The 54,412-nt window shown below is 68.5% G+C and carries 56 protein-coding genes and 2 tRNA genes (2 of these 58 running past the window's edge); 18 read left to right on the top strand and 40 right to left on the bottom strand.

Translation table 11 applies throughout. From position 1 onward, the window contains the following. Together CS1GBM4_RS04435 and CS1GBM4_RS04430 are read right to left on the bottom strand one after the other, a co-directional pair. Positions 1–63, bottom strand: partial view of a hypothetical protein gene (locus tag CS1GBM4_RS04435; protein ID WP_186417469.1) — the beginning only. Its footprint begins 591 nt before the window's first position; only the first 63 of its 654 coding nucleotides appear in the window; it begins with the start codon at positions 61–63; its stop codon lies beyond the left edge, outside the window. A gap of 41 nt (positions 64–104) precedes the next feature. Then, entirely contained in the window at positions 105–1,181 is a 1,077-nt protein-coding gene (locus tag CS1GBM4_RS04430) for a helix-turn-helix domain-containing protein (protein ID WP_186417468.1), read from the bottom strand. On the opposite strand from CS1GBM4_RS04430, the gene pobA reads away from it, so the two are divergent. The 4 genes from pobA to CS1GBM4_RS04410 all read left to right on the top strand — a co-directional run bounded on the left by pobA (position 1,110) and on the right by CS1GBM4_RS04410 (position 6,816). Beyond that, the gene (gene pobA / locus CS1GBM4_RS04425; RefSeq protein WP_186417467.1) at positions 1,110–2,279 is read left to right on the top strand and encodes a 4-hydroxybenzoate 3-monooxygenase; all 1,170 of its coding nucleotides are present in this window, start codon (positions 1,110–1,112) and stop codon (positions 2,277–2,279) included. The two genes, CS1GBM4_RS04430 and pobA, sit on opposite strands and share 72 nt — an antisense overlap. Before the next feature lie 307 nt (positions 2,280–2,586). Beyond that, entirely contained in the window at positions 2,587–4,806 is a 2,220-nt protein-coding gene (locus CS1GBM4_RS04420; RefSeq protein WP_186417466.1) for a right-handed parallel beta-helix repeat-containing protein, read from the top strand. A gap of 238 nt (positions 4,807–5,044) precedes the next feature. After that, positions 5,045–6,241 (top strand): lipase family protein, encoded by a 1,197-nt coding sequence (locus CS1GBM4_RS04415; RefSeq protein WP_244607048.1) that lies wholly within the window; start codon positions 5,045–5,047, stop codon positions 6,239–6,241. 317 nt (positions 6,242–6,558) lie between these two features. After that, a complete protein-coding gene (locus CS1GBM4_RS04410; protein ID WP_186417464.1) occupies positions 6,559–6,816 on the top strand; it encodes a TfoX/Sxy family DNA transformation protein in 258 nt (85 codons plus the stop codon). Positions 6,817–6,936: 120 nt separating this feature from the next. Here the strand turns inward: CS1GBM4_RS04410 and guaA are convergent, their stop codons facing one another. Together guaA and CS1GBM4_RS04400 are read right to left on the bottom strand one after the other, a co-directional pair. After that, a complete protein-coding gene (guaA, locus tag CS1GBM4_RS04405) occupies positions 6,937–8,514 on the bottom strand; it encodes a glutamine-hydrolyzing GMP synthase (protein ID WP_186417463.1) in 1,578 nt (525 codons plus the stop codon). A 51-nt stretch (positions 8,515–8,565) separates the two neighbouring features. Then, positions 8,566–9,864, bottom strand: a complete 1,299-nt coding sequence (locus CS1GBM4_RS04400; RefSeq protein WP_186417462.1) for an RsmB/NOP family class I SAM-dependent RNA methyltransferase — start codon at positions 9,862–9,864, stop codon at positions 8,566–8,568. Positions 9,865–10,023: 159 nt separating this feature from the next. Between CS1GBM4_RS04400 and CS1GBM4_RS04395 the strand changes: the two genes are divergently transcribed. Together CS1GBM4_RS04395 and CS1GBM4_RS04390 are read left to right on the top strand one after the other, a co-directional pair. Beyond that, complete coding sequence (locus tag CS1GBM4_RS04395; protein ID WP_186417461.1) at positions 10,024–10,161, top strand: hypothetical protein; 138 nt, start codon at positions 10,024–10,026, stop codon at positions 10,159–10,161. Between the two features lie 155 nt (positions 10,162–10,316). Next, the gene (locus CS1GBM4_RS04390; RefSeq protein ID WP_186417460.1) at positions 10,317–11,480 is read left to right on the top strand and encodes a glycerophosphodiester phosphodiesterase; all 1,164 of its coding nucleotides are present in this window, start codon (positions 10,317–10,319) and stop codon (positions 11,478–11,480) included. A gap of 197 nt (positions 11,481–11,677) precedes the next feature. On the opposite strand, the gene CS1GBM4_RS04385 is transcribed toward CS1GBM4_RS04390, so the two are convergent. From CS1GBM4_RS04385 to CS1GBM4_RS04355, 7 genes are all read right to left on the bottom strand, one after another. Further along, the gene (locus tag CS1GBM4_RS04385) at positions 11,678–11,959 is read right to left on the bottom strand and encodes a hypothetical protein (RefSeq protein ID WP_186417459.1); all 282 of its coding nucleotides are present in this window, start codon (positions 11,957–11,959) and stop codon (positions 11,678–11,680) included. A gap of 189 nt (positions 11,960–12,148) precedes the next feature. Then, positions 12,149–12,865, bottom strand: a complete 717-nt coding sequence (locus CS1GBM4_RS04380; protein WP_186417579.1) for an amino acid ABC transporter ATP-binding protein — start codon at positions 12,863–12,865, stop codon at positions 12,149–12,151. A 91-nt stretch (positions 12,866–12,956) separates the two neighbouring features. Continuing rightward, positions 12,957–14,336, bottom strand: a complete 1,380-nt coding sequence (locus tag CS1GBM4_RS04375; protein WP_244607047.1) for an amino acid ABC transporter permease — start codon at positions 14,334–14,336, stop codon at positions 12,957–12,959. Positions 14,337–14,346: 10 nt separating this feature from the next. Next, entirely contained in the window at positions 14,347–15,537 is a 1,191-nt protein-coding gene (locus CS1GBM4_RS04370; protein ID WP_244607046.1) for an amino acid ABC transporter permease, read from the bottom strand. A 142-nt stretch (positions 15,538–15,679) separates the two neighbouring features. Then, entirely contained in the window at positions 15,680–16,690 is a 1,011-nt protein-coding gene (locus CS1GBM4_RS04365) for an amino acid ABC transporter substrate-binding protein (RefSeq protein WP_244607055.1), read from the bottom strand. A 158-nt stretch (positions 16,691–16,848) separates the two neighbouring features. Beyond that, on the bottom strand, positions 16,849–17,868 hold the full coding sequence (locus CS1GBM4_RS04360) for an amino acid ABC transporter substrate-binding protein (protein WP_186417457.1): 1,020 nt from the start codon (positions 17,866–17,868) through the stop codon (positions 16,849–16,851). 144 nt (positions 17,869–18,012) lie between these two features. Continuing rightward, a complete protein-coding gene (locus CS1GBM4_RS04355) occupies positions 18,013–19,038 on the bottom strand; it encodes an amino acid ABC transporter substrate-binding protein (RefSeq protein ID WP_186417456.1) in 1,026 nt (341 codons plus the stop codon). Positions 19,039–19,301: 263 nt separating this feature from the next. Here CS1GBM4_RS04355 and metC point away from each other — a divergent pair, with 263 nt between their 5' ends. Then, positions 19,302–20,492 carry a cystathionine beta-lyase gene (metC, locus tag CS1GBM4_RS04350; protein WP_186417455.1) on the top strand — a complete coding sequence of 397 codons (1,191 nt, stop codon included), beginning with the start codon at positions 19,302–19,304 and terminating at the stop codon, positions 20,490–20,492. Positions 20,493–20,522: 30 nt separating this feature from the next. Here the strand turns inward: metC and CS1GBM4_RS04345 are convergent, their stop codons facing one another. The 3 genes from CS1GBM4_RS04345 to CS1GBM4_RS04335 all read right to left on the bottom strand — a co-directional run bounded on the left by CS1GBM4_RS04345 (position 20,523) and on the right by CS1GBM4_RS04335 (position 23,373). After that, positions 20,523–20,864 carry a lipid-A-disaccharide synthase N-terminal domain-containing protein gene (locus CS1GBM4_RS04345; protein WP_186417576.1) on the bottom strand — a complete coding sequence of 114 codons (342 nt, stop codon included), beginning with the start codon at positions 20,862–20,864 and terminating at the stop codon, positions 20,523–20,525. A 2-nt stretch (positions 20,865–20,866) separates the two neighbouring features. Next, complete coding sequence (locus tag CS1GBM4_RS04340) at positions 20,867–21,619, bottom strand: glycosyltransferase family 2 protein (protein ID WP_186417454.1); 753 nt, start codon at positions 21,617–21,619, stop codon at positions 20,867–20,869. 65 nt (positions 21,620–21,684) lie between these two features. Further along, complete coding sequence (locus CS1GBM4_RS04335) at positions 21,685–23,373, bottom strand: glycosyltransferase family 39 protein (protein ID WP_186417453.1); 1,689 nt, start codon at positions 23,371–23,373, stop codon at positions 21,685–21,687. A gap of 225 nt (positions 23,374–23,598) precedes the next feature. Here CS1GBM4_RS04335 and CS1GBM4_RS04330 point away from each other — a divergent pair, with 225 nt between their 5' ends. Continuing rightward, positions 23,599–23,880 (top strand): hypothetical protein, encoded by a 282-nt coding sequence (locus tag CS1GBM4_RS04330; RefSeq protein ID WP_186417452.1) that lies wholly within the window; start codon positions 23,599–23,601, stop codon positions 23,878–23,880. Between the two features lie 109 nt (positions 23,881–23,989). After that, positions 23,990–24,157 carry a hypothetical protein gene (locus CS1GBM4_RS04325; protein ID WP_186417451.1) on the top strand — a complete coding sequence of 56 codons (168 nt, stop codon included), beginning with the start codon at positions 23,990–23,992 and terminating at the stop codon, positions 24,155–24,157. A 9-nt stretch (positions 24,158–24,166) separates the two neighbouring features. On the opposite strand, the gene CS1GBM4_RS04320 is transcribed toward CS1GBM4_RS04325, so the two are convergent. From CS1GBM4_RS04320 to CS1GBM4_RS04300, 5 genes are all read right to left on the bottom strand, one after another. Continuing rightward, positions 24,167–24,243 (bottom strand) — tRNA-Arg (locus tag CS1GBM4_RS04320). A gap of 43 nt (positions 24,244–24,286) precedes the next feature. After that, a complete protein-coding gene (locus tag CS1GBM4_RS04315) occupies positions 24,287–24,592 on the bottom strand; it encodes an ETC complex I subunit (protein ID WP_186417450.1) in 306 nt (101 codons plus the stop codon). Between the two features lie 35 nt (positions 24,593–24,627). Beyond that, positions 24,628–24,704: transfer RNA gene (locus CS1GBM4_RS04310), tRNA-Pro, on the bottom strand. A gap of 198 nt (positions 24,705–24,902) precedes the next feature. Further along, positions 24,903–25,091, bottom strand: a complete 189-nt coding sequence (locus tag CS1GBM4_RS04305; protein WP_186417449.1) for a hypothetical protein — start codon at positions 25,089–25,091, stop codon at positions 24,903–24,905. Positions 25,092–25,269: 178 nt separating this feature from the next. Next, the gene (locus CS1GBM4_RS04300) at positions 25,270–25,755 is read right to left on the bottom strand and encodes a DUF192 domain-containing protein (protein WP_244607045.1); all 486 of its coding nucleotides are present in this window, start codon (positions 25,753–25,755) and stop codon (positions 25,270–25,272) included. A 280-nt stretch (positions 25,756–26,035) separates the two neighbouring features. Here CS1GBM4_RS04300 and CS1GBM4_RS04295 point away from each other — a divergent pair, with 280 nt between their 5' ends. Both CS1GBM4_RS04295 and CS1GBM4_RS24510 read left to right on the top strand, forming a co-directional pair. Continuing rightward, positions 26,036–27,874 (top strand): hypothetical protein, encoded by a 1,839-nt coding sequence (locus CS1GBM4_RS04295; protein ID WP_186417447.1) that lies wholly within the window; start codon positions 26,036–26,038, stop codon positions 27,872–27,874. Positions 27,875–27,977: 103 nt separating this feature from the next. Beyond that, positions 27,978–28,589 (top strand): CatB-related O-acetyltransferase, encoded by a 612-nt coding sequence (locus CS1GBM4_RS24510; protein ID WP_280177674.1) that lies wholly within the window; start codon positions 27,978–27,980, stop codon positions 28,587–28,589. Here CS1GBM4_RS24510 and CS1GBM4_RS04285 read toward each other — a convergent pair. From CS1GBM4_RS04285 to aspS, 5 genes are read right to left on the bottom strand one after another with little or no spacing between them, the layout of a single operon-like run. Continuing rightward, positions 28,561–29,619, bottom strand: a complete 1,059-nt coding sequence (locus tag CS1GBM4_RS04285) for an acyltransferase (RefSeq protein ID WP_186417446.1) — start codon at positions 29,617–29,619, stop codon at positions 28,561–28,563. The two genes, CS1GBM4_RS24510 and CS1GBM4_RS04285, sit on opposite strands and share 29 nt — an antisense overlap. Further along, on the bottom strand, positions 29,616–30,512 hold the full coding sequence (locus tag CS1GBM4_RS04280) for a glycosyltransferase family 2 protein (RefSeq protein ID WP_186417445.1): 897 nt from the start codon (positions 30,510–30,512) through the stop codon (positions 29,616–29,618). The genes CS1GBM4_RS04285 and CS1GBM4_RS04280 overlap by 4 nt, the downstream gene beginning before the upstream one ends. A gap of 43 nt (positions 30,513–30,555) precedes the next feature. Continuing rightward, entirely contained in the window at positions 30,556–30,855 is a 300-nt protein-coding gene (locus CS1GBM4_RS04275; RefSeq protein WP_186417444.1) for a hypothetical protein, read from the bottom strand. Between the two features lie 6 nt (positions 30,856–30,861). Beyond that, positions 30,862–31,236 carry a hypothetical protein gene (locus CS1GBM4_RS04270; protein WP_186417443.1) on the bottom strand — a complete coding sequence of 125 codons (375 nt, stop codon included), beginning with the start codon at positions 31,234–31,236 and terminating at the stop codon, positions 30,862–30,864. 6 nt (positions 31,237–31,242) lie between these two features. Beyond that, positions 31,243–33,021 (bottom strand): aspartate--tRNA ligase, encoded by a 1,779-nt coding sequence (gene aspS / locus CS1GBM4_RS04265; protein ID WP_186417574.1) that lies wholly within the window; start codon positions 33,019–33,021, stop codon positions 31,243–31,245. A 141-nt stretch (positions 33,022–33,162) separates the two neighbouring features. Between aspS and rnd the strand changes: the two genes are divergently transcribed. Further along, a complete protein-coding gene (gene rnd, locus CS1GBM4_RS04260) occupies positions 33,163–34,302 on the top strand; it encodes a ribonuclease D (protein ID WP_186417442.1) in 1,140 nt (379 codons plus the stop codon). Between the two features lie 5 nt (positions 34,303–34,307). Here the strand turns inward: rnd and ppx are convergent, their stop codons facing one another. Together ppx and CS1GBM4_RS04250 are read right to left on the bottom strand one after the other, a co-directional pair. Further along, complete coding sequence (gene ppx / locus CS1GBM4_RS04255; protein ID WP_186417441.1) at positions 34,308–35,870, bottom strand: exopolyphosphatase; 1,563 nt, start codon at positions 35,868–35,870, stop codon at positions 34,308–34,310. Then, the gene (locus tag CS1GBM4_RS04250) at positions 35,806–37,962 is read right to left on the bottom strand and encodes an RNA degradosome polyphosphate kinase (RefSeq protein WP_244607054.1); all 2,157 of its coding nucleotides are present in this window, start codon (positions 37,960–37,962) and stop codon (positions 35,806–35,808) included. The genes ppx and CS1GBM4_RS04250 overlap by 65 nt, the downstream gene beginning before the upstream one ends. Before the next feature lie 305 nt (positions 37,963–38,267). Here CS1GBM4_RS04250 and CS1GBM4_RS04245 point away from each other — a divergent pair, with 305 nt between their 5' ends. Further along, a complete protein-coding gene (locus tag CS1GBM4_RS04245) occupies positions 38,268–39,506 on the top strand; it encodes an acyl-CoA desaturase (protein WP_244607043.1) in 1,239 nt (412 codons plus the stop codon). A gap of 4 nt (positions 39,507–39,510) precedes the next feature. Here the strand turns inward: CS1GBM4_RS04245 and CS1GBM4_RS04240 are convergent, their stop codons facing one another. The 3 genes from CS1GBM4_RS04240 to CS1GBM4_RS04230 all read right to left on the bottom strand — a co-directional run bounded on the left by CS1GBM4_RS04240 (position 39,511) and on the right by CS1GBM4_RS04230 (position 41,972). Next, positions 39,511–40,209, bottom strand: a complete 699-nt coding sequence (locus CS1GBM4_RS04240) for a hypothetical protein (RefSeq protein WP_186417438.1) — start codon at positions 40,207–40,209, stop codon at positions 39,511–39,513. Further along, entirely contained in the window at positions 40,196–41,290 is a 1,095-nt protein-coding gene (locus tag CS1GBM4_RS04235) for an AI-2E family transporter (RefSeq protein WP_186417437.1), read from the bottom strand. Before CS1GBM4_RS04235 ends, CS1GBM4_RS04240 begins: the two co-directional genes overlap by 14 nt. A 151-nt stretch (positions 41,291–41,441) precedes the next feature. Continuing rightward, positions 41,442–41,972 carry a CDP-alcohol phosphatidyltransferase family protein gene (locus CS1GBM4_RS04230; RefSeq protein ID WP_186417436.1) on the bottom strand — a complete coding sequence of 177 codons (531 nt, stop codon included), beginning with the start codon at positions 41,970–41,972 and terminating at the stop codon, positions 41,442–41,444. Positions 41,973–42,168: 196 nt separating this feature from the next. Between CS1GBM4_RS04230 and purM the strand changes: the two genes are divergently transcribed. Next, positions 42,169–43,239, top strand: coding sequence for a phosphoribosylformylglycinamidine cyclo-ligase (purM, locus tag CS1GBM4_RS04225; protein WP_186417435.1), 1,071 nt, complete (start codon positions 42,169–42,171; stop codon positions 43,237–43,239). Continuing rightward, positions 43,236–43,859, top strand: a complete 624-nt coding sequence (gene purN, locus CS1GBM4_RS04220; RefSeq protein WP_186417434.1) for a phosphoribosylglycinamide formyltransferase — start codon at positions 43,236–43,238, stop codon at positions 43,857–43,859. The genes purM and purN overlap by 4 nt, the downstream gene beginning before the upstream one ends. Positions 43,860–43,959: 100 nt before the next feature. Here the strand turns inward: purN and CS1GBM4_RS04215 are convergent, their stop codons facing one another. From CS1GBM4_RS04215 to CS1GBM4_RS04200, 4 genes are all read right to left on the bottom strand, one after another. Continuing rightward, entirely contained in the window at positions 43,960–44,793 is an 834-nt protein-coding gene (locus CS1GBM4_RS04215) for a hypothetical protein (protein WP_186417433.1), read from the bottom strand. Then, positions 44,790–45,209 (bottom strand): carboxymuconolactone decarboxylase family protein, encoded by a 420-nt coding sequence (locus CS1GBM4_RS04210; RefSeq protein WP_186417432.1) that lies wholly within the window; start codon positions 45,207–45,209, stop codon positions 44,790–44,792. Before CS1GBM4_RS04210 ends, CS1GBM4_RS04215 begins: the two co-directional genes overlap by 4 nt. Next, positions 45,145–45,573, bottom strand: coding sequence for a MerR family transcriptional regulator (locus CS1GBM4_RS04205; protein WP_186417431.1), 429 nt, complete (start codon positions 45,571–45,573; stop codon positions 45,145–45,147). The genes CS1GBM4_RS04210 and CS1GBM4_RS04205 overlap by 65 nt, the downstream gene beginning before the upstream one ends. A gap of 170 nt (positions 45,574–45,743) precedes the next feature. Then, positions 45,744–46,475 (bottom strand): YafY family protein, encoded by a 732-nt coding sequence (locus CS1GBM4_RS04200; protein WP_186417430.1) that lies wholly within the window; start codon positions 46,473–46,475, stop codon positions 45,744–45,746. 134 nt (positions 46,476–46,609) lie between these two features. Between CS1GBM4_RS04200 and CS1GBM4_RS04195 the strand changes: the two genes are divergently transcribed. After that, positions 46,610–47,314: a glutathione S-transferase family protein gene (locus CS1GBM4_RS04195; RefSeq protein WP_244607042.1), complete on the top strand. Its 705-nt coding sequence runs from the start codon at positions 46,610–46,612 to the stop codon at positions 47,312–47,314. A gap of 12 nt (positions 47,315–47,326) precedes the next feature. On the opposite strand, the gene CS1GBM4_RS04190 is transcribed toward CS1GBM4_RS04195, so the two are convergent. After that, entirely contained in the window at positions 47,327–47,641 is a 315-nt protein-coding gene (locus CS1GBM4_RS04190; RefSeq protein ID WP_186417428.1) for a hypothetical protein, read from the bottom strand. 171 nt (positions 47,642–47,812) lie between these two features. Continuing rightward, positions 47,813–49,903 (bottom strand): molybdopterin oxidoreductase family protein, encoded by a 2,091-nt coding sequence (locus tag CS1GBM4_RS04185; protein WP_186417427.1) that lies wholly within the window; start codon positions 49,901–49,903, stop codon positions 47,813–47,815. 238 nt (positions 49,904–50,141) lie between these two features. Here CS1GBM4_RS04185 and CS1GBM4_RS04180 point away from each other — a divergent pair, with 238 nt between their 5' ends. After that, positions 50,142–50,969, top strand: a complete 828-nt coding sequence (locus CS1GBM4_RS04180; protein ID WP_186417426.1) for a MipA/OmpV family protein — start codon at positions 50,142–50,144, stop codon at positions 50,967–50,969. 154 nt (positions 50,970–51,123) lie between these two features. Here CS1GBM4_RS04180 and ndk read toward each other — a convergent pair whose 3' ends face one another. Continuing rightward, a complete protein-coding gene (gene ndk / locus CS1GBM4_RS04175; protein WP_186417425.1) occupies positions 51,124–51,546 on the bottom strand; it encodes a nucleoside-diphosphate kinase in 423 nt (140 codons plus the stop codon). 89 nt (positions 51,547–51,635) lie between these two features. Then, positions 51,636–51,905 carry a sel1 repeat family protein gene (locus CS1GBM4_RS04170; RefSeq protein WP_244607041.1) on the bottom strand — a complete coding sequence of 90 codons (270 nt, stop codon included), beginning with the start codon at positions 51,903–51,905 and terminating at the stop codon, positions 51,636–51,638. A 362-nt stretch (positions 51,906–52,267) separates the two neighbouring features. Between CS1GBM4_RS04170 and CS1GBM4_RS04165 the strand changes: the two genes are divergently transcribed. Further along, positions 52,268–52,642, top strand: a complete 375-nt coding sequence (locus tag CS1GBM4_RS04165) for a DUF2147 domain-containing protein (RefSeq protein ID WP_186417424.1) — start codon at positions 52,268–52,270, stop codon at positions 52,640–52,642. A gap of 128 nt (positions 52,643–52,770) precedes the next feature. Here CS1GBM4_RS04165 and CS1GBM4_RS04160 read toward each other — a convergent pair whose 3' ends face one another. The 3 genes from CS1GBM4_RS04160 to CS1GBM4_RS04150 form a co-directional block, all read right to left on the bottom strand. Further along, entirely contained in the window at positions 52,771–53,478 is a 708-nt protein-coding gene (locus CS1GBM4_RS04160; RefSeq protein WP_186417423.1) for a glutathione S-transferase N-terminal domain-containing protein, read from the bottom strand. Between the two features lie 132 nt (positions 53,479–53,610). Next, a complete protein-coding gene (locus CS1GBM4_RS04155; protein ID WP_186417422.1) occupies positions 53,611–54,096 on the bottom strand; it encodes a GNAT family N-acetyltransferase in 486 nt (161 codons plus the stop codon). 31 nt (positions 54,097–54,127) lie between these two features. After that, on the bottom strand, positions 54,128–54,412 hold the 3' portion of the coding sequence (locus CS1GBM4_RS04150) for a GNAT family N-acetyltransferase (protein WP_186417421.1). 222 nt of this gene lie beyond the right edge of the window; only the last 285 of its 507 coding nucleotides appear in the window; its start codon lies off the right edge, out of view; its stop codon occupies positions 54,128–54,130.

The raw sequence follows: 54,412 nt of genomic DNA, 5'->3' as shown, positions 1-54,412 counted from the left end.
CGCGATCCCATGCCGCGGAGTCCAGCCGAACAGATCCGGTTGATCTGGAGATGGCTTTCCCATCTCCCATACCTAGAACAGATAGAGAACAAATGTAACTCCCCTCACCCCGCCGCCCGGTATTCCGAGGGCGACATGCCCGCCCGCGCCGCGAAGAAACGGGAAAAATAGGCCGGATCTGAAAAGCCCAGCCGGAAGGCGATCTGCGAGACGGGCGAGCGGGTGTAGACGAGGTCGCGCCGCGCCTCGATCATCAGCCGCCCCTGGATGACCCGCATCGCGGAATGCCCGAGCACCTCCCGGCAGATCCGGGTGAGATGCGGGCCGGTGACACCGAGCGCGCTCGCATAGGCAGCGAGCGGCTCGTGCGTGTGGAAATGGCTCTCGACGCGTTCGACGAAGCGCCGGACGAGCGCCGCGCGCGCATCGCTCGCCCCGCCGTTCGCGACGGCGTGCGAGCGCGCGGCCCGGGCGAACCAGATCGCGATCAGGCGCGCATGGGCGGCGAGCGCGAGCTCGCGGCCGCCCCGGTTGCGGCCGAATTCGGCCAGCGCCCCCTCCATCGCCGTCGCGAGCTCGGCGATGCTCTGCTCCTTCGGCCCTCTCGCCGCGACGAAGGGCTCACCGAGCGCGGCGCCCAGCGCCGGCTCCGCCTCGATGAGCGGTGTCAGCGTCGACATCGCGACGCTGACGACGAAGCCTTCGGTGCCAGGCTCGAAGCGGAATTCGTGGATGGCCAGCGGCGGCAACAGCATGACGGTTCCCGGGGAGAGCCGATGCGCCGCGCCGTCGATCCGCACCAGCCCGCCGCCTGAGGCGATCAGGAAGAACTGGGCCATGTCCTGATGGCGGTGCGGCTCGATCCGCCAGTCACGCGGCGCGCTGCGCGCGCTGATCCGCTCGATATGGAGCGCATCCGGGAAACGCTGGTCCCGTGGCTCGTCATAGAGCCAGTAGGCAGGCACCGAAGCCAGCGCCATCAGAAGCATCCGATGTTCGTTTCGTCCAAGACGTTGGGTGAAAGCTCCATTCCGGTCAAGCAGACGCGGTGGCACTTTCGCATGAAAATACCGGGCTCGCTGGGCGCCCGATTGTTGCGGGAGGGCGCCATGCACACCCAGGTCGTCATCGTCGGCGCCGGGCCGGCCGGCTTGCTGCTCGGGCAGCTGTTGACCCGCCACGGCATCGACAACGTCATCATCGAGCGCAGGGGCCCCGACCATGTCCTCGCGCGCATTCGCGCCGGCGTGCTCGAGCAGGGCACGGTCGCGCTGCTGCACGAGGCCGGCGTCGGCCAGCGCCTCGCCGAGGAGGGCCTGGCGCATGACGGCTTCTCGATCGCCTTCGAGGGCCGCCAGCATCGCGTCGATCTCAAGGGGCTGACCGGAAAGCAGGTGACGGTCTACGGCCAGACCGAGGTGACGCAGGACCTGATGGAGGCCCGGCGGGCAGCCGGCACGACGAGCTTCTACGAGGCAGAGGACGTCCAGCTGCACGATTTCGACGGCGCTTCGCCGCGCGTGAGCTTCACCTACGAGGGCAAGCGCCGCCGTGTCGCCTGCGACTTCATCGCCGGCTGCGACGGCTTCCATGGCGCCTGCCGGGCCTCGGTGCCGGCCGGCGCGATCGAGACCTTCGAGCGCGTCTATCCCTTCGGTTGGCTCGGCCTGCTGACCGACCGGCCGCCGGCGTCGCACGAACTGGTCTATGCCAGCTCGGCCTTCGGCTTCGCGCTCTGCTCGATGCGCTCGCCGACCCGCAGCCGCTACTATGTCCAGGTGCCGCGCGACGAGTCCGCCGAGGCCTGGTCGGACGAGCGCTTCTTCGCCGAGTTGCGCCGGCGCCTGCCGGACGAGGTCGCGGCGGCGGTGACGCCGGGTCCCTCGCTGGAAAAGAGCGTCGCGCCGCTGCGCAGCTTCGTCGCCGAGCCGCTGCGCTTCGGCCGGCTCTTCCTGGCGGGCGATGCCGGGCACATCGTGCCGCCGACCGGCGCCAAGGGGCTGAACCTGGCGGCCAGCGACGTGCACTACCTGTTCGAGGGGCTGCGCGAGCACTATGCCGAGCGATCCGATGCCGGGCTCGACGCCTATTCGGCGCGGGCGCTGGCGCGGGTCTGGAAGGCGGTGCGCTTCTCCTGGTCGATGACGAACCTGCTCCATCTTTTCCCCGAAGCCAGCCCGTTCGACCAACGCATCAGGCGCGCGGAATTCGACTATCTCGTGCAATCGCAGGCGGCCCTTGCAAGCGTGGCGGAGAATTATGTCGGCCTGCCCTATTGAAAGAGCGACGATCCATGCGGACCGGCGCGGCCGGGACCGCCGCCCCGGCCCGGTCAGGCGGCGCGATTCGCGTGCATCCGGCGCTTGACCGGCGGCGGCTCGCGCATTGATGCAGATCAATGGAAACGAGCGGTGCGCGCGCATATTCGCGTCGCCGAATCTCGTCATCCGTCGCAGAATCGCGTCGTGCAGCCCGTTCTGCGCGGAGCCCTGACGCTCTGCGGCCCGGCGGAGTTCGCGCATCACGCTCGAGCGCCCGCTGGAGCCTTCGTCGCGCCGCCCGGCCGACCACAGATTTGGAGCAGAGATGAAACGGATTCTGTCGGCCCTGTTCGCTCTGCTGGTCGCGACGGCTGCTCCGGGCGCTGCGCAGGCAGGGTCCGGAAAGGTCTGGTACGTCAACCGCGACAGCAAGGCCGCCGGCGACGGGACCGCCTGGACATCGGCGTTCCGATCTCTGCAGGACGCACTCTCGGCGGCCGCGAAGGGCGATGAGATCTGGGTGGCGCGCGGCACCTATCATCCCCATGCCACCGATCCGGACACATCCTTCGTCCTCAAGGAGGACGTGGCGGTCTATGGCGGCTTCTCGGGCACCGAAACGGCGCGCGAGCTCCGGAATTTCCGGAGGAACGAGACCATTCTCAGCGGCAATATCGGCAAGGGCGACAAGACGAAGAACACGAAGACCATCGTCATGGGCGCCGACCGGGCGATCCTCGATGGCTTCGTCGTCACGGATGCCTACGGCACCGGCACGCCCCGCATGCACCTCGTGCCCGCCGACATCCTGAAGAACGACATGGTCGTCGGCGGCGGCATGAGGAATTTCATGACCAGCCCCGTGGTGCGCAACACCGTCTTCAGGAACAATTATTCGGCGAAGGGCGGCGCCGTCTACAACGTCCACAAGCCCGGCGCCGACCAGGCGAGCTTCATCAATGTCGACTTCATCGACAATGTCGCGGAGATGCGCGGCGGCGGCGTGAGTAACGACCTCGGGGCGATGCCGCGCTTCATCAACTGCCGCTTCATCGGCAACCGCAGCAACGACAAGGGTGGCGCGTTCTACAACGACTTCGCCGCCTCGCCCCTGGTCTTCAACGCCCTGTTCACCCGCAACTCCGCGGTCAGCGCCGGGGCGGTCGGCAATGACGGCGGCTCGGCGCCGCTGCTGGTCAACGTCACGATCGTCGACAATGCGGCCAGCAGCGGGTTGGGACCGGGCCTGTACCAGGGGACCGGCGCGAACAGCAATCCGATCCTCGTCGGCAGTATCGTCGACGACGTCTACAACTGGCATGAGGACATCGTCGCCGAGCTCGGCTCGCGGGCTCCCGCCGGCAAGACGATGCCGCTCGCCGACTTCATCGCGATCAGCAATCTGAAAGGGCAGTTGCAGCCCGACGCGCTCAACTCGGCGCCAACCGGCCGGCGTGGCTATCACCCGGCATTGGACGGCGCGCTCCTGCTGCAGAACGCCCTGGTCGAGAAGCTCGTGCAGCTCTACGTCAAGAACAACGGAGCGGTCGAATATCACGGCGAGTACACGCGGCCGGGCGTCACCCGCAAGGCCGTGCAGGCGAAGGTCATCCACGTCGCCTCAGACAGCGCGGCCAAGGTCCGGGACGGACTGTCCTGGGGCACCGCGCTGTCCGACCTGCAGGCCGCGATCGAGCTCGCCTCGGTGTCGAAGGCGGATGTCTGGATCAAGGCGGGAACCTATCGGCCCGACCGGAAGCAGGACGGGATCGCGGCCTTCACGCTCTATGACGGCGTGAAGCTGTATGGCGGGTTCAAAGGCACCGAAACCGCTCTGGAGCAACGCCCCGCCGCCGGCGCGCGGACCATCCTGACAGCGAAGGCCGGCAAGGACGGCTATCGATACTCTCACGTCGTCTACGGTGCCGACGATACGGTGCTCGACGGGCTGACCCTGCGCGACGGCCGCGCGGTCGGCACGACCTATAACGGCAAGGGCGGAGGATTGCTCGCCTATCACGCCGGCAAGACATTCCTGCCGCATGATGCCGCCGTCGGCTTCAGGATGACCCTCAAGAACTGCCGTTTCGAGCGGAACGAGGCCCTGGAAGGGGGCGCGATCTATGCCTATGGCAAGGCCAACCTGACCATCTCGGATACGGTCTTCGCGGGCAACCGGGCCGTCTATGGCGGAGCCAGCGTCAACCGCGAGGGCGTCGTCGCCAATTGCCAGGCGTGCTCCTTCGTCGGCAACAGCGCCCGCCAGGATGGCGGCGCGACCTATGAGGATTACGGGTCCCATGTGAGCTATCGGGACAGCCGGTTCGCGAGCAATCGCGCCCGCCACCAGGGCGGCGCGATCTACGAGATCAGCAGGGCCTCGCAACTCGAGGCGACGGTGGTCGAGGTCGAGCGCTCCAGCTTCGCCCGGAACGCGGCGCGGGCTGGAGCGAGCATCTACAATCTCGACGGAAGCACGCTGACGATCACGCAGTCGACCTATCCGGCCAAGTCCGTGCACAACCCGAAACCGGGCGCACGCTGACGTCTCGCTGCGGCCGCAACCGAAGGATCATGACGTGATGTCCGCTTCACAGCTTGCACCGGGCGCACCGGACAGCACGCCATCGCAGCCTTCCCGTGGCGAGGGCGCGCCGACGAGACGTCTGTTCGTTCTCGGGGCCGGCGCCGGAGTCGCCGGCCTGTCCGGAGCCGGCTCCGGACCGGCGCAGGCTGCCGGCCCTCGCCCCGGGCGGCGGGCGAGCATCGACCGATCCTGCCGCGTGACGGCGGCGCGGCTGGACGGCCAGGTCGCCAGGGCCTATCCCCTGTTCAACAATCCGGCCATCCTGCCTGCCTTCGATGCGCAGCGGGACGGCGCCCGCTTCGAGGTCGACCTCCACCGCATCGTCACGCATACGGTCGTGCCCGAGACCGGCGAGAGGCTCAAGGTCAGCGGTCTCCTGGCGGTGCCGGTCGGCGTGAAGGGCGAGGTCCCGCTGGTGTCCTGGCAGCACGGCACGATCCTGTCCTTCGACCAGGTGCCCTCGAACCTGACGCGCCTCGCCGACCCGGCCTACGAGCTGACGGATGCCGCGGATTCGCTCGAGACCCTCTTCAACGTGCAGCGCTTCGCGGGCCAGGGCTATGCCGTCGTCGCCGCCGACTATGTCGGCAAGGGGCCGTTCCGCAACGGCCGCGGCGAGGGCTACGCCGTCAAGGGCGTCAGCGTCCGCACCTGCCTCGACATGCTCGCCGCCGGCCAGGAGGCTCTGCGCTCGCTGGGCCTGAGGCCGTCGAAGCTGTTCCTGCACGGCTGGTCGCAGGGCGCGCTCAACACCCAGTGGCTGCACCAGGCGCTGCGGGCGAACGCCCGCCCCGTCGCGGCGACCGCCGTGGCGAGCCCGTTCAACGATCTCAACGAAGCCTGGAGCTTCTGGGCCGGGTTCCAGAGCTTCGCCCTGCCGAAGGGCACGACCTCCTACCCTGCCCTGCCGAGCTGGATCTCGCTCTGCATGATCGTCGCCCTGGGCAGCTATGAGCTCCAGTACAAGCTGACGGGGCTGCTGCGCAGCGCCATCCGGCCCGAATTCCACGACATGGCTCTCAAGTACTGGAACGACTACCGTGCCGAGTTCGACCCGGGCAAGCCGTTCCCGACCGGATCGGACCTGCTGGTTCCGGGCTTCTTCGAGCGGGCGACGGACGATCGCAACAGCGCCTTCCTGCGGCAGCTGGCGGCGAATCGCGCTTCGTACTGGGATTACGACGCCCCGATCCGCTTCCATTACGGCCTCGCCGACGAGGCGATCCACCCTGCGATGGTCTTCCGCGCCCTGTCCGCGGGCGGGAAGCTCGCCGGTGGAATACCGGTCGCCGGCGCCAGCCATCGGGCGACCTTCCTCGCCGGCCTCTACGGCGAGGCGTCGACGCTCGGCGGCTCGGAGAATGTCCTGGCCTGGTTCCGCAGCTTCCGGTGACCTCGATCCGGCGGCCGGCGCCAGGTCCGGAGCCGGAGGCCGGGCGAGCCGACGAACAGCCTCCCCTCCCGGACGGGGAACGGGAGTGGACGCCGGCGGCACGCTGCATCATTCCGGAGCTATTCAGCGAAGCTCCGATGATGACGGCCTTGCGATATGGCAACCGTCGAGGTCGTTCGGCGATGGGAAAGGGGTTCCATGGGTTGCGCGCAGATCGAACCGAGGGCGCTTCTGCGGCGGGCGGCAGCTTTTCGCGCGGACGCCGGCGAGAGCTGCCAGGATCGCCTGGCGCAACTGCGGGCTCGGGAGGGGATAGCTTGAACCGATCGATCGCGGAGATGCGCAATCTCGGTCCGGCGACGGCCCGTATGCTCGCCGAAGTCGATATCGACGGCGAAGACGCGCTGCGGCGGCTGGGCGCGGTCGAGGCTTACCACCGGCTCAAATTCCGCTTCGGCCGGCATGTCACGCTTCTCGCGCTTTATGCCATGGAAGCAGCGCTACGCGACCGCGACTGGCGTTCCCTCGAGCCGGCGGTAAGAGACGATCTGCGCAAAGCGGCCCGTGGCCCCTAGGACAGGCGAAGGTCTGGATCGAACCGAGGGCCCACCGTCTGATCTGCACGCCACAGCCCGAATGGCCCGCTCGATCGATTTGACGCCCTCGTCCTTCTGGACTTGTCGCCTTCTATCTCCTCACTCCCACTCGATCGTGCCGGGCGGCTTCGAGGTGACGTCGTAGACCACCCGGTTGATACCCTTGACCTCGTTGATGATGCGGGTCGCGGTGCGGCCGAGGAACGCCATGTCGTAGGGGTAGAAGTCCGCCGTCATGCCGTCGACCGAGGTGACGGCGCGCAGGGCGCAGACATGGTCGTAGGTGCGATAGTCGCCCATCACGCCGACGGTGCGCACCGGCAGCAGCACGGCGAAGGCCTGCCAGATCACGTCGTAGAGGCCGGCCTTGCGGATCTCATCGAGATAGATCGCATCGGCCTTGCGCAGGATGTCGAGCTTCTCCCTGGTGATCTCGCCGGGGCAGCGGATGGCGAGGCCAGGCCCCGGGAAGGGGTGGCGGCCGACGAAGGCGTCGGGCAGGCCGAGCTCGCGGCCGAGCACCCTGACCTCGTCCTTGAACAGCTCGCGCAGGGGCTCGACGAGCTGCATCTTCATGCGCTCGGGCAGGCCGCCGACATTGTGGTGGCTCTTGATCGTGACCGACGGCCCGCCGGAGAAGGAGACACTCTCGATCACGTCCGGGTAGAGCGTGCCCTGGGCGAGGAAATCTGCCCCGCCCAGCTTGGCGGCCTCGGCGTCGAAGACGTCGATGAAGAGCCGGCCGATGGTCTTGCGCTTGGCTTCCGGGTCGGCGCCGCACTTGGCGAGTTCGGAGAGGAAAAGCTCTTCCGCCTCAACATGGACCAGCGGGATATTGTAGTGATCTCGGAACAGGGTGACGACCTGCTCGGCCTCGCCGAGGCGCATCAGCCCGTGGTCGACGAAGACGCAGGTGAGCTGGTCGCCGACCGCCTCGTGGATCAGCACGGCCGCGACCGCCGAATCGACGCCGCCGGAGAGCCCGCAGATCACCCTGCCCGTGCCGACCTGCTCGCGGATCTTCTTGATCGCCTCGGCGCGGTAGGCCGCCATCGTCCAGTCCGGCGTGCAGCCGCAGATGGTGACGACGAAATTGCGCAGCAGCCTGGCGCCGTCCGGCGTATGCACCACCTCCGGGTGGAACATGGTCGAGTAGAAGCGCCGGCCCTCGTCGCTCGCCACCGCATAGGGGGCGTTCTCCGAGGTCGCCTTGACGGTGAAGCCGGCCGGAAGCTGGGTGACCCGGTCGCCATGGCTCATCCAGACCGGATAGCGCCCGCCCTCCTCCCAGATGCCCTCGAACAGTGCCGAGGGCTGGACGATCTCGACATCGGCGCGGCCGAACTCGGCGGCGTGGCCGCCCTCGACGGTGCCGCCGAGCTGGTGCGCCATGGTCTGCTGGCCATAGCAGATGCCGAGCACCGGCAATCCCGAGGAGAACACCTCCTGCGGCGCGCGGGGCGAGCCGGCGTCCGGCACCGAGGCCGGGCCTCCGGAGAAGATCACGCCCTTGGGCTTCAGGCGCCGGAAGGCTTCGGAGGCCGACTGGAACGGCGCGATCTCGCAGTAGACGCCGATCTCGCGGACGCGACGCGCGATCAGCTGCGTCACCTGACTGCCGAAGTCGATGATGAGGATGGAGTCGTGGAGGACGGGGGTCTGGGGCTGAGCGCTCATGGCGCCCGGTTACGCCATCGCGCGCGAGCGCGCAACGGCACCGGGAGCGGATCAGGCCGGCGCGGCGAGACAGCTCAGATAGAAGCCGTCCGTCCCGGTGCGGCGCGGCGAGAGCTGCAGGCCGAAACGGGTCGAGAAGCGGCCGAGCAGCCCGAAATCGACCTCGCCGGTGTTGAGCAGCGCGCGCGTCGCGACCGGCGCGAAGCCCGGATGCCGCGCCAGGAAGGCCTCGACCGCACCGTCGTTCTCTTCCGGCAGCATGGAGCAGGTGATGTAGGCGATCCGCCCGCCCGGCTTGACCAGCCTGCCGGCGCGATCGAGCACCTGCGCCTGTTCCCGGACGCGCTCGGTCAACGCACCGGGGCGGACCCGCCATTTCGCGTCCGGATTGCGCCGCCAGGTGCCGGAACCGGTGCAGGGTGCGTCGACCAGAACCAGGTCGACCGTGCCGGCCAGGTCGGCGAGCGCGTCATGGCCGCGGCTCTTGGGCACCCGGACCTCGACATTGCCGGCGCCGGAGCGGGCGAGCCTGTCGTGCAGCGGCGCCAGCCGGCGGCTGTCGAGGTCGGTGGCGAAGATGCGCCCCTCCCCCTGCAGGATCGCAGCCAGCGCCAGGGTCTTGCCGCCGGCGCCGGCGCAAAGGTCGACCACCGTCATGCCCGGCCGCGCCCCCGCGAGCAGGGTCACCAGCTGGGAGCCCTCGTCCTGGATCTCGAACTCGCCGTCGAAGAAGCTCGGCTCGCTCTGCAGCGACGGCCCCCGGCCGTCGGGGCCAGGCAGGAAACGCAAGGCGTCGGGCGACCAGGCGCCCGGCTCGGGCTGAAGATGAGCCAGCGTCGCGCGCAGCCTGTCGCGATCGGTCTTGAGCCGGTTGGCGCGGATATCGGCCGGGGCCCTGCCCGCCAGCGCCTGCCCCTCGGCGACGGCGTCGTCGCCGAAGCCGGCCATGAAGGACGGCCAGAGCCAGTCGGGCACGTCGGCCCGCGCCCAGCCGGGCGCGGCGTTGAGGTCGAAGGCGGCCAGCCCGGCGACCTCGAATTCGGTCAACGGCGCAGGAGCATGATTCTGTCCGCTGAAGAGGTGCGAGATCTCCTCGACCGTCAGGCCGCGCTGGCTGACCAGCATGCCGAGCACAAGCGCCCGCGGCGTCTCCTCACCGAGCGCATGCGCGGACGAGGCACGGCGGCGCAGCGCGTCATAGACCAGCGAAGCGACCGCCGCGCGGTCCTTGGAACCGGCGAAACGGCGGGCCAGGCCCCAATCCTTCAGCGCGTCCGCCGCGGGCCGCCGGCGCTCGATCAGGTCCGTCAGGACCTCGATGGCGGCGCTGAGGCGGGCGGCGGGGGTCATGTCCGGCACTTCCTGTCGTCGTTCCTGGTCGCGGGTTCGCGGGGCCGGGCCCAGCCTGGACCGATTCCGAGGCACGAAACCACCCTTGACGCCCTCGTCCCACAGGGCGCAAGACGATACAACTCCTTCCGCAACGCCAACCGCCTGGGGATTCCCGCAATGACCGCCTTCGCCCGCCTCGCGCTCGCCGGCCTGTTCTGCCTCTCGCTCGCCGCCTGCGCCACCCAGCCGGTCGACACGACGCCGCCGCCGGCCAAGCGCCTCGACGCCAAGACGACGCTGGAAGGCCGCCGCTGAGCCGGCCGGGCCGGGCCGCGCCGCTCCCGGCGTTTCCACTCTCCTCTTGCGCGGGGTCGGCAACGCCGATGCCGCGCAGCAAGACGCATTCACCGGCGTGTCATGTCCGCCGAGCAGTTTCGCCGCCTTTCCGCAGGAAACGAGGATCGGACGAGATGAAACCCCTGTTCCAGCCGGCGACGATGCTGGCGACCCTTGCCCTCGCATTGGCGGCGCCGGCCTTGGCGCAGGCCCCGGCACCGACGCTCGACGGCAAGCCGGCGCTGATCGTCGGCCATCGCGGCGCCAGCGGCTATCTTCCCGAGCACACGCTGGAATCCTACAAGCTCGCGGTCGAACAGGGCGCTGACTTCATCGAGCCCGACCTGGTCTCGACCCGCGATGGCGTCCTGGTCGTCCGCCACGAGCCGATGCTGTCGGGCACCACCGACGTCGCGACCCGTCCGGAGTTCGCTGCGCGCAAGACGACCCGCAAGGTCGACGGCGTCGACACCACCGACTGGTTCGCCTCCGACTTCACCCTGGCCGAGATCAAGACCCTGCGCGCCAAGCAGGCGATGGCCGATCGGGACAAGGCGCACAACGGCAAATACGAAATCCCGACGCTGCAGCAGGTCATCGACCTCGCCAAGGCCGAGAGCGGCCGCACCGGCCGCACGATCGGCATCTACCCGGAGATCAAGCACTCGACCTATCACGCGGCCCTGGGCCTCGCGATGGAGGACAGGCTGCTCGATCAGCTCAAGGCCGCCGGCTGGACCGAGAAGAGCGCGCCGGTGATCATCCAGAGCTTCGAGACCGCCAACCTGAAATATCTGCGCGGCAAGACGCAGCTGCGGCTGGTCCAGCTGGTCGACGCCGACGATGTCGACAAGGATGGCGGGATCGTGCTCGCCGCCCCGTTCGACAAGCCCTACGACTTCGTCGTCACCGGCGACAAGCGCAGCTTCAAGGACCTCGTCACCGCCGAGGGGTTGAAGGAGATCAGGACCTACGCCGACGGTGTCGGCCCCTGGAAGCCCTATCTGATGCCAGCCAAGCAGGTGCTCGGCGACGACGGCAAGCCGCGCGACCTCAACGGCGACGGGACGATCGACGAGCGCGACCGCGTGCTGCTGCCGCCGACCGACGTGGTGAAGAACGCCCATGCGGCCGGGCTCTTCGTTCACACATGGACGTTCCGCAGCGAGCCCAAGCGCCTCGCCTCCGACTTCAGGGGCGATCCGGCGGCCGAGTACAAGGCCTATCTGGCGCTCGGCATCGACGGCCTGTTCTCCGATTTCCCCGATCAGGCGGTGAAGGCGCGCAACGCCAGATAGCCCTGCGACGAGCAGAGCATGCTGCGGAAAAGTGGCAACGGTCTTTCGCGTCGAGCATGCTCTAAACGCCTGGAATCGATCACGTTATCTGCATTTGGACGATTCCGCCCAAATGCAGCGTGATCCAGCCCTGCGACCGCGAAAAGCCCGCCGCATGGCCATGCGGCGGGCTTTTCCTTGCGCGGGTTCGATCGAATTCAGTCGCAGACGCGCACCGTGCGACGCACCTCGCCGCGCGGGGTCTCGCGAATCCGCGTTTCGGTACGGCAGTCGCGCTCGACGCGATAGGCACGCCGGCGTTCCCAGCGGTCGCGCTCGCGCCAGCGCTCCTCGCGCCGGATCTCCCGGTCGGCGGCCCGCTCGCGCGGGCTGCGGGTGTCGAGCCTGACGCCGCCCGGACCGATGTCGACGGACTGCGCGAAGGCGCCGGTGCCGGCGAGCAGCAGGCCTGCGGCGAGGGTGGATACAACCAGCTTCATGAGCTTCTCCTCCATTATTGGGGGAAGCAACCGCACGCGCCGGCAAAGGTTCCGTCCCGCGCAGCGGCCGCGGCCGGGCAGGAGCCGGCCCGGCACCCGCAGATGCCGGGCCGGACAGGCGTTCTCGCTCCGCTTGAGCCACAGACCCGCACGAAGCAGCCGCCGCTCCGGCGGGCCCCTGGCCCGGGCTCAGTGCAGGATCTGCGAGAGGAACAGCCTGGTGCGCTCGTGCTGCGGATTCTTGAAGAACTCGTTGGGCTCGTTCATCTCGACGATCTGGCCCGCGTCCATGAAGATCACCCGGTCGGCGACCTGGCGGGCGAAGCCCATCTCGTGGGTGACGCAGAGCATGGTCATCCCCTCCTCCGCCAGCGAGACCATGGTGTCGAGCACCTCCTTGACCATTTCGGGGTCGAGCGCCGAAGTCGGCTCGTCGAACAGCATGATCTTCGGGCTCATGCAGAGCGAACGGGCGATGGCGACGCGCTGCTGCTGGCCGCCGGAGAGCTGGCCCGGATACTTCGCCGCCTGCTCGGGGATCTTCACGCGACGCAGATAGTGCATCGCGATCTCCTCGGCGTCCTTCTTGGGCAGTTTCTTCACCCAGATCGGCGCCAGCGTCAGGTTCTCGAGGATGGTCAGGTGCGGAAACAGGTTGAAGTGCTGGAAGACCATGCCGACATCGCGGCGGATCTCGTCGATCTTCTTGAGATCATTCGTCAGCTCGGTGCCGTCGACGATGATCTGGCCCTTCTGATGCTCCTCCAGCCGGTTGATGCAGCGGATCATCGTCGACTTGCCGGAGCCGGACGGGCCGCAAATGACGAGCTTCTCGCCACGCTCGACCTTCAGGTTGATGTCGCGCAGCACATGGAACTCGCCATACCACTTGTTGACGCCGATCATCTCGACGGCGGTCGCGGTGTTGAGCGCAGTCGGTTTCAGTGCCGCCGGGCGCGAGCTGGTCGTTTCTGCCATAGCCATGTTTCTTGTCCCCTCAACGCTTCTGGCCGGCGGCGAGCCGCTTCTCGACCGCGATCGAGTAGCGCGACATGCCCCAGCAACACAGGAAATAAAAGACCGCGGCGAAAGCATAGCCCGTCGCGCGGGTGGTCGGCGTCGCCCAGGTCGGATCGACCAGCGTCGCCTCGATGGTGCGCAGGAAGTCGAAGATGCCGACGATGGTGACCAGGGTCGTATCCTTGAACAGCCCGATGAAGGTGTTGACGATGCCCGGGATCACGATCCGCAGCGCCTGCGGCAGGATGATCAGCCGCATCATGCTCCAGTAACCGAGCCCGAGCGACATCGCGCCCTCGTACTGGCCCTTCGGCATCGCCTGGAGTCCGCCGCGCACGACCTCCGCCATATAGGCGGCGGCGAAGAGCGCGACGCCGACCAGCGGCCGCAGCAACCGGTCGGGAGAATACTCCTGCGGCACGAACAGCGGCAGCATGGTGTTGGCCATGAACAGCACGGTGATCAGCGGCACGCCGCGCACGAACTCGATGAAGATCACCGAGAGCAGCTGGATGATCGGCAGCTTCGAGCGCCGGCCCAGCGCCAGCAGCACGCCGAGCGGCAGCGAGAAGACGATGCCGACCGCAGCGATCAGGAAGGTCACCGTCATGCCGCCCCAGAGGCCGGTGTCGACCCTGGGCAGGCCGACGCTGCTCGCCAGCATGGAGAGCAGGCCGAAGACCAGGAGCGCGAACAGGATCAGCTGCTTCGGCCCCGAGAAGCGCTTCCAGGCCGGCAATTGGCGGACGACGCCGAGCGCGGCCTCGCCGATATGGAAGCCGACGAGCTGCGGCACCAGCGAGAGCACGACGTAAAGCGCCGCGAGCGCCAGCGCGAGCGTCAGGCAGATGCCGAGGAAGCGCTCGGCACCCGCCCCGCCGAGCAGCAGCACATAGGCCGAGATCGGCAGCAGCACGAAGAAGAAGAAGATGCCGAGCTTCTTCTTCGGCGCCCGCGTCCAGAGCAGCCAGACCACGCCGAGCGCGAACATGGCGAAGACGATGTTGACCCGCCAGCGCTGGCTGATCGGATAGGAGCCGTAGATGAAGTACTGGAAGCGGTCGGCGACATAGGCCCAGCAGGCGCCGACCGGCCGGCCGACCTTGTCGGCGAGGCAGGCGGCGCGGTTCGCGCCGGACCAGACCGCGTCGACGAAATAGAAGCGGATCAGCTCCGGCAGCGACGTCGCGACGACATAGAGGGAGAGCAGCGTCAGCGCGATGTTGAGCGGGCTCGAGAACAGGTGAGCCCTGACCCAGGCGAGCGGCCCGGCGACGGAGAGCGGCGCCGGCTGCTGCTCCAGGGGCTCTTTGCGGACGAAGGCGTAGGGAGCCATCTCGGTGACTGCGTCGGTCATTGGGACAGCCTCACCGTTCCACCAGCGCCATGCGCTTGTTGTAGATGTTCATGAACAGGGACGTGACCAGCGAGATGGTCAGGTAGACCGCCATGGTGATGGCGACGACCTCGACCGCCTGGCCGGTCTGGTTCAGCACCGTGCCGGTGAAGACCTGGACCAGATCCGGATAGCCGATCGCGACCGCGAGCGAGGAGTTCTTGGTCAGGTTCAGGTAGTTCGAGGTCAGCGGCGGGATGATCACCCGCATCGCCTGCGGGATGACGACGAGCTTCAGCGTCGGCCCGGGCCGCAGGCCGAGCGCGTGGGCGGCCTCGGTCTGCCCCCTGGAGACGGCGAGGATGCCGGCCCGGACCACCTCGGCGATGAAGCCCGCGGTATAGGTCGTCAGGCCGATCAGCAGCGCGACGAATTCCGGAAAGATCTGGATGCCGCCGCGCAGGTTGAAGCCGGCGAGCTCGGGATAGACGAAGGAAATCGGCCGGCCGGTGACGAAATAGACCAGCGTCGGCAGGACCACGATCAGGCCGAGGGCGACCCAGCCGATCGGATATTGCGTCCCGGTCGCCGCCTGCTGCTTGCGGGCCCAGGCGCGGAAGATGAAGGTCGCGACGAGGCCGAACAGCAGAGCCCAGAGGATCAGGCCGCCACCGGGGCCCAGCTGCGGATCGGGAATATAAAGGCCGCGATTGTTGAGCAGCGCGCCGGCCGGCAGCTCGATCGACTGGCGCGGATTGGGCAGCGGCTTGAGCACCGCGTTGTACCAGAAGAACAATTGCAGCAGCAGCGGCACGTTGCGGATGACCTCGACGTAGATCATCGCGATCTTGGAGACGATCCAGTTGCCCGACAGCCGGGCGACGCCGACGAAGAAGCCGAGGAAGGTCGAAAGCACGATGCCGATCGAGGCGACGAGCAGCGTGTTGAGCAGCCCGACCCAGAAGGCGCGGCCATAGGTGCCGCTCGAGGCGTCGTAGGGGATCAGCTTCTGGTTGATGTCGAAGCCGGAGGCATTGTGCCAGAAGCCGAAGCCGGACGCGATCTTCTGCGCCCGCAGGTTCTCGATCGCGTTCGAGGCGGCCGACCAGATCAGGAATCCCACCGCCGCGAGCAGCAGGATCTGGTAGAAATAGCCCCGGATCTTCGGGTCGTAGAGCAGCGAGGCTTTGCCCGGCTTGACCTCTGCGGAAGTAGTCGACACGTCTGACGCCCTTCTGAGTTTGGCGACCGAAGGTCCGGCGGCGATCGGTTCGGATCGCCGCCAGCCGGTATTCTTATCCGGTTCGCCGGAACAAGACAGCTTCAATGACCGACACGCGACGGAGGCCGCGCATCGGCGGTTCTCACCGGATCGGCGGCGCGTATTGCAGCCCGCCCTTGGTCCAGAGCGCGTTCTGTCCCCGCGCGATCTTCAGCAGCGAGCCCGAGCCGACATTGCGCTCGAAGCTCTCGCCGTAATTGCCGACATGCTTGACGATGCGATAGGCCCAATCGTTCGTCAGGCCCATCGGCTCGCCGAACTTGCCCTCCGTGCCGACGAAGCGCTTGATCTCGGGATTGTCCGATTTCAGCATCTCGTCGACGTTGGCCTTGGTGATGCCGAGTTCCTCGGCGTTGACCATCGCGAACAGCGACCATTTCACGATGTCGAACCAGACGTCGTCGCCATGGCGCACGACCGGTCCGAGCGGCTCCTTGGAGATGATCTCCGGCAGGACGATGTGGTCGGCAGGCGTGGAGAGCGTCAGCCGCTCGGCATAGAGGCCCGATGCGTCGGTGGTGAAGGCGTCGCAGCGGCCCGACTCATAGGCCTTCACCGTCTCCTGGTTGGAGGCGAAGGCGACGACCTCGTACTTGATCTTGTTGGCGCGGAAATAGTCGGCCAGGTTGAGCTCGGTCGTCGTGCCCTGCTGCGTGCAGATCGAGGCGCCCGCCAGTTTCAGGGCCGAGTCGACGCCGAGCTTCTTGCGGACCATGAAGCCCTGGCCGTCATAATAGCTCACGCCGGCGAAGTTCAGGCCGAGCGCGGTGTCGCGCGAGAGCGTCCAGGTCGTGGTGCGCGAGAGCAGGTCGACCTCGCCGGATTGCAGCGAGGTGAAGCGGTCCTTCGCGGAGAGCGGAATGAACTTGACCTTGGTCGGGTCGTTGAAGATCGCCGCGGCGACGGCGCGGCAGACATCGACATCGAGGCCGGACCAATTGCCTTGCGCATCCGGGATTCCGAAGCCGGCCAGGCCGGTTCCGGAACCGCAATGGAGAATGCCGCGGCTCTTGACCTGGGTCAGCGTGGCCGACTGGGCGAGCGCCCCGCTCGCGCAAATCGCGGTACTGGCGGCGACGAGCGCCGCGCCGATGAATTTTTTCACGTTGTCGTTCCCCTGTTTGGCGGAGCAGGTTCCCCCCGCTCTCGATTAGCTAGCAAGCGCCGGGCCAGTCCCCACCGGCCGTGTTCTCCTTCCCTCGTTCCGAGCGAACGGTGCCGCTCCCCTGTGATGCGCGTCCCGCCGGACGATCACCGGATCGGCGGCGCGTATTGCAGTCCGCCCTTGGTCCAGAGCGCATTCTGGCCGCGCGACATCCGCAGCACGGACCGGCTGCCGACGGTACGCTCGAAGCTCTCGCCGTAATTGCCGACGTTCTTGACGATCCGGTAGGCCCAGTCGTTGGTCAGCCCCAGGCCTTCGCCGAACTTGCCGTCGACACCGAGCAGGCGCCTGATCTCGGGATTGGACGATCCGCGCATCTGGTCGACATTGGCCCTGGTCACGCCGAGCTCCTCGGCGTTCAGCATGGCGAAGTGGACCCAGCGCACCAGCTTGAACCATTGCGGATCGTCGTCGCGCGTCAGAGGACCGAGCGGCTCCTTGGAGATGATCTCGACCAGGATCATATGATCGTCCGGCGCGGTCAGCTTGAGGCGCTCGGCATAGAGGGAGGACGCATCGGTGGTGAAGGCGTCGCAGCGGCCGGCATCGTAGGCCTTGAGCGTGTCCGGGCCGTTATCGAAGGCGACGACCGTGTGCTTCAGATTGTTGGTCCGGAAGTAATCGACGAGGTTGAGCTCGGTCGTGGTGCCCCGCTGCACGCAGATCGAGGCGCCCGCCAGCTGCATCACCGACATCACGCCGAGCTTCCGGCGGACCATCAGGCCCTGCCCGTCATAATAATTCACGCCGACGAAGAGCAGGCCCGGAGGCGTATCGTTCGATATCGTCCAGGTCGAATTGCGCACGAGCACGTCGACCTCGCCCGCCAGGAGCACGCGGAAGCGGTCCTTCGCGGAGAGCGGGACGAACGTCACCTTGCCCGGGTCGTTGAAGATCGCGGCGGCGATGGCGCGGCAATACTCGACGTCGAGGCCGCTCCAGTTGCCCTGCGCGTCGGGCGCGCCGAAGCCGATGAGACCGGTGTTGGCGCCGCAGTTGAGAGACCCGCGACTCTTGACCTGAGCGAGAGTCTGGGAGGTCTGCGCATGAGCGACGCCAAAGGCAGCGGCGACGACGAGCAGCGCCGCGCTGATCACTCTGATCATGGTTTTCCCCTGTCTGGCGGAGCGGGTTCGTCCCGCTCTCGAATCAGTGGGCAGGTCCCGGCCGACCGGTCCCCGCGAGCCACCTTCTCCAGTCTCTCGGAAAGAACCGGGGCGGGCGCCACGAGCGCCCGCCCCGCATGATCCTCAGCGCACCGGCGGAGCGTATTGCAGCCCGCCCTTGGTCCAGAGCGCGTTCTGGCCGCGGGCGATCTTCAGCAGCGAGCCGGAGCCGACATTGCGCTCGAAGGACTCGCCGTAATTGCCGATGTGCTTCACGATCCGGTAGGCCCAATCCGTCGTCAGTCCGATGCTCTCGCCGAACTTGCCCTCGGTCCCGAGCAGGCGCTTGATCTCGGGATTCGGCGACTTCGTCATCTCGTCGACATTCGCCTTGGTGACGCCGAGCTCCTCGGCGTTCAGCATCGCGAAGTGCACCCACTTCACCAGCCCGAACCATTGCGCGTCGTTGTTGCGGGTCGCCGGGCCGAGCGGCTCCTTCGAGATGATCTCGGGCAGGACCATGTGGTCGTCCGGGGCGGTGAGCTTCAGGCGCTCGGCGTAGAGGCCGGAGGCGTCGGTGGTGAAGGCGTCGCAGCGGCCGGAATCGTAGGCCTTGACGGTCTCGTCCGAGGTCGCGAAGGCGACGACTTCGTATTTCAGGTTGTTGGCGCGGAAGAAGTCCGCGAGGTTGAGCTCGGTCGTGGTGCCTTGCTGGGTGCAGACCGAGGCGCCGCTCAGCTGCAGCGCAGAGTTCACGCCGAGCTTCTTGCGGACCATGAAGCCCTGGCCGTCATAATAGTTCACGCCGGCGAACTGCAGGCCGAGGGCGGTGTCGCGCGACATCGTCCAGGTCGAGTTGCGGACGAGCAGGTCGACCTCGCCCGACTGCAGGGCGGTGAACCGGTCCTTGGCCGAGAGCGGGATGAACTTCACCTTGGTCGGGTCGTTGAAGATCGCCGCGGCGACGGCGCGGCAGAGATCGACGTCGAGACCGGTCCAGTTACCCTGCGCGTCCGGCACGCCGAAGCCGGCGAGGCCGGTGTTGGAGCCGCAGTTCAGGATGCCGCGGCTCTTGACCTGAGCGAGTGTCTGCGGCGCCTGTGCCTGCGCGCTCGCCGCCGCCAGCGCGAAGCCGAACCCGGCGACCGCGGCTGCCATGAATTTCTTCATCTCGATGTCTCCCATTGAAGGCCCCGCCGGCGCCTGCCGGCCGGAACGTGCCGATCCCCTCGCATCGTCGCAACTTTTCGTCCCGTTCGATGCTGAACATTCGTCGAAGCGCGGCGCGCGCCGATTGCCAGAGCCATGCAAGAGCGTCAAGCAACCGAGCTCCGTGCACCCCCTCTTTTCACCGAAAGCATCACATGCGACTTTCCGGAGGTGGTCAAGTGCGGCCATCCTCCGTCCCGTCCAGCACTGCTCTCCCGAGAACCATGAAAAAGCTGTCGAAGCCCGAATTCGCGCGCCTGCGCGAGAAGACCCGCCTCGTCCTCGCCGGCCGCGACTCCAGCGACAGCTACGGCTTCGTCAACCCGCCGATCGTCCGCGGCTCGACGGTGGTCTACCCGACCACCGAGGATTTCCTCGTCCGCAAGGCGCGCTACAGCTACGGCACCTCGGGCAGCCCGACGATCGACGCGCTGCTCGCCGCCGCCGGCACAATGGAGGGGGGCGCCGGCGTTCTCGCCTGCTCCTCAGGCCTGCTCGCCTGCACCTTGCCCACGCTCGCCTTCCTGAGGGCCGGCGACCATTTTCTCGTGACCGACAGCGTCTATCATCCGATGCGCAATTTCTGCGACCGGATGCTGCCGCGCTACGGTGTCGAGGTCACCTATTATGACCCGCTCATAGGCGAGGGCATCGCGGAGCTGTTCAAGCCGAACACGAGAGCGGTCTGGACGGAATCGCCAGGCTCGCAGACCCTGGAGGTCCAGGACATTCCAGCGATCGTCGCCGCGGCGCATGCCCGCGACATCATGGTGATGATGGACAATACCTGGGCGACGCCGCTGCATTTCGACGCCCACAAGTTCGGGATCGACGTGTCGGTCCAGGCCGGGACGAAATATTACGCCGGCCATTCCGACGTGCTGATCGGCACGGTGTCCGCTCGCACGCCCGAGCTCTACGCCCAGCTCAAGCTGAGCTGGGACGCGCTCGGCGTGATCATCGCTGCCGAGGACGCCTATCTGACGCTCCGCGGTATCAGGACCATGGCCGTCCGGCTGAAGGAGCAGATGCCGGCCGGGATCGAGATGGCGAACTGGCTGGCGGCGCGTCCCGAGGTCGCCCGCGTGATCCACCCGGCGCTGCCCGCCGATCCCGGCCACGCCATCTGGAAGCGCGACTTCACCGGCGCCTGCTCGCTGTTCTCGATCGAGCTTCAACCCGTCACGATGAAGGCGGTCGCGGCCATGCTCGACGGGCTCACCCTGTTCGGCATGGGCGCCTCCTGGGGCGGCTATGAGAGCCTGGTGCTGCCCTTCGACTGCAAGCGCTACCGCACCGCGACCACGCCCGGCTTCCAAGGACCGACCATCCGCCTGCATATCGGGCTGGAGGATCTCGAAGACCTCAAGGCGGACCTCGACGCCGGCTTCGCCCGGCTACGCGCCGCGCGTTGAGCGGAGCGGCCCGCCGGACGCCCGGCCAGCTCAGCCCGGCCCCGAGTTGGTGTCCTCGCCGCGCGCCCTTGCCCGCAGCACGAACTGCAGATTGCGCAGATAGACGAACAGGCCGAAGCCCTGGCCGAGGATGAAGACCGGGTCGCGGCGGTAGAGCGCATAGACGAAGAGCAGCGCGCCGCCGCCGATCGAGAACCACCAGAAGGTCATCGGCACCACCGAGCGCTGGGCCTTCTCGCTGGCGAGCCACTGCACGACGAAGCGCATGGTGAAGAGGGCCTGCGCGACGACGCCGAGCAGGACCCACCAGTCGACATTGTTGACGAAGACGTCGTGGAAATAGGTCCCGATCATGTTCTGCAGGTCGACCAGCATCAGCCTGCCTCCCCAACGATCTGCGGCACGCGCTTGCGGCGCCTGATCAGCCACCAGACGCCGGCGAGATCGAGGATCCCGACCCAGAGCCGGTCGAAGAAGCCGTAGTTCGAGACGCCGGTCAGGCGCTGGCGGTCGCGCACGTCGTGATGCAGGACGTCGAAACCCTCGCGCACGACGAGCGCCGGCATGAAGCGGTGCAGCGCATCGAAATAGGGCAGCGCCAGATAGGTCTCGCGCCGGAAGCATTTCAGGCCGCAGCCGGTGTCGCGCGTGCCGTCCCTGAGGATGGCGCCGCGGACCTTGTTGGCGATGCGCGACTGCATCCGCTTGAAGCCGGTGTCCTGACGGTCGACGCGCTGGCCCTGGACCAGGCCGGCGGAGGGGCCGGCCGCCTCGAGCTGCGCCAGCATCGCTGGGATGAAGGCGGGATCGTTCTGGCCGTCGCCGTCGAGGGTCGCGACGATCGGCGCGCGCGCGGCCCTCACCCCGCTGCGCACCGCGGCCGACTGGCCGCAGGACTGCGCATGGCGGACGACCCGCAACCAGGGCCGCGTCGCGGCGAGGTCGGCGAGCGCGGCGGCGGTGCCGTCGCTCGAGCCGTCGTCGACATAGACCAACTCGAAGGCACCGAGACCGGCGCAGGCGGCCTCGATGTCGCGCACCAGCGGCGCGATGTTGCCTTCTTCATTGCGCACCGGCACGACGATGCTGAGGCGGGGCTGGCCGGCTGAGGGCGCGGGTTCGGTCACGGAGTCCAAGTCTTTCTGCGTTGCGGCGCGCAAACTGCGTCAAGCACAGCGGCGGGGCAAGTCGATCACTCGCGGACGAAGACGCTCATGTCGAGGCGCTTGCCGCCGTTCAGGTTGAAGCCGGAGATCGTGGTCAGGAGTCGCGGCGCCTGCCCCGACGCGGCGGTCGCCTGGCGGAAGCCGTCGAGGAAGCGGCCCTCGACCAGCGCCACCCGGCAGCCGGGCTCGCGCAGGAAGGCCGCCGCGACGACGCCATCGGCGCCCATGCGCAGATCGGTGCCGACCAGGAAGACGAGGCTGGGCTCGCGGTAGCCGACGGTGATGACCTGCGGGTTCGGGCAGGCCACCGCCTGCACCGCCTCCGCCAGCCGCGGTGACAGCTTGAGGCCGCGCAGGCTCGGCGCAGCCAGGCCGTAGACGCCGGCGCCGAGCAGCAGGCTCGCGACGACGCCACGCCAGAGCGCGCCCTCGAACGCGCCCTGGCGAAAGGCCAGGAAGCCGCGGAAGGCGACGAGGAGCGCGAGCGCCAGGACCGGCAGCGCCAGCCAGGGCAAGGTCCGGTCGAGCGTCCAGGTGCCGTAGAGCAGGACGCCGACCAGCGCAGCCGGCACGGCGACGACGAGGAAGGCGGTCGGACCGGCGCCGCGGCGATCGCGGTCGATGCCGCCATTGACCAGCGCGAGCAGGAGCAGCGCGGTGATCGCCGGATAGAGCGGCAGCACGTAATGCGGCAGCTTGGTCGGCACCGCCTCGAAGACCAGCCAGGACGGCACGATCCAGGCGATGAGGAAGAGGATCTGCGGCTCGCGCCGTTTCACCCAGGCGAAGGGAACCGCCATGGCGGCGAGCGCGGCCGAGGGCCAGTAGGTGCCGAAGAACAGGAGCAGATAGAGGCCGGGCGGGCCCCAATGCTTCTCCTGCCCCTCCCCGACCTTGGCGAGCATGTCCTTGCCGACGCTCTCGGCGAAGAAGTCGCCACCGGTCTTGACCGCGATCGCGACGAACCAGGGCAGGACCACGACGAGGCAGAGCAGGAGGCCGAGCCCGGGACGAAGCGGGGCGAACCAGCGCAGAGAGCGCTCGCGAATGGCGAGAACCAGCGTCGCCAGGCCCCAGACCATCGGCACGATCGGCCCCTTGATCAGCAGCCCGAGCGCCGTCGCCGACCAGAACACCAGCCAGTTGTGGCGGCTCGGCACGAAGGCGAGCGAGCGCGTCCAGTCGAGCCAGGCCCGCGCCAGCGCGCCCATGCTCGCGACCGCGCAGGCGGCGAGCACGGCGTCGGTCTTGGCGAAGCGCGCCTCGACGCCGAGCAATACGGCCGCGGCCATCAGGGCGCCGCCGAGCAGGGCGAGGCGCGCCCCGACGAAGGCGAGCAGCGCCCAATAGGTCAGGAGCACGGTCGCGATGGCGCCGAGGAGCGAGGGCAGCCGGTAGAGCCAGATCGTGGTGCGCGCCTGCGGCACGCCGAGCGCCTCGCCCGCGGCGACGCTCGCCGCCTGCAGCCAGTAGATGCCGACCGGCTTCTTGTGTCTGGCCTCGTCCTGGAAGCGGATGTCGACGAAATCGCCCGTCTCCAGCATCTGCTTGCTGGCCTGGGCGAAGCGCGGCTCGTCGCGGTCGAAGGGCTGCAGGCCGGCGAACCCCGGCAGGAAGGCGGCGAGCGAGAGCAGCACCAGCAAGAGGCAGGCCCGCCAATGACTCGCGGAGGCGAAACTGGCGAGCCGGTCCAGGCCGGAGCCGAGCGAGATCATCGAGACTCCTTGCAGCCGCGGCAGGGGCCGGAGCTTGGAGGTTGCGGGCCGCGATCGAAGACCGGGCCCTTCAAAACGGATGCGTCCGGGCCATGCCTCGCCTTTCGGGCGCGATCATGGCCGATCCGGCCGCGGGGCGTTTACGACTTCGCGCCGGCCGCGGCAAGATGCACGCGTGGGCGCAGCCGGCAGTCGGCGGGCCATGCCGGCAACCGGGAGATCGCCATGGTGAGGATCCTGCTGCGGGCGCTCTGGAGCGGCTGCCTCGGCATGCTGCTGGCGATGCTCGCGGGCCTCGCCATCGTGATGGCGGCCCTGATGTTCGATCCCAAATGCGGGCCGGGCGATTCCGGCGGCTGCGCCATGGGGCTGGTCACCGTGCCGCTCGGCGCGGCCATCCCGGGCTTCGTCCTCGGCTTTGCCGGCTACCTCGCCGTGGCGCTCTGGCGCCGGCGCCCGGCGCTGCCGACGATCCGCCAGCTGCGCGATTGGGGGCGCGAGGACTGAGCGGAGGCGCGCGACCCATGGCGACGGCGAGCGCGGAACCCCATCTTGAGTGGCAGGTTGATCCACCGGTGCCGCCGAGAGGCCGGCCAGCCGAAAAAGGAGCGCAGCGATGAAGACCCCGATCTCGGTCCACACCGAGGAGGACTACGAGCAGGCGCAGCAACGCGTCGCGGAGCTCAACGCCGCGCCCGACAGCCGCGAGAAGGAGCGCGAACTCGAAGCGCTCGCCGAGGCCATGCTGGCCTGGGAGCTGCGGCGCGAGGAGGCGCTGGAATAATCCGAGAAATGGCGAGCCCGGCAGGATTCGAACCTGCGACCAGCAGCTTAGAAGGCTGCTGCTCTATCCAGCTGAGCTACGGGCCCTGACGGAAACGGCGAGCTTGCGGCCCGCCGGTTCGCGAAAGCTTCAATGCGTCCACTGGCCGACGCGGTTGAACTTGAAATTGTCGGCATAGGCCATGCTGCGGCGCCTGGGCGCGTGCGGCTGCTCGAGCCGGTAGGCGATGCCGTTGCGCGTGGCGTAGGCCACGGCCTCCTCGGCCGTGTCGAACCAGAGCCTGAGCTGGCTCTTCATGTCGCCCGACGAGGTCCAGCCCATCAGCGGCTCGATTTCGCGCGGCCGTTCCGGCTCGTATTCCAGCAGCCAGCGGCCGGTCTTGGCGGTGCCGGACTGCATCGCGTTGCGGGCCGGCGAATAGATGCGTGCCGTCATGCTTCCCCTCGCCTCGCGGCAAAGCCTTCCGAGATTGGTCGGGGCACCAGGATTCGAACCTGGGACCCTCTGCTCCCAAAGCAGATGCGCTACCGGGCTGCGCTATACCCCGCCGTCCCGCAAGTGTAATCAATCACTCGCAAATCGGTTCCGCCGGCCATCTCCAGCCCGGCGGATGCGGAACGCCATATCACCAACGGCCGGCTTTGGGAACACGCTGTTCCCAGGCGAGCGTCCCGGCCGATCGGGCCAGCCGCCTTTCGCCTGCGGCCCTGCCGGCGTTCGGCCGACAACGGCGATGCCGGCGCACTCAGCCTTTCGCCTCGCGCTGCTTCAGCAGCTCGTTGAGCAGGTCCTGTTGCTCGTTGAGCCGGTTGGCGAGACTCTCCTCCACCGCCGCTCCCGACGCACCGGTCGCCTGCTCCATCAGCTCGGCGATGTTGCGGCGGACGATCGCGATTCGGTCGTCCAGTTCCGTTCGATCGGAATTCCCCGGCATCTCCCAGCCTCCGTTCCGGCGCCTCTCGCATCGCGATCATAGCCGCAAGCGGGCCGCCGGGCGACCGGCCGGGCGCCAGGGCCTGCTCCGCAAAGTGGATACCCCTTTTGCGATCGGCCCGTGCTCACCATTGTGATCTGCGCAAAGTCCCGTCGAACCCGCTCGGACGGGCGGCGCGTCAGCGCTTGAACAGCGGATGCTCGACCCTGTCGCCCGGCTTGATGCCGAGCTTCTCGGCGATGCCGGCATTGACCTCCAGCACCGAGAGCACCGGCTCGCCCGAGGGGATGGTCCGGGTCGAGAGCGGCTCGGCCCGTTCGGCGATGCGGGCGACGGTGCCGTCGGCGCGGATGAAGAGCATGTCGAGCGAGATGTAGGTGTTCTGCATCCACATCGCGACCGGCTCGGTGCGGGCGAAGTCGAAGAGCATGCCGCGATCGGCCGGCAGGAACTGGCGATGCATCAGCCCGCGCGCGCGCTGCTCGGGCGTGCGCATCACCTCGACCTGGAAGGCGTGTCGGCCCGAGGCGGTGACGATGGTGAGCGGCTCCAGCCCGCCCACGGGCGCATTCTGGGCCCCGGCCGGCCGGGGCGACGCGCCGAGAACGCCGACCATCAGCGCGGCGGCGAAAGCCAGCCGCAGAACACGTTCAGCAAAAGACATCATCGCGCCTCGCCCGACAGGCCACCCCGAGGCGAGGCTTGCCGCGGCCTCGTGGCGGTTCTGCGGCCAATGGCACGAAACCATGCCCTTCCGTCAAGCTTTTCGCCGGCGCGGCGCCGGTCGCATCTTCCTTTCGTCACCGGGTTGCGGCAGGGTCGGCCGACCTTCCGGCCCAGGAACGGATCAGCCGCCCCGGCGGCGAATCCGTCCCTGGCGCCGCCAATCGGAGCTTGGCCCGTTTCACGCCGTGCGGGCTCGACACATGCTTCAGGAGACCCGCATGACGATTTCCCCCGGCCGACGCCTCGCCAGCTTCCGGTCGCTGTCCACGACCGCCCTGCTGCTGGTCCTCCTGGCCGCCCCCGCCTCCGCCGCCGATCTCCAGCTCGACAATCTCAAGCTCGATCTCGGCAAGTTCGTGCTGTCGATCCCGAAGCTCGAGGTGAAGGACACCTCGCTGGACCGCGAGAGCTTCCTCGCCATCTTCCAGGGGAGCGGCGAGAGCGCCGCCGTCCGGCTCGCAAAGCTCAATGCCGGCGAGATCACGGCGCCGACGCTGGTGATGGAGCAGAATTTCGGCCCGCAGAAGCAGGTCACGACCTATCGCAACGTCCGGTTCTCCGAGATCCGCGAGGGCCGGATCGGGCGCGGCGAGTCGAGCGACGGCGCGATCAAGGTCGAGGGTGGCGCCACCGGCCCGATCAGCGGCGAGATCAAGCGCACCAGCTTCGAAGCGCTCGACCTCATGCAGATCGCCCGCGTCTTCGGCGAGGCGGCCAAGCCGGGCGAGACAGCCGCGATGCAGCCGGTCCTCGGCAGGATCGAGCAGGACGGCTTCGTGTTCGACCTCGGCGAGCAGGGCAGGATGTCCGCCGGCAAGGCCTCGATGCGCGGCTTCAAGGCGCGCATCGCCGCCGAGCCCCTGGGCGAGGTGATGAGCCGCATCGTCGTGCTGAGCAACGAATCGGAAAAGGCCGCGCGCGACCTCAACAGCAAGGAAGACCCGGCCGTCACCACCGCGCGCGACCGCAAGCTGCTGCTCGCGATGGCCGAGCTCTTCGACGCGGTCGATTACGGCAGCGGCGAGCAGCGTGACATCATCATGGCCCTGAAGACGCCGCCCAAGCCGGGCGCCAAGGCCGAGGCCGTCGACCTGCGCATCGCACGCGTCGCCTTCGGCGAGGATGCGCCCGAGAAGTCCGGCTTCGTGATCGAGGGGCTGCAGTTCGAGGGCGGCGGCGCGAAGGGTGCGATCGCCTCGCTGGGGTATTCCGGCTTCTCGTTCGCGGGGGTGCTGCGGGAGATCAAGGCGCTCGGCGACGCCGCCGTCGATCTCAAGGCGCTCGATTTCCGCCGCTTCATCCCGAAGCTCGGCACCGTCAGGATGAGCGGCGTGCAGATGAGCGTGCCGCAGGAGGGCAAGCGCGGCCAGCCGGCCGGCGCGCCGATCCAGGTCGGCCTCGGCAGCTTCGAGCTCAAGGCGGGCGAGCAGGTCAACGGCATCCCGACCGACATGGCGCTGACGCTCGACAAGATCACCTTCCCGATCGTCGACAGTGCCGACAATCCCGCCGCGAAGGACCTGCTGGCGATGGGCTACCGGACCCTCGACCTCTCGGCCAAGCTCGCCCTCGCCTGGCAGGAGGCGAGCAAGGAGTTCGCCATCCGCACGCTCTCGCTGGGCGGGGCCGGCATGGCCCGGCTCGACGCGACCGGCATGCTCGGCAATATCGGCAAGGACGTGTTCTCGGGGGACCTCGCCCTGGCGCAGGTCGCGCTGCTCGGCGCGACCGCCAAGACCGTCGAGGTCAAGCTGCAGAATCTCGGCCTCGCCGAGAAACTCCTCGAGAACGAGGCGAAGAAGTCGAAGCGCAAGGTCGAGGACGTCCGGCGCGAATACGGCATGATGGCGAGCCTCGGCCTCGCCGCCATCCTCGGCCCGTCGGACGGCGCCAAGACGCTGGCGAACGCGGTCGCCCGCTTCGTCGCCAAGCCGGGCACGCTGACGGTGAAGGCGAACGCCAGGACGCCGGCCGGGCTCGGCCTCGCCGACGTGATCACGCTCGGGGAGCCGACCGAGATCTTCGACAAGATCGACGTCCAGGCCAGCGCCGAATGAGGCGGACGGCTTGAGCGTCGCCGACCTCCCGAGCCCGGACGCCGATTGGCACCCGGGAGCGCTCGCGATCTGGTGGGCCGGCCTGCCCGCCGGCCCGCGCAGCATCCTGCGGCGCTGGATCAACCCGGACAACCAGACGCGCGTGCATCTGGCGAAGCTCCTGGCGTGCCGCCCGGGGCAGATCGCGGTCGGGGCGTTCACCTATGGCCGGCCCAAGGTCCGCTTTCCCGAGAGCGGGGCGCGGCTGTCGATCGGACGCTACGGCTCGATCGCCGACGGCGTCGAGATCCTGCTCGGCGGCAACCACCGCACCGACTGGGCGACGACCTACCCCTTCCCCGCCCTGCCGAACTTATGGCCGGCGGCGGCCGGCATGGGCGGCCATGACGCGACGCGCGGCGACGTCATGATCGGCCATGACGTCTGGCTCGGCTCGCAGGCGATGATCCTCTCCGGCGTGACGATCGGCCATGGCGCCGTGGTCGCGGCCCGCGCCGTGGTGACCCGCGACGTGCCGCCCTATGCGATCGTCGCCGGCAACCCTGCGAAACTCGTGCGGCTGCGCCTGCCCGAGCCGCAGATCGAGGCGCTGCTGGCGAGCCGCTGGTGGGCACTGCCGCCGGAAGCGGTTTCGCGCCTCCTGCCGCTGCTGATGTCCGGCCGCATCGACGAGCTGGCGGCGGCCGTCAGGCAGGCTTCAGCAGCCGGCGCTTGAGCCCGAGCGCCGGTTTCTCGACGAGATACCAGGACAGCGCGGCGACGAGCAGCGTCACGACGAGCGAGGGCGCGAACAGGGTCAGCGCCCCGACGGTCGGAAACAGCGCGACGAAAGCCTGCTGCACCGGCCACCCATAGAGATAGACGCCATAGGACAAGTCTGCCGGCGGCTCGCTGCGCCAGCGGGCCAGAGGCGGAGCCAGGGCCAGCACGAGCACGCCCCAGGCGCTGACGAGATAGAGCAAGGCCTTGTAGGCCGGCGTCGCCTGGGACAGGGTCACGACGACGAGCGCGACGGCCAGGCCCGGCAGCGACAGCGGCACCTTTTCGCGCCAGAGATAGACCAGCCCCCCGGTCAGGAAGATCAGCGGCAGGCGCAGCGCCGTCTCGACGCCCTTGGGCCCGCCCGGAGTGAGGATTTCGCGCAGGACCGTCGCGACGACCAGCGCCGCCCAGAGGCCGAGCACGACCCGGCGATGCGCCAGCAGCCCGGCCAGACCGGCGACGAGCACGCCGAGATAGCAGAGCGTCTCGTATTTCAATGTCCAGACCGTCCCCATCGGGAAGGTCAGCGGGTTGTCCGCGAAGACGCCAGGCAGTGGCGCCGAGCTCTTGAAGCTGGTCAGCGTGGCGCCGATGAAGCGCCAGAGCTGCGGGTCGGACAGATAAGCCCGCAAGTCGAGCTTCGTCAGCGCGCTGCCGAGCAGCAGCGAGACGACCAGCGTCGCCGCGATCAGCCCCGGCGCGATGCGCAAGGTGCGGGCAACGACATAGTCGCGCCAGCCGCGCTGCCGATAGCTCATCGTCACCAGGAAGCCGGAGATGGCGAAGAAGCCGTTGACCGCATGCTCGCCGAGCGTGAAACCGGTCGAGTGCGCCAGCAGCTCGTCCTCGACCCGGCCGGTGGTGACGCTGAGCGCATGCGAGACCACGACGGCCAGCGCCAGCACCAGGCGCAGCAGGCCGAAATGGTTGTGGGGGAGGCTCAGCCCGTCGGCGGCGCTGGCGGCACGCAGGAAGCCCGTCACGCGATGACCTCCGCCTCGTTCAAGCTTTGCCGCGCGAGCGCGCTGTGGCCGGCGCGGGCTGCGAGCGCCCCGGCGACCGAACCGGCATGCGCATACATCTTGTCCCGATTCAAGATCAGCCCATAACCGATTGCCTTGGCGGCATTTTCGAGGATCTTGCCGATGCCCGGCGCGGGCAGGCCCCATTTCCGGGTGACGTGGTATTCCGACCAGGCGAGGTGCCAGCGCGCGATGAAGCGGCGCTGCGGCGACGGCGCGCTGGAGCGGCCGCGGCCATGCCGCGCGCTGGCGCCGTCGACATGGACCAGCGCATGGCCCGCCTCGCGCAGGCGCCGGCAGAGATCGTCGTCCTCGTAGAACAGGAAGATCGCCGGATCGAAGCCGCCGAGGGCGAGAAAGACCTCGCGGCGCAGCAGCAGGCAGGCTCCCGACAGGAAGGGCAGGCAGGCGTCGCCCTCCGGCAGAACGATCCGGGCAGCCCGGTTGAGATGGGGCGGCGAAAGCAGCGAGCGCGGCTGCAGGAAGACGCGGCCGGACGGCTCGACGAGGCGCGGCGCGAAGGCGGCCGCGTCGGGATAGGCCTCGGCCGCCGCGAGCAGCGCCGAGACCGCGCCCGGCTGCACTTCTAGATCGGGATTGACGATCAGGATGAAGGGCGTCGTCGCCGCGCCTGCGCCGCGGTTGTTGGCGCGGCCATAGCCTTCATTGCGCGCGTTACGCAGGACGGTCGCGCCATGCCGCGCCGCGATCTCGGCCGAGGCGTCGCCGCTGGCATTGTCGACGACAATCGCCTTCACCCCCTCGCCCGCCAGCGCGGTGAGGCAGTGCGGCAGCACCTCGGCGCTGTCGAAACTGACGACGATGGCGGTGACGTCGGCGGCGGAAAAGCTCATGACCTGCATCTGCGCGGGATGAGCGGCGCGAGGCAAGAGGCGATCAGCGCCGGGCCGCGAGCGGCAGCTCGTGCCGGAGCCTCTCGCGCTCGGGGGCCTCGCAGCGGCGGGGCGCCCTGTAGGACTGCACCGCGTAGCTCGCATTGGCCGCGACGAAGCGGCTGCGCTGGCCGGCCGGCAGCCGCGCGATGATGCCGCCGCGGTCGACCTTCAGCCCGCAATCATAGGCGCGCGACACTTGCGCGGCCGTGAACTCCGGCGTGCCCGGAACCGGCCCCGCTGCGACGCAACCGGCAAGGCTCAGGGCCGCGAGCGCGGCGAGGCAGGGCCTGGGCGCGCTCATGACCGATCAGAGGCCGTCGAAGCGGCCGGCGCGGACGCTGCTCATCTGGCCGCGCAGCTTCGTCCGCTCCTCGGCCGTGCAGGGCTCCGGGCGCACGCCCTGATTGATCGTCTCGGCTTCGGAGATCGAGACATAGGCCGAACGCGCGGCGGCGAGCTGCTCCTGAGTCGCGCCGCGCTCGCGTTCGGCCTGCAGGAAGCTGTCGAGCGTCCCCGTCCGCGCATAGCCCGCCTTGCAGACCGCGGCGCGTGAGACGATGCCGGCGAGCAGGCTGGCATGCGCGACGCTGGAGGTCGATTGCGGGGTATTGGCGACGCAGGCCGACAGGGCGGGCGCGAGCAAGGCCAGCACGGCGCGCCGCGCGGCGACAGGCAGGGTCATGGCGGCTCAGCCGTCCTTCTCGGGCAGGTTGACGCGCAGATGCGCCTCGCGCAGCTGCTTCGGCGTCGCCGGGGCGGGCGCGCCCATCAGGAGATCGACGGCCTGCTGGTTCATCGGGAACAGCGCGACCTCGCGCAGATTGGTCGCCCCGGCGAGCAGCATGATGATGCGGTCGACGCCGGCGGCCATGCCGCCATGCGGCGGGGCGCCGTACTGGAAGGCGCGATACATGCCGCCGAAGCGCTCGATCACCGTCTCCTCGCCGTAACCCGCGATCTCGAAGGCCTTCACCATCGCCTCGGGGCGGTGGTTGCGGATGCCGCCGGAGGCGAGCTCGTAGCCGTTGCAGGCGATGTCGTACTGGAAGGCCTTGATCGCGAGCGGATCCTCCTCGGTCAGCGACTTCAGGCCGCCCTGGGGCATCGAGAACGGGTTGTGCGAGAAGTCGACCTTCTTCTCGTCCTCGTTCCACTCGAACATCGGGAAATCGACGATCCAGGCGAAGGCGAAGGCGTTCTCGTCGATCAGCCCGAGCTCGGAGCCGACCTTGTTGCGGGCGCTGCCGGCGAACTTGTAGAACTTGTCGGGATCGCCTGCGGCGAAGAAGCAGGCATCGCCCGCCTTCAGGCCCATCTGGGCGACGATCGCCGCGACCCGTTCGGGCCCGATATTGTTGGCGATCGGCCCCTGCCCCTCGCCGCCTTCCTTGACCATGAGATAGCCCAGCCCCGGCTGGCCCTCGCCCTGCGCCCAGGAATTCATCCGGTCGCAGAAGGCGCGCGAGCCGCCGCCGGGGGCGGGGATCGCCCAGACGCGGTTCTTCTCGCCCTCGAGGATGCGCGCGAAGACCTTGAAGCCCGAGCCGCGGAAATGCTCGGAGACGTCCTGCATGATGAGAGGATTGCGCAGGTCCGGCTTGTCGGACCCGTATTTGCGAAGCGCCTCCGCATAGGGGATGCGCGGCCAGTCGCGCGCGACCTTGCGCTCGCCGGCGAACTCCTCGAACACGCCGGCGATCACCGGCTCCATGGTGGCGAAGACGTCCTCCTGCTCGACGAAGCTCATCTCGACGTCGAGCTGGTAGAACTCGCCCGGCAGCCGGTCGGCGCGCGGATCCTCGTCGCGGAAGCAGGGCGCGATCTGGAAATAGCGGTCGAAGCCCGCCATCATCAGGAGCTGCTTGTACTGCTGCGGCGCCTGCGGCAGGGCGTAGAACTTGCCCGGATGCAGGCGGCTCGGCACCAGGAAGTCGCGCGCGCCCTCGGGCGAGGACGCCGTCAGGATCGGCGTCTGGAATTCGGAGAAGCCGGACGCCTTCATGCGCTGGCGCAGCGAGTCGATCACCTTGGTGCGCAGCATGATGTTGCTGTGCAGCTTGTCGCGGCGCAGGTCGAGGAAGCGATATTTGAGGCGGGTGTCCTCGGGATATTCGAGATCACCGAACACCGGCAGCGGCAGCTCCGCCGCCGGGCCCAGCACCTCCAGCGCGGTGGCGAAGACTTCGACCGCGCCGGTGGCGAGGTTGGCGTTCTCCGTGCCGGCGAGGCGCGGCTTCACCTTGCCGTCGATGCGGATGACCCATTCCGAGCGGGCCTTCTCGGCATCGGCGAAAGCGGGCGAATCCGGGTCGACCACGACCTGGGTCAGGCCGTAATGATCGCGCAGGTCGATGAACAGCACGCCGCCATGGTCGCGGATGCGATGGCACCAGCCGGAGAGGCGCACGGAGGCGCCGATGTCGCTCTCGCGGAGCGCGCCGCAGGTGTGGGAACGGTAGCGATGCAAGGTCACGGGTCCAGCTTTCCGGGCGTCGATGCGGCCGCGGTCGGGCACGCAGGCGATGTCGCGCCGTAACCACACGCGCAGGGCTTGCTTGTCAAGAACACCCGCGACATGGCGCTCGTTCATCTGCTAAGAGCGCGCCTCATGGACCTGATCACCACGACCGAAGAGCTGGCCGCCACCTGCTCCCGCCTCGCCGCGCATCCCTTCGTCACCGTCGACACCGAGTTCCTGCGCGAGACGACCTATTACCCGAAGCTCTGCCTGATCCAGATCGCCTCTCCCGACGAGGCCGTGATGGTCGACCCGCTGGCCGAGGGACTCGACATCGCCCCGTTCATGGCGCTGATGGGCGACCAGAACGTGGTCAAGGTCTTCCATGCCGCGCGGCAGGATCTCGAGATCGTCTGGATGCTGGGCCGCATCCTGCCGACGCCGCTGTTCGACACCCAGGTCGCGGCGATGGTCTGCGGCTTCGGCGATTCGGTCGGCTACGAGCAGCTGGTGAACGATCTCGCCAAGGCGCGCATCGACAAGTCCTCGCGCTTCACCGACTGGTCGCGCCGCCCGCTCAGCGAGGCGCAGCTGGTCTATGCCGAATCCGACGTCACCCATCTGCGCGATATCTACCTGGCTCTGAAGGCCGACCTCGAGCGGAGCGGCCGCGCGAGCTGGGTCGCCGAGGAGATGGCGGTGCTGAACTCGCCCGCGACCTACGAGGTCAAGCCGGAGAACGCCTGGCAGCGGCTCAAGGGGCGCCTGCGCAAGCCGAAGGAGCTGGCGGTGCTGATGGAGCTCGCCGCCTGGCGCGAGCGCGAGGCGCAGCAGCGCGACGTGCCGCGCCAGCGGGTGCTCAAGGACGACGCGCTGATGGACATCGTCCAGCGCGCGCCACGCTCGGCCGAGGCGCTCGGCGAGCTGCGTTCGGTGCCGAACGGCTTCGAGCGCTCGCGCGCGGGCGGCGAGGTCCTGGCCGCGGTCGAGCGCGCCCTGGCGCTCGACCCGCGCAGCCTGCCCCGGATCGAGCGCGAGCGCGGGCGCCCCGGCAACGGCGCCGTGCTCGACCTGCTCAAGGTGCTGCTCAAGGCGACTGCCGACGCCGAGCGCGTCGCGCCGAAGATCATCGCCTCCAGCGACGATCTCGAGGAGATCGCCGCCAATGACGAGGCCGACGTGCCGGCCCTCAAGGGCTGGCGCCGCGAGCTCTTCGGCGAAAAGGCCCTGGCGCTGAAGAACGGTTCGCTGGCGCTCAGGATCGTGCGCGGGCGGGTCACCGTGGGCTGAGCGCCCTACCGGATGTCGACCTCGCGGCCGAGCAGCTTGGCGAGCTGCTTCAGCCGCCCCGTGACGCGCTCGCTCGCCAGCGATTTCATGTCGTCGGGCAGGCGCAGGACGAGCCGGCTGTCGACGCAGGCGAGCGGCGCGCGCGGCAGGATGCCGGGCATGCCGGCCGAGACCAGATAGGCGACCCGGAACGCCGCAGCGAGGATGTGGACACGCTCGAGCGTGCGCGTCGCCAGCAATCGCCGCAAACCCTCCGCCGCCGGCGCCGAGGCCTTCAGGCCGGCATAGCGATAGAACGCCGTCAGCGCCAGGAAGGCGCGGCCGGCATGGTCGACGCCGCTGAAGGACGCGTGGGCGATGACGTTGAGCGTCTGCTCGCCGCGATAGTCGGGATGGGCGCGCCAGCCGATATCGGAGAGCAGGCAGGCGGCACGCTGCAGGCGCTGCAACGCCGGGTCGTCGTGCGGATAGGCACTGGCGACGAGCCTGTCGGTCCAGGCGACGAGATCGTCGGCGTGGCGCGGATCGCGGGCGCGCAGCTGGTTGTAGTCCTCGGCGCCGCGCAGGAGCGCATCGGCCGAGCGCTCGCCCGGATCGAGCTGCTCGTGCAGCAGGCCCTCGCGCACGCCGTTCGCGGAGATCACGACATTGCGGGGCCGGCCGCGCTTGATGATCTGGTCGAGCACCAGCGCTCCATAGGCGAGCAGCGGGCGCCGGGCAGAGGAGATCGCCTCGATCGCTTCCAGCATCGAGGCATCGGCCCGCTCGACCAGGCGGACGAAGTCGCTCGCCTCGCGGGCCGGCACGGTGTAGCCGTGCATGACGTTGAGCGGGTAGCCCGATTGGTGCTGATGCAGCGTGGCGAGCGCGCGCCAGGTGCCGCCGACGGCGTAGAAGTCGCGTCCCCGCATGGCGGCGAGCTGCGGGTGATGGTCGAGATCGTCGCGGACGATCTTCTCCGCCGCCTTCATCGAATTCTTCGAGCGGTCGATCAGCGCGAGGCCGCCGAGCGGCAGGCTGATCCCCTCCCCGACCCGGTCGCCATCGACGGAAATCAGTTCGAGGGAGCCGCCGCCGAGGTCGCCGACGACGCCATGCGGCTGGTCGAAGCCGGAGATCACGCCGAGGGCGGAGAGATAGGCCTCGCGGTCGCCGGAGATCAGCTCGATCGGCCGGCCGACGGCGGCCTCGGCGCGCGCGATGAAGTCGGGACCGTTCGAGGCGTAGCGGGCCGCCGCCGTGGCAATGACCCTGAGCTGCCCGACATGCATCGCCTCGCACAGGATGCGGAAGCGCACCAGCGCCGAGAGCGCCTTCTGGATCGCGTCCTGCGCCAGCATTCCGGTCGAGGCGACCTGTCGGCCGAGCCCCGCCATCTCCTTCTCGTTGAAGACCTGCGCGGGAGCCCGCGACAGGCTCTCGTAGACGACGAGGCGGACGGAATTCGAGCCGATGTCGATGATCGCGACCGTGTCGCCGACGCTCAGCCGGCCCGACGCCTGCTCAGACCTTCTTGCCGGTGCGGCGGGCGAGGCTGCGCGGACTCGAGCTCGAGAGAGATTTTCCACGACCAGACAGGCTCGGATTCGTCATGAAGTAATTATGGGCGTTGAACGACTCTTCGGCCGACGGCGGGACAATGCGTCGCGAGCCGCCATCGGGCAAGATGGTCCAGCTCTGTTCGTTGTCGAGAAAGTTCGCCAGCATGATCTGCTCGAGCAGCTGCTGGTGGACCGTGGCGTTCTGGATCGGCGTCAGCGCCTCGACCCGGCGGTCGAGATTGCGCGGCATCAGATCGGCCGAGGAGATGTAGGCCTTGGCCTTGGCGGAAGGCAGGCCGTAGCCGGCGCCGAAGGCGTAGACGCGGGTATGCTCCAGGAAACGCCCGACGATCGACTTGACGCGGATATTGTCGGAGAGGCCCGGCACGCCCGGCCGGAGGCAGCAGATGCCGCGCACCACGAAGTCGATCTGCACGCCGGCCTGGCTGGCATCGTAGAGCGCGTCGATGATCTCGGGATCGACCAGCGAGTTGCACTTGCCCCAGATCGCGCCGATCCGGCCTGCCTTCACATGCGCGACCTCCTCGGCGATGTCGGCGAGCAAGCGCTTCTTCAGGTTCACCGGCGAGACCGCCATGCGCTCCAGCTCGGCCGGCTCGGCATAGCCGGTGATGAAGTTGAAGATGCGGGCGACGTCCTGCGCCATCACCGGGTCGGCGGTGAAGAAGGAGACGTCGGTGTAGATGCGCGCCGTGATCGGGTGGTAGTTGCCGGTGGCGATATGGCAATAGGTCACGAACTGCCCGGCCTCGCGGCGTACCACCATCGAGAGCTTGGCGTGGGTCTTGAGCTCGATGAAGCCGTAGACGACCTGGACGCCGGCGCGCTCCAGATCCTTGGCCCAGCGGATGTTGGCCTCCTCGTCGAAGCGGGCCTTGAGCTCGACCAGCGCGGTCACCGACTTGCCGGCCTCGGCCGCTTCCGCAAGCGCCTGGACGATCGGCGAGTTCGAGGAGGTGCGGTAGAGCGTCTGCTTGATCGCGACGACATTGGGGTCGCGCGCCGCCTGCTGCAGGAACTGCACGACGACGTCGAAGCTCTCATAGGGATGGTGGACGATCAGGTCCTTCTGGCGGATGGCGGCGAAGCAGTCGCCGCCATGCTCGCGGATGCGCTCCGGGAAGCGGGCGTTGTAGGGCTTGAACTTGAGATCCGGCCGGTCGACCCCGACGAGCTGAGAGAGCTCGTTGAGGCCGATCATGCCGTCGACGATCACGACCTCGTCGGGATCGACCTTGAGCTCGCGCACGATCAGGTCGCGCAGATGCGCCGGCATGTCGGCGTGGAGTTCGAGCCGGATGACAACGCCGCGGCGGCGCTGCTTCAGCATGGTCTCGAAGACGCGGACCAGGTCCTCCGCCTCCTCCTCGATGTCGAGATCGGAGTCGCGGATGATGCGGAACGATCCGGTGCCCTTGACCTCGTAGCCCGGGAAGAGCTTGCCGATGAAGAGCGCGACCAGGTCCTCCAGCATGATGAAGCGCTGGACGCCCTCGCGGGCGAGATCGGGCAATTCGATGAAGCGGTCCATCTTCACCGGGACGCGGATCAGCGCGTCGAGGGCCCGGCCGTCGCCGACCCGCTCCAGCGCCAGCGCGATGGTGAAGCCGAGATTGGGGATGAACGGAAAGGGATGAGCCGGGTCGATCGCCAGCGGCGTCAGCACCGGGAAGACGTAATGCAGGAAGCGGTCCTCGAGCCAGATGCGGTCCTGCGCGCCGATATCGGCCGGCCGCAGCAGGTGGATCCGCTCCGCCTCCAGATCCTGCTTGAGCTCGGTCCAGCGGATCTGCTGGTCGCGGGTCAGCGCCGAGACGGCCTCGCCGAGTGCCGCGAGCTGCTCGGCCGGGCTCAGCCCGTCCTGGCTCGGCGTCACCACGCCGGCCTTGAGCTGCTCGCGCAGGCCGGAGACGCGCACCATGAAGAACTCGTCGAGATTGTTCGCCGAAATCGAGAGGAAGCGCAGCTGCTCGAGCAGCGGATGGTTCCGGTTCGAGGCCTCCTCCATCACCCGCCGGTTGAACTGAAGCCAGGACAGCTCCCGGTTCATGAAGCGTTTGGGCGATTGCCGGAGCTCCTCGTCGACATGAAGGGTCATATTCGCCGGCGCCGGAGCCACCGTCTTCGGGGCCGGCGCTTCCGCCACATCCTGGGTCATTCGCTTCGCTCTCGCTGTCGACGCCGCTCGTGCCACTGCCGGTCCTGCAACTCTGCTCTGTATCGTCATGTCCGCAGCCGTCCGGCCGCCTTGGTCTTGAAGCCACCCTAGCGCGACATTTCGATGACAAGCGAGGCCAAACGTCACATTGGATCGACGTCGGCGACGCTTGCGCCGGCCCTGCCGCTGATGTTTGGTCGGCATGCGAATCCCGCATGCCTTCAGACGCAGTCCAGAGAACGACCTTGTCAGAGCAGCAGCACGCCGATCACGGCGACATCGTCTACCCCGCGGCCATTCCGTTCGTGCTGGTGCATCTCGCCTGCCTGGGCGCGCTCTGGAGCGGCGTCAGCACGACCGCGCTCTGGCTCGCCTTCGGCCTGTACTGGCTGCGCATGTTCGCGGTGACCGCGGGCTACCACCGCTACTTCTCGCACCGCTCCTACAAGACCAGCCGGATCGGCCAGTTCGTGCTCGCCGTCCTCGCCCAGTCGACGGCGCAGAAGAGCGTGATCTGGTGGGCCTCGAAGCACCGGCATCACCACCGCTTCTCCGACACCGAGCACGACGTGCATTCGCCGGTGCAGAATTCCTTCGCCTATTCCCATGTCGGCTGGATCTTCAGCCGCGGCCATGAGGTCTGCGACAGCTCGACCGTCGCCGACCTGACGCGCTTCCCGGAACTGAGCTTCCTGCATCGCTTCGAACTGCTGCCGGCCGCCGCGCTGGCGCTGCTCTGCTTTGCCGTCGACGGCTGGAGCGGGCTGTTCGTCGGCTTCTTCTGGTCGACGGTCGCCGTCTATCACGCCACCTTCTGCATCAACTCGCTGGCGCATGTGCACGGCGACAAGGACTACGTCACCGGCGACGAGAGCCGGAACAACTGGTGGCTGGCGATCATCACCATGGGCGAAGGCTGGCACAACAACCACCACGCCTATCAGTACAGCGTCCGCCAGGGCTTCCGCTGGTGGCAGTGGGATCCGACCTACTACCTCATCCTCGGCCTGTCGAAGCTGCGTCTGGTCTGGGACCTGAAGGCGCCGCCGCAGGCGGTGGTCGACCGCTCGCAGGCGCTGCCGCCGCGCGTGATCGAGCGCTCGGCCGAACGGCTCGCCGCCTCCGTGCCGGTCGAGCGCATCGTCCTGGCCTTCCGCGACGCCTATGCGAGCGCTCCCGGCCTGCCGGCGCTGCATCTGCCCGAACTGCATCTGCCGACGCTGACATTGCCCGAGTTCCGCGAGGCGCTGGCCGCGATGCAGGTCCGCGCCGGCGAGCGGCTGCAGGCCGTGCAGGTGCAGGCCCAGGACGCGATCGCCCACTGGCACATGCCGGTGCTGCCGAGCCGCGAGGAGCTGGCCGAAAAGGCCGCCGCCATGTTCGTCAGGACGCCGTCGCTCGACGCGATCGCGGCGCGGGCGCACGAGCTGCTGATCGAGACGGTCCATGCCCGCCTGACCGGGGCGGCTGCGGCGAAGGCCTGAAGCCTCACTCCTCCGGGAAGAGCGAGGCGACCACCTCGTTGGCCATGGCGCGGGTGACGCGCCGGCCGCGCTCGAGCGAAAGCCGGTCGAGCGCGTCGACGAGGTCGCGCGCCGCGGCGAAGGACCGCTCCATCCGCAGCGCCAGGGTCTCGATCGTGCCGGTATCGACGATGAGCTGACGGTCGACGAAGAGCTTGACCAGCAGCGCGCGCAGCAGCGCGTCGTCAGGAGGCGCGATCTCGGCCTGCGGCGCCAGGCGCAGGCGCGAGAGCAGGTCCGGCACCTTCAACCCCCATTGTCCCGGCTCGGTCCGCGCCGTCAGCAGGACGGAGGCGCCGCGCGCCCTGGTGGCGTTGAGGAGATGGAACAGCGCAGGTTCGTCGAGCGGGGCGCGGTCGCAATCCTCGATCACCAGCGCGCCGCCGGAGGCCAGATGCGGCACCTTCGCCTCGTCGATCTCGGCGGCCCGAACCGTCCAGGCGTGCGCCCTGGCCGCCCAGATCGCGGCGAGATGGGTCTTGCCCGCCCCCTCCGGACCAACGAGGCGCAGCCAGGCGGACGGCCAGTTCGGCCAGCTCTCGATCAGGCCATAGGCCTGCTCGTTGGAGGGGCCGACCAGGAAGTCCTCGACACCGTGCCGGCTGTCGACCGGCAGATCGAAGGCGAGCTGGCGCGGCTTCACGAAGGACTCACGGTTCGGCATGGTCGTCGGCGAGCGGACCGCCATGGCCGCGATAATACGGGCTGGCGAGATATTGCCGCAGCGCGAAACGCGCGAGGACCCCGATGATGGCCGCCAGGGGCACCGCCAGCAGCAGGCCGACGAAGCCGAAGAGCGAACCGAAGGCGAGCAGCGCGAACATCAGCCAGACCGGGTGCACGCCGATCGAATCGCCGACGAGCTTGGGCTGCAGGATGTTGCCTTCGATGAACTGGCCGACGGCGAAGACGGCGAGCGTCAACAGAGGCATCGTCCAGTCCGGCCAGAACTGCACGGTCGCCACGCCGACCGAGAGCACGAGCCCGGTCAGCGAGCCGACATAGGGGACGAAGGAGAGAAAGCCGCTGATGATGCCGATCAGCGCGCCGAAATTGACGCCAACCAGGGACAGACCGACCGCATAGAACAGGCCGAGCAGGAGGCAGACCAGCGCCTGGCCGCGCAGGAAGCCGGCGATGGCAGTGTCCATCTCGCGCAGCAGCGCGCGGATCGTGTCGCGATGATCGAGCGGCAGCCAACCGTCGACGGTCGCGACCATGCGGTCCCAGTCGGCGAGCAGGTAGAAGGCGATCACGGGGGTCAGCACCAGCAGCGAGAACACTCCGACGATCGCCGTGCCGCCCGACCAGAGCGACCCCAGCAGCTTGCCGACCCAATTGGTCGCTTCGCCGACGAGATTGCCGAGCGAGCTCTGCGCGTCCTGGGCGAGCTTGGCACCGCCGAAGCGTTCGAGCAGCGGCGCGCCGCGCTCCATGATCAGCGCCTGCAGCTTGGCGGCGTCGCCCGGCAGGCGCGCGACCAGCCCGGCGAGCTGCTGGCTGAGCAGCGGGGCGAGCAGCACCAGCCCGGCGATGAAGATGAGCAGGAACAGGCAGAGGATGGCGATCGTGGCAGTCAGCCGGCTGAACCCCCAGCGTTCCAGCCGGTCAGCCAGCGGATCGAGCAGATAGGCCAGCGCCAGGGCAGCGATGAACGGCAGGAGCACGTCCCGGAACAGCATCAACGCCAGCACCAGCGCGGCCAGAGCGAGCACCCAGAAGAGCAGTTGACGCTGAAGACTCATGGGCCCGCCTCTAGAGCATGCTCTAAACTATTACAAACGATCGCGTATCTGCATTCGTGACGATGTCGTTCCGAATGCGGCATCGTCCAGAGCCGGGCTCGCTGCGCCGCTGACCCCGGGTGATCCGCCCCGCAGCATCCAAGCTGCCGGCTCAGCTCGCCATATGCCGCAGCCAGAGGGCGAGGTAGGCGCCCATGGAGGCGAGCGTCAAGGCCGCGACGACGATCTGGGCCGCCGGCATCGCGGCGCCGACCTCGATCCCGAAGGATTTCGCGCCGAGCACCAGCGCGGCGAAGACGATCTGCGCGGCGGTGTTGAGCTTGCTGACGACGATCGGCGCGATCGTGACCGGCTTCGCCATCAGCCAAGACAGGATCACCGCGGTGATGATCATCAGGTCGCGGGACACGACGACGATCACCAGCCAGACCGGGATGATGCCGACGATGGCGAGCGTGATGTAGAGCGAGACGATCAGCGCCTTGTCGGCGACGGGGTCGAGATAGGCGCCGAGCTCGCTCCTCATGTCGAAGCGCCTGGCGATGAAACCGTCGATCGCGTCGGAGACGCCGGCCGCGACGAAGAGGACGAAGGCCGCATCCCAGCGGGCGTTGACGATCATGACGATCACCAGCGGCACCAGGATCAGCCGGGCGATGGTGATCAGGTTCGGAAGCGTCATCGAAAGAGACCCGCCGGCGGAATCGCGCCTCAGGGTAGAACATGGGCGGGAGAACTGCGAAACGCTTTCGCGGAGGGGCTTGCCCGCAGCCCTGCCCTTGCCTATTCGCTCGCGCAGCAGGAGCCGGATCCGATCGGGCCGAATTGACCCGATCGGTGAATCCATCTCACAGTTCTGGTGCAGAGAAGCGAAGCCGATGACCAAACCGGGCGCCAACGGGCTGACCTATGCGCAGGCGGGCGTCGACATCGACGCCGGCAATGCGATGGTCGACGCGATCAAGCCGCTGGTGCGCTCGACGCGGCGTCCCGGCGCCGACGCCGAGATCGGCGGCTTCGGCGGGCTGTTCGACCTGAAGGCCGCCGGCTTCAGCGACCCGATCCTGGTCGCGGCCAATGACGGCGTCGGCACCAAAGTCAAGATCGCGATCGAGAGCGGCCGCCACGCCACCATCGGCATCGACCTCGTCGCCATGTGCGTCAACGACCTCGTCGTCCAGGGCGCCGAGCCGCTGCTCTTCCTCGACTACTACGCCACCGGCAAGCTCGACCCGAAGGCCGGCGTCGAGATCGTCCGCGGCATCGCGGAGGGTTGCCGCCAGGCCGGCTGCGCCCTGATCGGCGGCGAGACGGCCGAGATGCCGGGCATGTATGCCGGCAACGACTACGATCTCGCCGGCTTCGCCGTCGGCGCGGCCGAGCGCGGCAGCTTGCTGCCGCGCGCCGACGTGGTCGCCGGCGACGTCGTTCTCGGCCTGCCCTCCTCCGGCGTGCACTCGAACGGCTATTCGCTGGTCCGCCGCATCGTCGCCCTGTCGGGCCTCGCCTGGGAGGCCCCCGCCCCGTTCGCGCCGGACAGGACATTGGCCGAGGCGCTGCTGGAGCCGACCCGGATCTATGTGAAGCCGCTGCTGCAGGCGCTGAAGGCGGCGCCCGGCATCAAGGCCCTCGCCCACATCACCGGGGGCGGCTTCCCCGACAACATCCCGCGCGTTCTGCCGGACGATCTCGGTGTCGCGATCGAGCTGCCGGCGATCGCCGTTCCGCCAGTGTTCGGCTGGCTCGCCAAGGTCGGCGGCGTCGCCGAGCGCGAAATGCTGCGCACCTTCAACTGCGGCGTCGGCATGATCGTGGTGGCCGAGGCGGCGCAGGCGGATGCCGTCATGAAGGCGCTGACCGAGGCCGGCCAGACGCCGGTGCGGCTGGGCGAGGTCACGGCGCGCGGCGCCGACGAGGCCGTCACCTATCGCGGGAAGCTCGCCCTGTGAGCACCGCGGCGGGGCGGGTGCGGACCGCCATCCTGATCTCCGGGCGCGGCTCCAACATGGTCGCGCTGATCGAGGCGGCCAGGGCTGCCGATTTTCCGGCCGAGATCGCGCTGGTCGCGGCCAACCTGCCCGATGCCGGCGGGCTGGAGCGCGCCCGCTCGGCCGGCATCGCGGCGGTGTGCGTCGACCACCGGCCCTTCGGAAAGGATCGCGAAGGCTTCGAGCGGGCGCTCGACGAGGCCCTGCGTGCTCACGGGATCGAGCTCGTCGCGCTCGCCGGCTTCATGCGGGTGCTGACGCCCTGGTTCGTGACGCGCTGGCAAGGCCGGCTGATCAATATCCACCCCTCGCTGCTGCCCGATTTCCGCGGCACGCATACCCACGCCCGTGCGCTCGAAGCCGGCGTCGCCGAGCATGGCTGCACGGTGCATTTCGTCGTGCCCGAGCTCGATGCCGGCCCGACCATCCTGCAGGCCAGGGTCCCTGTCCTGCCCGGCGACGATGAGGCGAGCCTGTCGGCGCGCGTGCTCGAACAGGAGCACAGGATCTACCCGCAAGCGCTGGCGCTGGTGGCCTCGGGTGCCGCCCGGCTGGAGAACGGAGCGGCGGTCGGCGCCTAAAGGCCGGGATTGGCGCGCTGCCGCGCCCCTCGCGCTCCGCTTCCCTACCGGGCCGACGGCCGGGACATGTCGGCGGCCGAGCCGGCGCGGCGAGCGCCCGCTACCTTTGGCCGGACATCGGAATCCGATAGATCGCTCCGTCGCCCCATGTCGCGGTCAGGAGCGACGCGCCGTCCGGTGCGACCACGAGGCCGACCGGGCTCCGCAATCCCTCCGCGACCGCACGGGATCGCCCATCCGGCAGGATTTCCCGCACGGTCGTCCCGCCATAATCGACCACGAAGACACGGCCGTCCTTCGTGACCGCCACGCCTGGGCCGGGGGTGGCGAACGCGCCGCCGGCCTCGATCCGCGCACCGTCCGGACGCAGGATCGTGACGCCACCGCCGATATTGGAGACGACATAGCCGCCATCCGGGGTCTGGACAGCAGCGACGGGCGTCCGCAAGCCCTCGATGACCGGCTCCAACCGGCCTGTGTCGTCGGCGGCCAGGATCTGGTTGGTGCGACGGTTGGCGATCAACAGCCGGCCGGCTCTGTCGAAGCTCAACCCTGCCGGCGTGGCGAGGCCGGTCACATGCACCCGACGCTCGCCGGTCCGGGTAAAGCGATAGACTTCGTCGAGGGAATAGGACGCGACGTAGATCGCGCCATCCGGGCCGACCGCCAATCCCGACGGGCCGGCAAGTCCATCGGCGAAAATGGCGCGTTTGCCGGCGAGGTCGATGCGCGAGACCTGTCCCGCCCCCCATTCCGCGACGAACAGATGTCCGTCGGCATCGAAAGCCATCCCGACCGGGGAGCTGAAGCCCGTCCACAGCCTCTCCGGCGCGGCCGGGTTTGCGTAGGCGGCGGGCGATAGAGCCGGGAATATGGCTGTCACCGCGAAAGCGAGCGCAGTGGCGACGACGAGAGGGCGAAGCTGCCCGGTCATGCCGCTTGCTCCTCTCGGCCGGAGGGCCGTGCGGCGAACACCTCCTTGGCCGCGAACAGGCCGTTCAGGGCCGCCGGGAAGCCGGCATAGACGGCCATCTGGATGATCGTCTCTGTGATCTCCTCCCGCGTCAGCCCGACATTCAGGCCCGCCTCGATATGCACCTTCAATTGCGGGGTCGCAGTCCCCATCGCCGTCAGCGCGGCGATGGTCGCGATCTCGCGGGCGCGCAGATCGAGGCCGGGACGGCTGTAGATGTCGCCGAACGGAAATTCGAAGATGTAGCGTGCGAAATCCGGCGCGATATCCGCCAGAGCCGCCACGACATTGGCGCCGGCCTCGCCATCGATCTCAGCGAGGGCCCGCCTGCCCCGTTCGAGCCGAGTCTCGCCGTCTTTGCGATCGTGCTGCGTCATGGTCCTTCGTCCTCTGCTCCGCGCCGGCGTAGCCGGCGATCTTCGTGTCGAGGACGAGAAGACAGGCTTGCAGCTCCGCCACATGGGCTCGGACGCGCTCGCGATGCTGTTCGAGCAGCGTGCAGCGCTCCGCCTCCGTGTCGGCGCCGCGTTCCCGCAGGGCCGCATAGCGCAGCATGTCCCGGATCGGCATCCCCGTCGTCTTCAGACGATCGAGGAATTCGATCCAGGACAGGATCGATGCGTCATAGTCACGCTGGCCCGATCGATCCCTGTCGGCGCGCGGAAGCAGCCCGATCCGCTCGTAATAGCGAATGGTGTGAGCCGACAGTCCTGACCGCCTCGCCAGTTGACCGATCTTCATGAGCGCCTTCTCTCGCCACGGCGCATGGGAGGCTAGGTGCTGGAGCGCACTCTAAGTCAACAGGCGAGAATCGACCGCGCGAAAGCCGGCTGAGGCGCGCGGACCTGCGAGCCAACAGCTCCGCATGCGACGGTTCGGCCATGGCCCTTGGTGATGGCGGCCACGTCCCGCTACTGCACCGTCGCCGGCGTCCGCTGCTCCATCGCGCGCCGCGCGGCCGCCTCCTGCTCCTCCTTCTGCCAGCGCCGGAACAGGTCGGCGCGACGGGCCGGATAGCGCTCCTCGCGGGCGAGCAGCACGGCGATGCGATCGGTCCGGAAATGGCGGAAGGCCTGCCGGAGCTCGCACCAGGCGATGACGACGCGGACGCGATCGAAGAAGGTCATGCCGATCGGCCAGATCACGCGCTGCGATTCGTTGCTCGCCTCGTCGCGATAGGTGATCTCGAGCTTGCGCCCAGTGCGGATGGCGGCCCGGATGGCGGCGGCGTCGACCTGGTCGACGATCGCATCCTTGCAATAGGCCGGGGCGAACAGCGCGCCGTCGAGCAGGATCGGGCGCAGATGCGGCGGCAGCACGGCCGCGACCTTGGCGACGACGTCCTCGGCGGCGCGCGCCAGGGTCGGGTCGGCGCGCTCGGAAAGCCAGCGCATGCCGACGAGCACCGCCTCGATCTCGTCGGGCGAGAACATCAGCGGCGGCAGATCGAAGCCGGCGTCCAGGACATAGCCGATGCCGGCCTCGCCGCGCACGGGGACGCCCTGGCGCAGCAGGGCGGCGATGTCGCGATAGACGGTGCGAACGGAGACGTCGAGCTCGGAGGCGAGCGTCTCGGCGGTGACGGGACGGCGGCGGCGGCGCAGCCCCTGGATCAGGTCGAGCAAGCGTTCAGCGCGCTGCATGGCGTTGGTTCCGCTTAATGAAGATGGCTTAGGATGATCTTGCCGCAAACGTCCTGACATAAAAAGTCAGGAGCGTGGCAGCAGGCACGGGGCGTGCCGCGTCCGCGCGACCAGGATCGAGGGGGGAAGCCATGATGGAGCTGCATGTATTCGGGCGGGGCTTCGGCCTGCCGGACCCCAGCCCCTTCTGCATCAAGGCGATCATCCTGATGGAGATGTCGGGCCTGCCCTACCGCCGGGTGCGAGGCAACCTGCTGAAGGCGCCGAAGGGCAAACTGCCGGTGCTGCGCGACGGCGACCGGCTCATCCCCGACAGCAGCTTCATCCGCATGCATCTGGAGCAAGGATACGGGATCGATTTCGACGAGGGCCTGTCCGCCGAGCAGCGCGGCGTCGCCTGGGCCGTCGAGAAGATGGTCGAGGACCACCTCTACTGGCTGGTGGTGCAGGAGCGCTGGCTCGACGCCGCCAATTTCGACCGCGGACCACGCCGCTTCTTCGACGCCGTGCCGGCGCCCCTGCGGCCGCTGATGGTCGCCATGGTCAAGCGACAGGTCCGCCGCGACCTGCGCGGCCAGGGCGTGGGCCGGCACAACGATGCGGAACGGCTGGAGCTGGCGCGCCGGGACCTCGACGCGCTCGACGCCATCCTCGGCGACAAGCCCTATCTCGGCGGGGCAGCTCCCTGCGGCGGCGACGCGACGGTGGGAGCCTTCCTGGTCTCCGGCCTGTGCGAGATCTTCGATTCGCCGGTCAGCGACGCGCTGCGCGAGCACGGCAACCTCGTGGCTTACGCCGGGCGCATGGGCGAGCGCTATCTCAAGGACCAGGCGGCGTGAGCCGCCGGCGCATCAAGGCCGCTTCAGCTTGCAGCGGTCGATGAATTCGTAGCCCTTCTCGCGGGCCGAATCGTTGAAGTAGCCGGTGTCGCGGAAGGCCTGGATCTCGTCCTTGGTCATGGCGTTGACCGTGCCCTTGGCGTAGCAGCTGCACGGCGAGTGCACCGCCTCGCGGGTCGTGTTCATCAGCCGAGACTGGGTGATCAGGCAGGCGTCGAAGGCGCGCAGCTGGATCATGTAGGGGGTGAGATTCTTCGCCGTCGGGTCCGGCGGCGGCAGCGTGCTGGTGCTGCCGGCGGCCAGAACCGCGCCTGCGGAAACCAGCAAAGACATTCCCGCGGCCCAAAAGACCGCACCAACCCGCCGCTTCGTCATCGTTCGCTTCGCCCGTTTCCGCGGCGAAGCCCGGGGGGACTCCCGAATCCCCCCTCTCTCAGGCCATGCCGCCGCCGGGCGCGGATGGTCCACAGGCCCGGCGAAAAAGCAATGACGCAAAGGTCACACCGCCTTGCGAATCCAGACCTTGTTGTCGTGGAAGGCCGCGCCGCCATAGGGCGCCGGCGAATCCGCGCCGGTGAGGGTGTTGATGCCACGCCCGCCGCGATGGGCGCCGTTCGGCCAGATCGATTCGGCGATGACGACGCCGCGCACCAGCCCCTCGAACAGCACCGCGTCGAGCTCGACCGTGCCGCGGCGGTTCCCGACGAGAACGGGGTCCCCCGCGGCGATGCCGAGCGCGGCCGCATCCTCGGGATGCAGCATCAGCGTCGGCGCCCCTTCCTTCTTGCGGGCGGTCGGGGTCTCGGTGAAGCTCGAGTTGAGGAAGTTGCGCGCCGGGCTGGTGGCGAGCCGGAACGGATGCTCGGCATCGGCCTCCTCGATCGCGCCCCAGTGATCCGGCAGCACCGGCAGGTCCCGATGCGGGCCGACCAGGCCGGCATTGCTGTTGGGGACCTTGGTCCAGTCCGGCTTGAAGCGGAATTTTCCGCCCGGCCAGCCGAAGCCGTTCAGATAATGCGCCGTCTCGAAATCCGGCTGTATATCGATGAAATCATTGGCGATCAGCTCGTCGAGCGTGCCGCGGCCGGTCTCCTGCAAGGTCCAGTCGACGATCTCCCGCGGGCTCATGCCGAAGCCGCGATGCGCGGCGCCGAGGCGCTGCGCCAAGGCGCAGATCACCTCATGGTTCGAGCGGCACTCGCCCGGCGGCTCGACGAGCTTGCCGCCCCACATGATGTGCTGGTGGCCGCCGCCCTGGTAGAGGTCGTCATGTTCCATGAACTGCGTCGCCGGCAGCACGATGTCGGCCATCCGCGCGGTCTCGGTCATGAACTGCTCGTGCACGACGGTGAAGAGATCCTCGCGGGCGAAGCCGCGCTTCACCAGCTCCTGCTCGGGCGCGACGGTGACGGGGTTGGTGTTCTGGATGAACAGCGCCTTGACCGGGCCGCCCTGCCGCAGCGCCTGCGCATCGCCGGTCAGGACACGGCCGATCTGCGACTGGTCGAGCTGCCGCACGCCGCGGTCGACCTTGTCGAGGCCTTCGATCAGCCCCTTGCGCCATTTGTAGATGCCGCTGTTGGAATGGAAGGCGCCGCCGCCCTCATACTGCCAGGCGCCGGTCACGGTCGGCACGCAGGCGGCGGCGTGGATGTTGACCGCGCCATTGCGCTGGCGCGCGAAGCCGTAGCCGAGCCGGAAGAAGCTCCTCTTGCGCGTCCCGACGAGCCTGGCGAATTCCTCGATCTCGGCGACGGAAAGGCCGGTGATCGCCGCCGCCCATTCCGGCGTCCGGGTCGCCAGATGCGCCTCGAGCTCCTCCGGGGCATCGGCGAAGCGGGCGAGATAGTCGCGGTCGGCATGGCCGTCGCGGAAGAGCACGTGCATGACGGCGCAGGCGAGCGCGCCGTCCGTGCCGGGCTTCAGCACCAGCGGAAGATCCGCCTGGTCGAGCGTGGCGTTGCGGTAGATGTCGATGGCGACGATCCTGGCGCCGCGTTCCTTCCGCGCCTTGACCGCGTGATGCATGACGTTGACCTGGGTGTGCACCGGGTTGGTGCCCCAGATCACGATGCAGTCCGACTTCGCCATCTCGCGCGGGTCGGGCCCCGCGAGCCGGCCCGTGCCCGCGATGAAGCCGGTCCAGGCCGTGGTGGTGCAGATCGTCGAGAACTGGCCGGAATAGCGCTTGGCATGGCGCAGGCGGTTGATGCCGTCGCGCATCACCAGCCCCATGGTGCCGGCGTAGTAATAGGGCCAGATCGCCTCGCTGCCGTGCTCGGCCTCGATCGCGAGGAAGCGCTCGGCGATCTCGCCCAGCGCCTCGTCCCAGGAGATGCGCTCGAAGGCGCCCGAGCCTTTCGGCCCGGCCCGCCGCAGCGGGTGCAGCAGCCGGTCGGGATGATGGATGCGCTCGGCGTAACGGGCCACCTTCGCGCAGATCACGCCGTCGGTGTAGCTCTGGCGCTTGTTGCCACGGACACGGCCGATCGTCTTGCCGTCGATGACCTCGACCTCGAGCGAACAGGCCGAGGGGCAGTCATGCGGGCAGACCGAGGGCAGGCGCGCGATGCGGGGAAGCTCTGTCATGCGCCCTTCCTAGAACAGGTCCAGGATCGGCGGAAGCCGGGCGGTTGCATTGCCCGGCTGCGCCGGGGAAGCTGCCTGCCTCCGGTGGAGGGATTCGGCCGACCGGCCAAACCAAGAGAGCAGCCCAAAAGAGCAGCAATGCCAGAGGCGGGCCGCTCGTCAACTCCGGGTTAAGATTAATGATTCAGCTTGCACGCACCCGAGTAGCCCAAGGCGCCTTCGCGCCGGAGTTCTGACGATGCGTTGCGTTGCGTTCCTGGCCGGTCTGGCGGCCGTCTGTCTGTCCCTCGCAGTGCCGGGCACCCCGGCCCGGGCACAGTCGTCCCAATATGCGCAGTACACCTCGCCCGAGCCGGTGCAGAACTGGCACCTGACGCTCGGCGCCGGCCTGCGCTACCAGCCCGACTATGCCGGCTCGAACGATTACGTCTTCCGCCCGCGCCCGATCGTCTCGCTGGCGCGCGGCACCAAGAGCACCTGGTGGACCTCGGAGGACGACGCCATCAGCATCGGCTTCTTCTCGGGCAAGGCCTGGCGCGTCGGCTTCTCCGGCAACCTGCTCTGGGAGCGCAAGGCCAGCACGAACCCGGCCCTGGTCGCGATGGGCGTGCCCGACGTCAAGTTCGGCGCCGAGGCCGGCGCCTTCGTCGAGTTCTATCCGACCTCCTGGCTGCGCACCCGCATCGACCTGCGCCGCGGCGTCGTCGCGCATGACGCGATGGTGGCGGAAGCCAAGGTCGACGTCTTCCAGCGCATCGGCGCCTGGTCGCTCGGCATCGGCCCGCGCATGACGATCGTCGGCGCCGACTATATCCGCACCTATTTCGGCAGCGCCAACGCCGGGAATGGCGGCCTGCTGCAGCGCTACAATGCCGGCGTTCATTCGGTCGGGGCTGTCGCCCAGGCGACCTACAACTGGTCCGACAAATTCCAGACGACGGCCTATGTCGAGTACCGGCATCTGGTCGGCGACGCCGCCAAGGCGCCGATCGTCAGGGCCTTCGGCGACCGCGACACGTTCACGGTCGGCGTCTCGGCCAGCTACGCCTTCGATCTCGGCTTCTGACCTCCCCGTCATTGAGCACGACAAAGCAATCCAGGATCGTGCTCTCCGCCCTCCTGGATCGCTTCGTCGCTCCAATCCTCGCAATGACGGAGCACAACGAAAAAGGGCGGGTCCAGCGGACCCGCCCTTCCTGTTTCCGGAACGGATCGCCGGCTCAGCCGACGATCTCGTTGCCCGCGAAGAACTGCGCGATCTCGATCGCGGCGGTCTCCGGCGCATCCGAGCCATGCACGGTGTTCTCGCCGACCGACTGGGCGAAGAGCTTGCGGATCGTGCCGTCGGCGGCATTGGCCGGGTTGGTCGCGCCCATCACCTCGCGATACCTGGCGATCGCGTCCTCGCCCTCGAGGACCTGCACGACGACCGGCCCGGAGGTCATGAACTCGACGAGTTCACCGAAGAAGGGCCGCTCCTTGTGGACGGCATAGAAGGTCTCGGCCTGGCCCCTGGTCATCTGGATGCGCTTCTGCGCGACGATGCGCAGGCCGGCCTTCTCGATGACCGCGTTGACCGCGCCGGTGAGATTGCGCTTCGTCGCGTCGGGCTTGAGAATGGAGAAGGTACGCTGGACAGCCATCGTTATCATCCTTGCGGGAAAATCGGGAATGCGGCGCGCTTATAGCGGCGCCCTCCCCGTGCCACAAGGCTGGATGGCCGGCCTGAACCTCAGTGCCGGGTCAGGAACCGGCGCGCCTCGCGCAGCGCCTCGGCGGCCTCGTCGCGGCTCATCTCGAGCGCCAGCTCGCTGCGATGCGAGGCGGCGCGGGCGCAGCCCTTGGCGAAGGCGACGTTGAACCAGGTCTGCGCCGCGACCAGATCGACCGGGCCGGAGCGGCCGGAGGCGTGCATCAGGCCGAGCTCGTAATAGGCGTCGGCGGAGGCTTCCATCGGGATCGCCAGCGAGGCCGGGATCGCGCTCATTTCCATGCGTGCCATGACAACTCTCCCTGTTTTCCTTCGATGCCGGCCCGTCTGGAGGCCGCGGCTTGTGAGGAGAAGGTCGGTCCCAGCGGTAAAAGAACCCGCTAAAATTCGCGATGAATCGAAGCTCAACGAGTCGCAAACGAGCGGTTAAAGCAAGATTCGATTCAGCCTCGCACGCCGAATTACGCAAGGATTTCAAGCCATTCGAGAATCGACGCCGGAAGGCGCGTCAACCGGCCGTTCACCCTGCCGCAGGGTCATCCCGGCCGCCGGCGGCTTGCAGGGAGGTCTCTTGGAAGGCGAAGCGGCTTCGGATATGGTTTACATCTGAACGATCCAGGCGACAGAGATCGCCGCCACCGAGGAGGAACGCCATGACCATTCGCCCGACCATCATTGCCGCCGGCCTGCTGCTCGCCTGGGCCCTGCCGGCGTCGGCGCAGGACGTCGCCGGCACCTGGCTGCGCGACACCGGCGCCTCCAAGGTGCGCTTCGCCAAATGCGGCGACGCGATGTGCGGCACCATCTCCTGGCTCAAGGATACGAGCGGGCCGGCCAAGCTCGGCCAGCGCATCTTCTACGACATGAAACCGGCCGGCGGCGGCAAGTGGAACGGCAGCGCCTTCAACCCGGAGGACGGCAAGACCTATTCCGGCACGATGTCGCTCTCGGGCGACACGCTGACGACGGCCGGCTGCGTGCTCGGCGGGCTGATCTGCCGCTCGGTGAAGTGGTCGCGCAGCAATTGATCGCACACCCCGCGTCATGGTCGGGCTTGTCCCGACCACCCACGTCTTCACTTCAAGAGCAAATGCGGTGTTCGAGACGTGGATGCTCGCCACAAGGGCGAGCATGACGGCAATGCCCAGTCGGCGCTTCAGCGCGCCTTCTGGCCGAACAGGATCGCCTTCTCCTCCGGCGTGCTGATCCCGGCCGGGTTGCGCAGCTCTTCGGCGACCTTGAGCCCGCGCTGGACCGCCGGGCGAGCGAGCATGGTGTCGATCCAGCGCCCGACATTCGGGAACTGGGCGATGTCCTGGCCCTGGCGCTCCCAGCCGCGCGCCCAGCCGATGCAGGCCATGTCGGCGATCGAATAGTCGCCGCAGATATAGTCGCGGCCCTCGAGCCTGCGGTTCAGCACGCCGTAGAGGCGGTTCGCCTCGTTGGTGTAGCGCTCGATCGCGTAAGGCACCTTCTCCGGCGCATAGATGCGGAAATGGTGGGTCTGGCCGAGCATCGGACCGAAGCCGCCCATCTGCCAGAACAGCCATTCCTCGACCGCGACGCGGGCGCGCTCGTCGCTCGGATAGAACTTGCCGGTCTTGCGGCCGAGATATTGCAGGATCGCGCCGGATTCGAAGACGGAGATCGGCTTTCCGCCCGGGCCCTCGGGATCGACGATCGCCGGCATGCGGTTATTGGGCGAGATCGCCAGGAAGTCCGGCTTGAACTGGTCGCCCTTGCCGATGTTCACCGGGATCACCTTGTAGGGCAGCCCGGTCTCCTCGAGCATGATGGTGATCTTCCAGCCGTTCGGCGTCGGCCAGTAATAGAGGTCGATCGGCTTGCCCTGCGTTGCTGCCATGTCCCAATCCTCGCGTCGTTGCGGGTCGACGGCAGATTTAGGCTCGCGGCGGCCCCGGCGTAAGCACCGCCGCCGCGCGCCGCGAGCAGGTTCGCCATGCCGTGAACAGGCTGGCGCTCCCGCTGGCGGGCGTCACAGCTCCAGCTTGAAGCCCTCATGGCTCTGATCGAAGCCGAGGCGGCGATAGAAGCGATGCGCGGCCTCGCGCGACTTGTTCGAGGTCAGCTCGACCAGACCGGCGCCGTTCCGGCGGGCGAACTCCAGGGCGTGGGCGACCATGGCCTCGCCGATGCGCCGGCCACGCAGGGCCGGATCGACGTGGACGCTCTCGAGCTTGGCGCGCTTGCGGCCGCGATTGATCAGGCCGGGGATCAGCGTGACCTGCAAGGTGCCGACCACCGCGCCGTCGAGCTCGGCGACGAAGAGCGTGTCGTGAGCGCTGGCAGCGACCTCGTCGAAGGCGTCGAGATAGGCCGGATGCGCCGCCTCCTGCGCGATCTCCTCCGCCGTGCGCGTCTGCTTCGCGGCGCCGAGCATGATCAGGGCCGCGATCCTGGCGACATCGTCGCGGCGCGCCTCGCGCAGGGTCACGGCGGCAGGGATGGTCGCCTCGGTCATCGTCGTCTCCGTTCGGTATCCGCCAGGCGCCTCAGATCGTCACCAGGCGCTTGGCCATGATCAGCGTGTTCGGCGTGTCCTCGCGGCCGTCGAAGCGGGCCTGGCGCTGCAGGAAGAAGCCCATGCGCTCGTAGAAGGCGATGGCGAGCTCGTTCTGGCTTTCGACCTCGAGCCGCGCCACCGGCGCATCGGGAAAGCAGGCGAGCGCGACCTGCAGCAGGGTGCGCCCGATCCCCTCGCCCTGCCGCGCCGGCGCGACGTAGAGCCGCGTCAGCATGATGGCGCGGTCCGGCTCGCGCCGGGCCGAGGCGGTGCC

The sequence above is a fragment of the Allobosea sp. CS1GBMeth4 genome, assembly GCF_900185715.1.
Classification (GTDB): Bacteria; Pseudomonadota; Alphaproteobacteria; order Rhizobiales; family Beijerinckiaceae; genus Allobosea.
This window is presented reverse-complemented; position numbering and strand designations above follow the sequence as displayed.

Coding starts and splice junctions, on each gene's coding strand:
- pobA (WP_186417467.1), top strand. CDS start 1,110: ATGCACACCCAGGTCGTCATCGTCGGCGCCGGGCCGGCCGGCTTGCTG.
- CS1GBM4_RS04420 (WP_186417466.1), top strand. CDS start 2,587: ATGAAACGGATTCTGTCGGCCCTGTTCGCTCTGCTGGTCGCGACGGCT.
- guaA (WP_186417463.1), bottom strand. CDS start 8,514: ATGAGCGCTCAGCCCCAGACCCCCGTCCTCCACGACTCCATCCTCATC.
- CS1GBM4_RS04400 (WP_186417462.1), bottom strand. CDS start 9,864: ATGACCCCCGCCGCCCGCCTCAGCGCCGCCATCGAGGTCCTGACGGAC.
- CS1GBM4_RS04395 (WP_186417461.1), top strand. CDS start 10,024: ATGACCGCCTTCGCCCGCCTCGCGCTCGCCGGCCTGTTCTGCCTCTCG.
- CS1GBM4_RS04390 (WP_186417460.1), top strand. CDS start 10,317: ATGAAACCCCTGTTCCAGCCGGCGACGATGCTGGCGACCCTTGCCCTC.
- CS1GBM4_RS04385 (WP_186417459.1), bottom strand. CDS start 11,959: ATGAAGCTGGTTGTATCCACCCTCGCCGCAGGCCTGCTGCTCGCCGGC.
- CS1GBM4_RS04380 (WP_186417579.1), bottom strand. CDS start 12,865: ATGATCGGCGTCAACAAGTGGTATGGCGAGTTCCATGTGCTGCGCGAC.
- CS1GBM4_RS04375 (WP_244607047.1), bottom strand. CDS start 14,336: ATGACCGACGCAGTCACCGAGATGGCTCCCTACGCCTTCGTCCGCAAA.
- CS1GBM4_RS04360 (WP_186417457.1), bottom strand. CDS start 17,868: ATGATCAGAGTGATCAGCGCGGCGCTGCTCGTCGTCGCCGCTGCCTTT.
- CS1GBM4_RS04355 (WP_186417456.1), bottom strand. CDS start 19,038: ATGAAGAAATTCATGGCAGCCGCGGTCGCCGGGTTCGGCTTCGCGCTG.
- metC (WP_186417455.1), top strand. CDS start 19,302: ATGAAAAAGCTGTCGAAGCCCGAATTCGCGCGCCTGCGCGAGAAGACC.
- CS1GBM4_RS04335 (WP_186417453.1), bottom strand. CDS start 23,373: ATGATCTCGCTCGGCTCCGGCCTGGACCGGCTCGCCAGTTTCGCCTCC.
- CS1GBM4_RS04330 (WP_186417452.1), top strand. CDS start 23,599: ATGGTGAGGATCCTGCTGCGGGCGCTCTGGAGCGGCTGCCTCGGCATG.
- CS1GBM4_RS04325 (WP_186417451.1), top strand. CDS start 23,990: ATGAAGACCCCGATCTCGGTCCACACCGAGGAGGACTACGAGCAGGCG.
- CS1GBM4_RS04315 (WP_186417450.1), bottom strand. CDS start 24,592: ATGACGGCACGCATCTATTCGCCGGCCCGCAACGCGATGCAGTCCGGC.
- CS1GBM4_RS04305 (WP_186417449.1), bottom strand. CDS start 25,091: ATGCCGGGGAATTCCGATCGAACGGAACTGGACGACCGAATCGCGATC.
- CS1GBM4_RS04300 (WP_244607045.1), bottom strand. CDS start 25,755: ATGTCTTTTGCTGAACGTGTTCTGCGGCTGGCTTTCGCCGCCGCGCTG.
- CS1GBM4_RS04295 (WP_186417447.1), top strand. CDS start 26,036: ATGACGATTTCCCCCGGCCGACGCCTCGCCAGCTTCCGGTCGCTGTCC.
- CS1GBM4_RS04280 (WP_186417445.1), bottom strand. CDS start 30,512: ATGAGCTTTTCCGCCGCCGACGTCACCGCCATCGTCGTCAGTTTCGAC.
- CS1GBM4_RS04275 (WP_186417444.1), bottom strand. CDS start 30,855: ATGAGCGCGCCCAGGCCCTGCCTCGCCGCGCTCGCGGCCCTGAGCCTT.
- CS1GBM4_RS04270 (WP_186417443.1), bottom strand. CDS start 31,236: ATGACCCTGCCTGTCGCCGCGCGGCGCGCCGTGCTGGCCTTGCTCGCG.
- rnd (WP_186417442.1), top strand. CDS start 33,163: ATGGACCTGATCACCACGACCGAAGAGCTGGCCGCCACCTGCTCCCGC.
- CS1GBM4_RS04250 (WP_244607054.1), bottom strand. CDS start 37,962: ATGACCCTTCATGTCGACGAGGAGCTCCGGCAATCGCCCAAACGCTTC.
- CS1GBM4_RS04240 (WP_186417438.1), bottom strand. CDS start 40,209: ATGCCGAACCGTGAGTCCTTCGTGAAGCCGCGCCAGCTCGCCTTCGAT.
- CS1GBM4_RS04235 (WP_186417437.1), bottom strand. CDS start 41,290: ATGAGTCTTCAGCGTCAACTGCTCTTCTGGGTGCTCGCTCTGGCCGCG.
- CS1GBM4_RS04230 (WP_186417436.1), bottom strand. CDS start 41,972: ATGACGCTTCCGAACCTGATCACCATCGCCCGGCTGATCCTGGTGCCG.
- purM (WP_186417435.1), top strand. CDS start 42,169: ATGACCAAACCGGGCGCCAACGGGCTGACCTATGCGCAGGCGGGCGTC.
- CS1GBM4_RS04215 (WP_186417433.1), bottom strand. CDS start 44,793: ATGACCGGGCAGCTTCGCCCTCTCGTCGTCGCCACTGCGCTCGCTTTC.
- CS1GBM4_RS04210 (WP_186417432.1), bottom strand. CDS start 45,209: ATGACGCAGCACGATCGCAAAGACGGCGAGACTCGGCTCGAACGGGGC.
- CS1GBM4_RS04205 (WP_186417431.1), bottom strand. CDS start 45,573: ATGAAGATCGGTCAACTGGCGAGGCGGTCAGGACTGTCGGCTCACACC.
- CS1GBM4_RS04200 (WP_186417430.1), bottom strand. CDS start 46,475: ATGCAGCGCGCTGAACGCTTGCTCGACCTGATCCAGGGGCTGCGCCGC.
- CS1GBM4_RS04195 (WP_244607042.1), top strand. CDS start 46,610: ATGGAGCTGCATGTATTCGGGCGGGGCTTCGGCCTGCCGGACCCCAGC.
- CS1GBM4_RS04185 (WP_186417427.1), bottom strand. CDS start 49,903: ATGACAGAGCTTCCCCGCATCGCGCGCCTGCCCTCGGTCTGCCCGCAT.
- CS1GBM4_RS04180 (WP_186417426.1), top strand. CDS start 50,142: ATGCGTTGCGTTGCGTTCCTGGCCGGTCTGGCGGCCGTCTGTCTGTCC.
- ndk (WP_186417425.1), bottom strand. CDS start 51,546: ATGGCTGTCCAGCGTACCTTCTCCATTCTCAAGCCCGACGCGACGAAG.
- CS1GBM4_RS04170 (WP_244607041.1), bottom strand. CDS start 51,905: ATGGCACGCATGGAAATGAGCGCGATCCCGGCCTCGCTGGCGATCCCG.
- CS1GBM4_RS04165 (WP_186417424.1), top strand. CDS start 52,268: ATGACCATTCGCCCGACCATCATTGCCGCCGGCCTGCTGCTCGCCTGG.
- CS1GBM4_RS04160 (WP_186417423.1), bottom strand. CDS start 53,478: ATGGCAGCAACGCAGGGCAAGCCGATCGACCTCTATTACTGGCCGACG.
- CS1GBM4_RS04155 (WP_186417422.1), bottom strand. CDS start 54,096: ATGACCGAGGCGACCATCCCTGCCGCCGTGACCCTGCGCGAGGCGCGC.